At 66.2% G+C, this 41,117-nt stretch carries 30 protein-coding genes; 16 read left to right on the top strand and 14 right to left on the bottom strand.

Going from position 1 to position 41,117, the window contains the following annotated elements; genetic code table 11:
- Nucleotides 1–194: 194 nt before the first annotated feature.
- Nucleotides 195–1,874: a methyl-accepting chemotaxis protein gene (locus BRAO375_RS10665; RefSeq protein WP_009027477.1), complete on the top strand. Its 1,680-nt coding sequence runs from the start codon at nt 195–197 to the stop codon at nt 1,872–1,874.
- A 41-nt stretch (nt 1,875–1,915) separates the two neighbouring features.
- Here the strand turns inward: BRAO375_RS10665 and BRAO375_RS10660 are convergent, their stop codons facing one another.
- Both BRAO375_RS10660 and BRAO375_RS10655 read right to left on the bottom strand, forming a co-directional pair.
- Nucleotides 1,916–2,152, bottom strand: coding sequence for a helix-turn-helix domain-containing protein (locus tag BRAO375_RS10660; RefSeq protein ID WP_009027476.1), 237 nt, complete (start codon nt 2,150–2,152; stop codon nt 1,916–1,918).
- A gap of 55 nt (nt 2,153–2,207) precedes the next feature.
- Complete coding sequence (locus tag BRAO375_RS10655) at nt 2,208–2,801, bottom strand: DUF2975 domain-containing protein (protein WP_009027475.1); 594 nt, start codon at nt 2,799–2,801, stop codon at nt 2,208–2,210.
- Nucleotides 2,802–2,990: 189 nt separating this feature from the next.
- Between BRAO375_RS10655 and BRAO375_RS10650 the strand changes: the two genes are divergently transcribed.
- A complete protein-coding gene (locus tag BRAO375_RS10650; RefSeq protein ID WP_009027474.1) occupies nt 2,991–5,480 on the top strand; it encodes an LPS-assembly protein LptD in 2,490 nt (829 codons plus the stop codon).
- Nucleotides 5,481–5,703: 223 nt separating this feature from the next.
- Here BRAO375_RS10650 and BRAO375_RS10645 read toward each other — a convergent pair whose 3' ends face one another.
- Both BRAO375_RS10645 and BRAO375_RS10640 read right to left on the bottom strand, forming a co-directional pair.
- A complete protein-coding gene (locus BRAO375_RS10645; RefSeq protein ID WP_009027473.1) occupies nt 5,704–6,882 on the bottom strand; it encodes a cytochrome P450 in 1,179 nt (392 codons plus the stop codon).
- 99 nt (nt 6,883–6,981) lie between these two features.
- Nucleotides 6,982–7,773, bottom strand: a complete 792-nt coding sequence (locus BRAO375_RS10640) for a helix-turn-helix transcriptional regulator (protein WP_009027472.1) — start codon at nt 7,771–7,773, stop codon at nt 6,982–6,984.
- Nucleotides 7,774–7,963: 190 nt separating this feature from the next.
- Here BRAO375_RS10640 and BRAO375_RS10635 point away from each other — a divergent pair, with 190 nt between their 5' ends.
- Nucleotides 7,964–9,106, top strand: a complete 1,143-nt coding sequence (locus BRAO375_RS10635) for an ABC transporter substrate-binding protein (RefSeq protein WP_009027471.1) — start codon at nt 7,964–7,966, stop codon at nt 9,104–9,106.
- 416 nt (nt 9,107–9,522) lie between these two features.
- On the top strand, nt 9,523–11,241 hold the full coding sequence (locus tag BRAO375_RS10630; RefSeq protein ID WP_009027470.1) for an N-acyl-D-amino-acid deacylase family protein: 1,719 nt from the start codon (nt 9,523–9,525) through the stop codon (nt 11,239–11,241).
- A 275-nt stretch (nt 11,242–11,516) separates the two neighbouring features.
- Here BRAO375_RS10630 and BRAO375_RS10625 read toward each other — a convergent pair whose 3' ends face one another.
- Complete coding sequence (locus tag BRAO375_RS10625) at nt 11,517–12,827, bottom strand: MFS transporter (RefSeq protein WP_009027469.1); 1,311 nt, start codon at nt 12,825–12,827, stop codon at nt 11,517–11,519.
- A gap of 253 nt (nt 12,828–13,080) precedes the next feature.
- Between BRAO375_RS10625 and BRAO375_RS10620 the strand changes: the two genes are divergently transcribed.
- The 4 genes from BRAO375_RS10620 to BRAO375_RS10605 are packed head-to-tail and all read left to right on the top strand — an operon-like array spanning nt 13,081 to nt 17,690.
- Complete coding sequence (locus BRAO375_RS10620; RefSeq protein ID WP_035639902.1) at nt 13,081–13,740, top strand: ABC transporter ATP-binding protein; 660 nt, start codon at nt 13,081–13,083, stop codon at nt 13,738–13,740.
- A complete protein-coding gene (locus BRAO375_RS10615) occupies nt 13,737–16,199 on the top strand; it encodes an FtsX-like permease family protein (RefSeq protein ID WP_009027467.1) in 2,463 nt (820 codons plus the stop codon). The genes BRAO375_RS10620 and BRAO375_RS10615 overlap by 4 nt, the downstream gene beginning before the upstream one ends.
- Nucleotides 16,189–17,271 carry a lipocalin-like domain-containing protein gene (locus BRAO375_RS10610; protein ID WP_009027466.1) on the top strand — a complete coding sequence of 361 codons (1,083 nt, stop codon included), beginning with the start codon at nt 16,189–16,191 and terminating at the stop codon, nt 17,269–17,271. Before BRAO375_RS10615 ends, BRAO375_RS10610 begins: the two co-directional genes overlap by 11 nt.
- A 26-nt stretch (nt 17,272–17,297) precedes the next feature.
- Nucleotides 17,298–17,690 carry an MAPEG family protein gene (locus tag BRAO375_RS10605; protein ID WP_009027465.1) on the top strand — a complete coding sequence of 131 codons (393 nt, stop codon included), beginning with the start codon at nt 17,298–17,300 and terminating at the stop codon, nt 17,688–17,690.
- Between the two features lie 148 nt (nt 17,691–17,838).
- Here BRAO375_RS10605 and BRAO375_RS10600 read toward each other — a convergent pair whose 3' ends face one another.
- Nucleotides 17,839–19,026 carry an ABC transporter substrate-binding protein gene (locus BRAO375_RS10600; protein WP_009027464.1) on the bottom strand — a complete coding sequence of 396 codons (1,188 nt, stop codon included), beginning with the start codon at nt 19,024–19,026 and terminating at the stop codon, nt 17,839–17,841.
- 307 nt (nt 19,027–19,333) lie between these two features.
- On the opposite strand from BRAO375_RS10600, the gene BRAO375_RS10595 reads away from it, so the two are divergent.
- From BRAO375_RS10595 to BRAO375_RS10575, 5 genes are all read left to right on the top strand, one after another.
- Nucleotides 19,334–20,884 carry an AMP-binding protein gene (locus BRAO375_RS10595; RefSeq protein WP_009027463.1) on the top strand — a complete coding sequence of 517 codons (1,551 nt, stop codon included), beginning with the start codon at nt 19,334–19,336 and terminating at the stop codon, nt 20,882–20,884.
- 97 nt (nt 20,885–20,981) lie between these two features.
- Nucleotides 20,982–21,731, top strand: a complete 750-nt coding sequence (locus BRAO375_RS10590; RefSeq protein ID WP_009027462.1) for a CBS domain-containing protein — start codon at nt 20,982–20,984, stop codon at nt 21,729–21,731.
- A 13-nt stretch (nt 21,732–21,744) separates the two neighbouring features.
- Nucleotides 21,745–22,050: a c-type cytochrome gene (locus BRAO375_RS10585; protein WP_009027461.1), complete on the top strand. Its 306-nt coding sequence runs from the start codon at nt 21,745–21,747 to the stop codon at nt 22,048–22,050.
- Between the two features lie 313 nt (nt 22,051–22,363).
- Nucleotides 22,364–23,743: a sensor histidine kinase gene (locus tag BRAO375_RS10580; RefSeq protein WP_009027460.1), complete on the top strand. Its 1,380-nt coding sequence runs from the start codon at nt 22,364–22,366 to the stop codon at nt 23,741–23,743.
- Nucleotides 23,730–24,092 (top strand): response regulator, encoded by a 363-nt coding sequence (locus BRAO375_RS10575; RefSeq protein ID WP_083842460.1) that lies wholly within the window; start codon nt 23,730–23,732, stop codon nt 24,090–24,092. Before BRAO375_RS10580 ends, BRAO375_RS10575 begins: the two co-directional genes overlap by 14 nt.
- Nucleotides 24,093–24,466: 374 nt before the next feature.
- On the opposite strand, the gene BRAO375_RS10570 is transcribed toward BRAO375_RS10575, so the two are convergent.
- From BRAO375_RS10570 to BRAO375_RS10555, 4 genes are all read right to left on the bottom strand, one after another.
- Nucleotides 24,467–26,425: an acetyl/propionyl/methylcrotonyl-CoA carboxylase subunit alpha gene (locus tag BRAO375_RS10570; RefSeq protein WP_009027458.1), complete on the bottom strand. Its 1,959-nt coding sequence runs from the start codon at nt 26,423–26,425 to the stop codon at nt 24,467–24,469.
- A gap of 14 nt (nt 26,426–26,439) precedes the next feature.
- Nucleotides 26,440–28,056, bottom strand: a complete 1,617-nt coding sequence (locus tag BRAO375_RS10565; protein WP_009027457.1) for an acyl-CoA carboxylase subunit beta — start codon at nt 28,054–28,056, stop codon at nt 26,440–26,442.
- A gap of 140 nt (nt 28,057–28,196) precedes the next feature.
- The gene (locus BRAO375_RS10560; protein ID WP_009027456.1) at nt 28,197–29,795 is read right to left on the bottom strand and encodes an AMP-binding protein; all 1,599 of its coding nucleotides are present in this window, start codon (nt 29,793–29,795) and stop codon (nt 28,197–28,199) included.
- A gap of 118 nt (nt 29,796–29,913) precedes the next feature.
- Complete coding sequence (locus tag BRAO375_RS10555) at nt 29,914–30,780, bottom strand: beta-keto acid cleavage family enzyme (protein ID WP_009027455.1); 867 nt, start codon at nt 30,778–30,780, stop codon at nt 29,914–29,916.
- A gap of 204 nt (nt 30,781–30,984) precedes the next feature.
- On the opposite strand from BRAO375_RS10555, the gene BRAO375_RS10550 reads away from it, so the two are divergent.
- Entirely contained in the window at nt 30,985–33,564 is a 2,580-nt protein-coding gene (locus BRAO375_RS10550; RefSeq protein ID WP_009027454.1) for a cation-translocating P-type ATPase, read from the top strand.
- Here the strand turns inward: BRAO375_RS10550 and BRAO375_RS10545 are convergent.
- The 4 genes from BRAO375_RS10545 to BRAO375_RS10530 form a co-directional block, all read right to left on the bottom strand.
- Nucleotides 33,534–34,325, bottom strand: a complete 792-nt coding sequence (locus tag BRAO375_RS10545; RefSeq protein ID WP_009027453.1) for a helix-turn-helix domain-containing protein — start codon at nt 34,323–34,325, stop codon at nt 33,534–33,536. The two genes, BRAO375_RS10550 and BRAO375_RS10545, sit on opposite strands and share 31 nt — an antisense overlap.
- A gap of 232 nt (nt 34,326–34,557) precedes the next feature.
- Nucleotides 34,558–35,214, bottom strand: a complete 657-nt coding sequence (locus BRAO375_RS10540) for a glutathione S-transferase family protein (protein ID WP_009027452.1) — start codon at nt 35,212–35,214, stop codon at nt 34,558–34,560.
- Nucleotides 35,214–36,383, bottom strand: coding sequence for an acyl-CoA dehydrogenase family protein (locus BRAO375_RS10535; protein WP_009027451.1), 1,170 nt, complete (start codon nt 36,381–36,383; stop codon nt 35,214–35,216). Before BRAO375_RS10535 ends, BRAO375_RS10540 begins: the two co-directional genes overlap by 1 nt.
- 338 nt (nt 36,384–36,721) lie before the next feature.
- Nucleotides 36,722–37,861: an acyl-CoA dehydrogenase family protein gene (locus tag BRAO375_RS10530; RefSeq protein ID WP_009027450.1), complete on the bottom strand. Its 1,140-nt coding sequence runs from the start codon at nt 37,859–37,861 to the stop codon at nt 36,722–36,724.
- A 267-nt stretch (nt 37,862–38,128) separates the two neighbouring features.
- Here BRAO375_RS10530 and BRAO375_RS10525 point away from each other — a divergent pair, with 267 nt between their 5' ends.
- Complete coding sequence (locus BRAO375_RS10525; protein WP_009027449.1) at nt 38,129–39,679, top strand: acyl-CoA synthetase; 1,551 nt, start codon at nt 38,129–38,131, stop codon at nt 39,677–39,679.
- A 74-nt stretch (nt 39,680–39,753) separates the two neighbouring features.
- A complete protein-coding gene (locus BRAO375_RS10520; protein ID WP_009027448.1) occupies nt 39,754–40,986 on the top strand; it encodes an ABC transporter substrate-binding protein in 1,233 nt (410 codons plus the stop codon).
- Nucleotides 40,987–41,117 lie beyond the last annotated feature (131 nt).

The following is a 41,117-nucleotide window of genomic DNA, read 5'->3' as shown; positions in this document are numbered from 1 at the left end:
TGCACAATTCGAGCAGCGCTCGCAGGAAACCGTCTAACTAATTATTACTATGGACGTGGTAAATTGAACAAACCCGGGCTTTTACGGGGGTCGAAGCTCGAACGGACTTTCCCTTGGACCTTGCAATGCTGCAGCGATCACGCGTCGACCGCTGACGGCCAGAGATCATAACCCGCTTCAACGAGGACGTACTGATGTTCGGCCGCAAGAACAAGAGTGAGGCCCTGGCCACCCTGGCCGCGGATGCGATCACGGCAAAGGTCATGGTCGCAGACGACAAGCTCGACATCGTCTACATGAACAAGGCCGTGACGGCGCTGTTGCGCGAGGCGGAAGCGGATCTGAAGAAGCAATTGCCGAGCTTCCGCGTCGACGGCCTGATCGGCACCAACATCGACGTGTTCCACAAGGACCCAGCGCACCAGCGCCACATGCTGAAGGCGCTCGCCGCGGAGCACAGGGCCTGCATCAAGATCGGCAAATGGACGTTCGATCTGGTCGCCCAGCCGCTGCGCCATCCGGACGGAAGCCGCGCCGGCACGGTGGTGGAATGGTCCGACGCCAGCGTCCGGCTGCAGAACCTCGATTACAGCGCGCAAGTCGCGGCCATCAGCCGGTCACAGGCCGTCATCGAGTTCAACATGGACGGCACGATCATCACCGCCAACGACAATTTCCTGAATGCGCTGGGCTACAGCCTGCCGGAGATCCAGGGCAAGCATCACAGCATGTTCGTCTCCCCCGAGGAGCGTGACGGTCAGGGCTATCGCGAGTTCTGGGCGGCGCTGAACAGCGGGCAGTACCGCGCCGCCGAATACAAGCGGATCGGCAAGGGCGGCAAGGAAGTCTGGATCCAGGCGTCCTACAACCCGGTGCTCGACCAGAATGGAAAGCCGTTCAAGGTCGTCAAATTCGCCACCGACGTCACCGCGCAGAAGCTCAGGAGCGTCGATCTCGCCGGGCAGATCGCGGCGATCAGCAAGTCGCAAGCGGTCATCGAGTTTAATCTGGACGGCACGATCATCAATGCCAACGACAATTTCCTCAACGCGCTCGGCTATTCGCTGTCGGAAATCAAGGGTCGTCACCATTCGATGTTCGTGGATCCCTCGGAGCGCGACAGCCCAGCCTATCGCGAGTTCTGGGCCGCGCTGAACCGCGGCGAGTATCAGGCCGCGGAGTACAAGCGGATCGGCAAGGGCGGGCGCCAGGTCTGGATCCAGGCGTCCTACAATCCGATCCTCGACCTCAACGGCAAGCCGTTCAAGGTGGTGAAGTACGCCACCGATGTCACCCAGCAGGTGCTGGTGAGGATGGGCAACGAGCGGGTCCGCGGCATGATGGAGTCGGTCGCCGCGGGCGCCGAGGAGTTGAACGCCTCGGTCCGCGAGATCTCCGAAGCCATGACGAAGTCGCGCGAGACGGCGATGGGCGCGTCAGAGCGCGTCGCCTCGGCGGATTCGCAGGCCAAGCGGCTGAGCGATGCGACGCAGGCCATGAGCGGCATCGTCGAATTGATCGGCGACATCACCGGACAGATCAATCTGCTGGCGCTCAACGCCACCATCGAGTCGGCGCGCGCGGGCGAGGCCGGCCGCGGCTTCGCCGTCGTCGCCGCCGAGGTCAAGAACCTGGCCAATCAGGCCAAGGCCGCGACCGACAAGATCGGCGCCGAGATCGGCGGTCTCAACGAGATCTCCAGCGAGGTCGTGAGTGCGCTCAGCCTGATCAAGTCCGAGATCCAGAACGTCAGCGAATATGTCACCTCGACCGCGGCCGCGGTGGAGGAGCAGAGCACCGTGACCAGCGAGATGTCATCGAGCATGCAGCGCGCCGCCGCGGAGGCGCAGGCCATCGCCGCCGGCAAGGCCTGAGCCGCGGGTTGGGACGGCGGCCGCTGCGGCGCATGCGGCCGTCAGCCCGCCAGGCGCTGCGGCTCCTCGGCGTCGTCGGGCCTGTATTCGAGCAGGTCCCCCGGCTGACAGCGCAGCACCTCGCAGATCTTTTCCAGCGTGTCGAACCGCACGCCGCGGACCTTGCCGGATTTCAGCAGCGAGACGTTCTGCTCGGTGATGCCGATGCGCTCGGCGAGCTCCTTGGAGCGCATCTTGCGCCGGGCCAGCATGACGTCGAGATTGACGATGATGGGCATGGGTCAAACGATCTTTTCAAACGGACTTTTCAAACGGATTTCTTAGACCATCTTCTCACACGATCTTGGCGTGGTCGTCGGCGAGCTCGGCGGCGGCCTTGAAGATCTGGGCGACAGCGACGACGAACAGGCAAAAGATGATCCAAAGCAGATCGCTCGGCAGCACGGCCTGAAAGCTCCACAGCGTGGCGGCCGGAACCTCGGCATGACGGGTGAGGATCAACAGCGCGAGCTTGCGGAAGACGACACCCGAGGCCATCGCGACCAGGCCGGCCAGGCCGACCCGATGCATCCAGACCGCCGCGTCCACGGTGAAGATGCGCCCCAGAAGATAGGTGCCGAACAGGCGCCAGAGGAAATAGGCCACCACGGCGTCGCACGCCAGCACGCCGGCGTTCATCACGAACATCCCATCGATCTGCGCCTGTGACAGCCCGGTGAGATCGGCGCCCAAGGCGCGGCCGAGGCCGTCGGCATATCTGGCCCGGTCGGTGTCCCACCAGCTCCAGGCCATCTCCACCACGAGCCATGCGACCCACAGCACGGCGGCGAGCCTGATCGCCCGGCAGACCCACGCAATCCGCCGGCGCAGCGCCGTCTGCGCGGCTGGCACGTCGCCGAACTCCGCGGATGCTGCCATCACGCTCATCGTGTGCTCCCGGTCACAGGGCCCGGAAAAGATCTCTCATCGCCGCCGGCCGCTTTACATTATTATCGTAGGACGATAATTCAATAACGTCAATTAAGGAGGGGCAGTTTGCACCGCGCGCCAGAAAAGCCATCGCGCCAGTGCAGGATGCGGCTTCCCTGCGTCTGTAGCGAAGTCCAGCGTGCATCTATGTCGAAGCGTCTAACCGCGAAGCCCGCTCGGGTGACCGACCTCTCCTCGCTGCGCTCACGAGCTGCAGCCGCCGGCTCGCCGCGCCTGTTGGCCTCCGCGATGAGCCCGTTCGTCCTCGCTTTGTGTCTCGCGCTGGCCGCCGGCGCCCTGGTGCCGGCGAGCGCCGCCGCCCAGAGCTTCACCTACAACTCACGTCCGCAGAAGCCGCCGGCGCCGCGCGTCGCCAACGACAACCAGATGCTGGTGCAGGCGACCACCGTCGAGTACGACACCAACAATTCGCGCGTCTCGGCGGTCGGCAACGTGCAGCTGTTCTACAACGGCTCCTCGGTCGAGGCCGACCGGGTCATCTACGATCAGAAGACCAAGCGCCTGCATGCGGAAGGCAACATCCGCATGACCGATGCCGACGGCAAGATCACCTACGCCAACAGCCTCGACCTTTCGGACGACTATCGCGACGGCTTTGTCGATTCCTTGCGCGTCGAGACCGAGGACCAGACGCGGATGGCGGCGACCCGGGCCGACCGCTCCAAGGGCAACACCACGGTGTTCGAGAACGGCGTCTACACCGCCTGCGCGCCGTGCAGGGACGATCCGAAGAAGCCGCCGCTGTGGCAGGTCAAGGGTGCGCGCATCATCCACGATCAGACCGAAAAGATGCTGTATTTCGAGAACGCCCAGCTCGAAATGTTCGGCGTCCCGCTCGCCTACGTCCCGTATTTCTCGACGCCCGATCCGACCGTGAAGCGCAAGAGCGGCTTCCTGATGCCGGGCTTCTCGCAGAACAACGCCTACGGCATCGGCGTCGACATTCCCTACTACTGGGCGATCGACGGGAGCTACGACGCGACCTTCACGCCGCGCCTCACCTCCAGGCAGGGCGTGCTGCTGCAGACCGAGTTCCGCCAGCGCCTCGACAATGGCGCCTATCAGGTGCGCCTGTACGGCATCGACCAGCTGAACCGCAACGCCTTCGCCGGCCAGCCGGGCGACCGCCAGCTGCGCGGCGGCATCGACACCAGGGGCCAGCTCGCGCTGTCGGACAAATGGACGTTCGGCTGGGACGGCGTCCTGCTGTCCGACTACACGTTCCTGTCGGACTACCGGCTGGCGCAGTACCGCGATCCGTTCAACGCCTTCATGACGCTGCCGACGGAGGCGATCTCGCAGCTATATCTGACCGGCGTCGGCAGCCGCAGCGTCTTCGACGTCAGGGCGATGCACTATCTGAGCTTCTCGGGCAACCAGCAGACGGTTCCGATCGTCTATCCGGTGCTGGACTACTCGAACGTGCTGAACTCCCCTGTGCTCGGCGGCGAATTCAGCTACAAGACCAACTTCGTCAACCTGAGCCGCGAACAGGCCGTGTTCGACCCGGTCACCACGACCGCGGCCACCAATGGCCTGTGCACCACGACGTCCGCTGACCCGCTCGCGCGGCTGCCGGCGCAGTGCCTGCTGCGCGCCACCCCCGGCACCTTCACGAGACTGTCCGCGCAGGCGGAGTGGCGGCGCTCGTACACCGATCCGCTCGGCCAGATCTGGACGCCGTTCGCGATCCTGCGCGCCGACGCGATCAATGCCAACGTGACCGCCCAGCCCGGCCTCGGCAATTTCCTGCCGACCGGCGACACCCAGGCGCTGCGGGTGATGCCGACGGTCGGTCTCGACTATCGCTACCCGTTCATCAACGTGCAGTCGTGGGGCACGACCACGATCGAGCCGATCGCGCAGTTCATCGCCAGGCCGAACGAGACCTCTGCCGGCCGGCTGCCGAACGAGGACGCGCAGAGCATGGTGTTCGACGCCAGCAACCTGTTCAGCGTCGACAAGTTCTCCGGCTACGACCGGACCGAGGGCGGCGGCCGCGCCAATATCGGCGCGCAGGCGACCACGCAGTTCGATCGCGGCGGCACCGTCAATCTGCTGTTCGGCCAGTCCACTCAGCTGTTCGGGATCAACTCCTATGACGTGCGGGACAGCAACAACACCGGCATCGGCTCCGGTCTCGACAAGACCGTGTCGGACTACGTGACGCGGGTGGACTATTCGCCGAACCGCACCTACACGCTCAGCGTACGCAGCCGGCTCGACCAGCAGAGCCTGAACGTTCAGCGCTTCGAGGCCGAGGGCAAAGTGAATTTCGACCGCTGGTCCGCCGCGCTGACCTACGGCAACTATGCGGCGCAGCCGGTGGTCGGCTACCTCGACCGGCGCGAAGGCCTGCTCGGCAACGGCTCCGTCAAGGTGGCGCAGAACTGGGTGGTCTCCGGCGGCGCGCGATGGGATCTGGTCGCCAACAAGATGAACCAATATCTCGTCGGCGCCGGCTATGTGGACGACTGCTTCACCTTGGCCGCGAGCTACGTCACATCCACCAACACCGCGATCGCCGGCGCCACACCACAGGTCAACCAGACTGTCATGCTGACCCTGGGGCTGCGAACCATCGGCAATGTCTCGCTGCCCGTTCCCGTCAATTGATCGGGCTTTCCCCAGGGACCAGCCGCTGTTTCTGGGTGCGCTCTCGCCGTCTCCACCACTGTCATGCTCCGCGAAGGCGGAGCATCCAGTACTCCGCGGCAGAGGATTGTGAACCGAGATGTCACGGCGTACTGGATCGTCCGCCTTCGCCTTCGCGGACGATGACAGCGGGGAACTGATTTAGGCGATGTGAGCAAGAGTTTGGATACGGTCGTTTCGTCCGTCAGTGCCGCGTCCTATCCCATGCCACCGGCAGGTTGAGCAGGCCGCGGAAGGCCCAGCCGCCGATGCGCACCGGCTCATCGTGACGAAGTCGCAGGTTCTGCAGCCGCGCGAACAACGTCGGCAAGGCGACGTCGGCGATCATCGCGCGCGAGGCCCAGGCGCCGGCGCAGAAATGCGGGCCGGCGCCGAAGGCGATGCTCTTGGACACGTCGCGGCTGATATCGAAGCGGTCGGGGTCGGTGAAATGCGCCTCGTCGCGGTTGGCGGAGCCGAACATCAGGAACACCCGTTCCTCCGGCTCGAACGCGACGTCGCGGATCGTCCATGGCTTGGCGATGCGCCGCGGCGACATGCCGATCGGCGAGATCCAGCGGGCATATTCCTCGAACACCTGCAGCCAGCGCACCTCGCCATTCATGGCCAGCGCGAGCTGCTCGGGATGCGTCAGCAGCGCCCACACCGTGCCGGCGATGGCATCGCGCGGCTCGTTCTGGCCGCCGGAGATCGCGAGCTTGATGTTGGCGCGGATGCTCTCCATCGGCATCTGAGTGGCGAGCATGACGCCGAGCAGGCTCTGGTTGGGCGTCTTCTCCAGCACCGGCAGCATGTCGTCGATGGACGCATCGATGCCTGATGTGGCGGCGTTGCAGCGTGCCTCCACCTGGGGATCGCCGGTGTAGTTGGCGATGCCGTCGATCATCGCCTGCGACCACGCGTTCATGTCCTGAAAGCGCATGTTGGTGAGGCCGGTGATCAGCTTCAGGCATTCGGCCGAGAATGGCAGCGCGAAATCGCGCACGAGATCGACGTTGGCCGCTGGATCGAGCGCGTCGATCAGTCGGTCGGCATGGGCCTGGAACTGCGTCAGCCAATGCACCCTGACGGCGCGCGGCGACACCGCGGGCGCGATCGCCTGGCGCTCGGCCATATGATCAGCGCCGTCCTTGCGCATCATGTTGTGGCCCATCAGCCGGTTCATCAGGCCCTGCGGCTGATGCGAGCTGAACACGTCGATCTGCTTTTCCGACACGAAGATGTCGTCGCGCCGGCACAGCAGCGTGCTGCCGAGCTGCGGCACGAAGGCGATCGGCGCCTCCTTCCGCATCCGCGCCAGCGCCGGATAGGGATCGGCCCAGAAGGTCTTGGGATCCACGTCGAAATGCGGTGCGGTGCTCACGCTCGGCCTCCGGTCAGACGGCGCAGGTTAGCTGCACACGCGGGCGGCGTCTGTCCCGGTGATGGGTGACAGGCTGCGGGTGCGCTCAATTCGGCGGCGTCAGTTCAGGGGCTTTGGCGCCGTCATCAGCCGCAGCGCGATCGCGAACAGCTCGTTCTGCGAGGCGATGCCGAGCTTCTCATAGGCGCGCTTGCGATAGGTGAAGACGGAGTTGAGCGCGATGCCGAGATCGCCGGCGATTGCCTCCGAGGTGAAGCCTTCGAGGATGCGCCGACAGACGTCCTTTTCGCGCGCTGTCAGGACTGACAGCGGGCCGCCGGCAGCGAACAGCAGCGCGAGCTTGTCGGCCGGATCCGTGACAGCCGTCTCGTCCTGGCAATGTCGCGCGACGATGGCGGCCACGATCGGGGCGACCGCAGTGATGCGCTGCCGCTGCTCGGACGTGAAGCCGCCCTGCGCGGCCGTGCGATAGAAGTTCACATAAGTGCAGTGATCGCCGACCCAGATCGCGGTGGCGGCCTTGTCGACGATCTCGGAGTCCTCGAAGAACAGCTTGCGATAGCCCTTCGGATACATCCGGCGCGCGAAGTTCGGCAGCAGGATGTGACGCTGCCCCGCGCGCTCGCGGAAGATCACCTCGCGGTTGGGATCGGCGGTGTGGAAGTGCTCCGAATAGGCGCTGCCGAGATCGGGCCCGATCGCGATATTGCCGGTGCTGAGCAGGCAGCGCGCCGAGCGCTGGTCGGCAAAGGAGAACACCATGCAATGGCCGACATCGGCCACCGCGCGCAAGGTATCGATCAGAACGGTCGGAAACGATGGCTGACCGATGGCGAGCACCATGGCGCTGACGGCGCCCGCTGCATCGACGCCGGACCTGCTGGCCTCCATGACGGTCCTCCCCTGATATTCGTTTGTGTCAGCCTAACAGCAACCCACTCCGGCTGGAAGCATCCCCCTGTCACCAACCACGGGGACAGACGCAAGGCGGCTGTGGGGCTAGCCTTCGCCGCTCGAAGTCGGTCAAATGAAGTCCAGGCCGCGCAACGTGCCGGACACGCTCAAACGGGGAGGAACCGCGATGAGAGCTACGCTCACTGCGCTCGGCATGGCCTTGGTGATGCTCGCCGGGCCGGCGCGGGCCGACATCAAGGTCGGTATCGTGGTGTCCGCGACCGGCCCCGGCTCGGCGCTCGGGCAGCCGCAGATCAAGGCCGTCGCTGCATTGCCGAAAGAGATGGGCGGCGAGAAGATCGTCTATATCGCGCTCGACGACGAATCCGACAGCGTCAAGGGCCTGCAGAATGCACGACGCCTGGTGATCCAGGACGGTGTCGACGTCATCATCGGCTCGTCGCTGACGCCGGTCACGATGCCGATGCTCGACGTCGCGCTGGAGAGCCGGACGCCGCTGCTGTCGCTCGCAGCCTCGACCGCGATCGTGCAGCCGATGGACGACAAGCGGAAGTGGGCGTTCAAGGTCGTGCCCAACGACGACATCATGGCGGCCGCGATGCTCAAATACATCGCCAAGAGCGGCGTCAAGACACTCGGCTTCATCGGCGTCTCTGACGGCTATGGCGAGGGCTACTATCAGGAGGTCAGCAAGCTGGCGCCGAAGCTCGGCGTCACCGTGACCACTCACGAGGTCTATGCGCGCGGTGACACCAGTGTGACGGGGCAGGCGCTGAAGGTGATCGCGACCAACCCCGACGCAGTGTTCATTGCGTCGGCCGGTACCCCGGCGGTGCTTCCGCAACAGGCGTTGCGCGAGCGCGGCTATGCCGGAAAAGTGTTCCAGACCCATGGCGTGGCGACGCAGGAGTTCATCAAGCTCGGCAAGGAGAATGTCGAGGGCGCGATCTTCGCCGGCGAAGCGTTCTCGATCGCCGATGATCTCGCCCCCGAGGATCCGTTCCGCCGCGCCAACGACGCGTTCGTGTCGGCCTATCAGGCCGCCAACGGCGACAAGCCCAACATCTTCGCCGCGCATCTGTGGGACACCGTCACACTGTTGAAGGGTGCGATCCCCGGCGCGCTGAAATTGGCCAAGCCAGGCACGCCGGAATTCCGCGCCGCGCTGCGCGACGAGCTCGAGCGCGGCAAGGACGTCTATCTCAACAACGGCCTCTCCAACATGAGCCCGACGGATCATAACGGCTACGACGAGCGATCGGCGTTCCTGATCAAGGTCGAGGGCGGGAGGTTCAGGCTGGTGAAGTAGTTCGTCGCTTCCGCGTCGTCGGCGCAACTATCTCGGCGCCGGCAGTGCACTCCCCTCCCCCTTGCGGGGAGGGGTCGGGGTGGGGTCCACGGGGCGCTGAATTAGCAGATGCGCACCTCACATCTCCAAGCTGATTCGTTCTGAGTCTCCATTTGATCCCGCCTCTCATCACATCGAGCCTCGCCCGGAGACCCCCACCCCCAACCCCTCCCCGCAAGGGGGAGGGGAGCGCACCGGTGTGCGGGGATTGAGATCGAGTCCCTGACCGAAAAGTTATGAAGCGATGGCTCGTGCTGAGCCGTTGACTCATATCAGCAGCGCATAGGCCTCGAGGCACACCCAGCTTCCTCGCAGGTTGACATCATCCCTCATCCGCCGATGATCTCCCCAACAACAACATCCGGGGAAGACACGCCATGACGCAGCCTGATCTCGTAATTCGCGGCGGGACCGTTGCCGATGGTTCGGGCGGCGAGCTGTATGAGGCGGACGTCGCGATCACGGACTGCCGCATCGTCGAGGTCGGCAAGATCGCCGCCTCCGGCCGCGAGGAGATCGATGCGCGCGGCAAGCTCGTCACGCCCGGCTTCGTCGATGTCCACACCCATTACGACGGCCAGGTCACCTGGAGCCACGACATCTCGCCCTCGTCGCAGAACGGCGTCACGACGGCGATCATGGGCAATTGCGGCGTTGGCTTCGCGCCGTGCCGGCCCGCCGACCATCAGCGGCTGATCCAGCTGATGGAGGGCGTCGAGGACATCCCCGAGCCGGTGCTCGAGGCCGGCATTCCCTGGGAATGGGAGAGCTTTCCCGACTACATGGAATGGCTGGCCAAGCGCGAATTCGATCTCGACATCGGAGCGCAGCTGCCGCATGCGGCGCTGCGCGTCTATGTGATGGGCGAGCGCGGCGCGCGGCGCGATCCCGCAACCGCCGACGACAACCGCGCCATGGCGGCGCTGGCGCGCGATGCGGTCAAGGCCGGCGCGCTCGGCTTCTCCACCTCGCGCACCCTCAACCACCGCACCTCGACGGGCGACTACACGCCCACTCTCAAGGCTGGCGAGGATGAGCTCACGACCATCGCGCGCGCCATGCACAGCGCCGGCCGCAGCGTGCTGCAATTCGTGCTCGACATCTCCACGATTCACGAAGACCTGCCGATGATGCTGCGCATCGCCGAGCAGACGAAATGCCCGATCTCGTTCTCCGTCACGCAGAACGACCGCGCGCCGCAGCGCTGGCGGCAGACGCTGACCGAGATCAACGCGGCCGCCGCGCGCGGGCTGTCGGTGACGGCGCAGATCGCGGCGCGCCCGGTCGGGCTGCTGCTCGGATTGGAATTGTCGCGCAACCCGCTGCAGACCCATCCGAGCTACCAGGCGATTGCGCATCTGCCGCTCGACGAACGCGTCGCGCGGATGCGCGATCCCCAGTTGCGCGCGGCCATCCTGAGCGAGCAGGCCACCGTCACCGACGATCCGCTGTTCTTCAAGCCGAACTACGACAAGATGTATCTGCTCGGCGATCCGCCGGACTACGAGCAGCCACCGGAGCAGTCGCTCGGCGCGCAGGCCCGCGCGAGAGGTTGCCGGCCGGAAGAGCTGGCCTACGACGCGATGTTGACGGACCAGGGACGCGGCATGCTCTACGTGCCGTTCCTCAACTACTCGGACGGCAATCTCGACGCCACCTTCGAGATGCTGCGCGATCCCAGAAGCGTGCCCGGCCTCAGCGACGGCGGCGCGCATTGCGGCATCATCTGCGACGCCAGCTTCCCGACCTACCTGCTGACGCACTGGACGCGCGACCGCAAGCGCGGCGACAGGCTGTCGATCCCCTTCGTCGTCGCCGCGCAGTCACGCAAGACCGCGCTCTCCGTCGGCCTCGACGATCGCGGCCTGATTGCTCCCGGCTACAAGGCTGATCTGAACGTCATCGACTACGACCGGCTGCACCTGCATCCGCCCAAGGTGCACTACGACCTGCCGGTCGGCGGCCGCCGGCTGATGCAGGACGTCGACGGTTACGAGGCGACGATCGTCTCCGGCGTGGTGACGCGCCGGCACGGCGAAGCCACCGGCGCACGGCCGGGGCGACTGGTCAGGGGTGCACGCGCTGGGGTGCAATAACGTCTTCGCTGCCCTACGCGGAGCCGGCGACTTATCCTCAGTGTCGTCCCGGACAAGCGCGCGGCACGCGCGCGCCGATCCGGGACCCATAACCCCGGGGAGTTGTTTGGGGCACCATGACCGCCCTATCTCGCCCAGCCACGACCGACGGTGGCTATGGGTCCCGGCGCAAGGCCGGGACGACACCGAATGTGTGGCGCGGATCCGGGCAGGGCATCGCCGCGCTTTGAGCTGCGAAGATCAGAGTGCTGGCGGCTCGCGTTGCGCACCTCGGCTCACGCAAACTCCGGCGCGGCAGCCGCGTCCACCTGCAGGCGTGCACGTTCGCTGTTCGGCCACAGCAGGGCCAGTCCGAGCAGGCCGGAGATCACCATGATGACCGCATTGATGGTGAAACCGGACATGTAGCCTTCGAGCAGGCTGCCGGAGGCCTGGATCATCTTGCCCATCACGACCGGCGCGACGATGCCGGCGAGCGTGTAGAGCGCGCCATAGATCGCCATCGCCGCGCCGCGCTGCGCCACCGGCGTGAACTCGCCGATCATCGGCGGACACACCACGTAGATCGAGCCGCACAGTCCCGATCCGACCACGAGCAGCGCGATCTTGGCGGAGGCGCCGTCCACATGCGGCATCGCCGCCATCAGGGCGCCGCCGATCACCAGCGGGGTCGCGCCGACTACGCCGCGGGCCATGCGCGTGGAGACGCCACGGGCCATCAGCATCTGTGACACGAAGCCCGTGGTCAGCACCACGCAGGCGCCGAAGATCCATGGCAGGATCGAGATGAAGCCCGCCTGCTGTTGCGAAAAGCCTAGTCCCTTGACCAGGAACGGCGTGAACCAGGTCAACCCGAGCGACAGCGCCCAATAGGCGCCGAAGGTGGCGGCGACGCAGCCGACGAACGTCCTGCTGGTCAGCAGCTGCAGATAGGGCACGCGCTGTTCGCGCAAGGCGGCCGTCTCCACCTCGGCCAGCGGTCCTTCCCGGCCCAGCCACAGCCAGGCGGCACTCCACATCAGGCCGACGACGCCGAGCGCGCCGAAGGCATAGTGCCAGCCGTAGTTCACGATCACCCAGTTCAACGCGGGCACCGCGAGGATCACACCGAACGCAGATCCCTGCGACAGGATCGCCGTCGGCAATGCCCGCTTCTCGTCGGGAAACCATTTGTAGACGGCGTGAATGGCAACGGACGCCGCAGGACCCTCGCCGGCTCCCAGGATCACGCGGCAGATCAGCAGCGTGGTGAAGCCGACCGTGCCGACCATCGGGAATTGCGCCACCGCCCAGACCAGTGCCAGCACCAGCAGCACCCAGCGTGTCGGCACCTTGTTGACGATGAAGCCGACGATGATGGCGGCGATCGAAAACAGGAAGAAGAAGGAGGAGCCGAGCAGGCCGAACTGCTCGGCGCTGAGATTGAGCTCAGTCATGATCGGCACGCCGGCGAGCCCGACCACGATCTTGTCGGCGAAGTTCACCAGCATGAACAGGAACAGCAGGAAGGTGATCTTCCACGCGCCTTTTGGCGTCGGCGTCGCGCCTGCGCGGGATGTGGCTTTGAGCGTCGTCGGCGCGGCCATGGTCCTTCCCCGTGATTGTTTCTGATCCGCCCCTGTGGTTCGGGCGTTTCACCCATGCTAGCCACGAAGCGGCTCCGCAGGCAACGCGCTAAGTCGTTGTTGCAACGCGAGAATTTTTCCCTCACGGGCTGCGTGACGAAGCCCGCGCAACCTGGTCACGAGCAAGTGGTCATCACGTCATGAGCTTTCTGACGAACGAGCAGGTGATGTTCGCGTTGGCGCTTGATATGTTGTGATGCAACAACCTCAAGACATGCTCGTGCTCAGCGTCCGTCATCTCACCAAGTCCTACCGATCCGGCGGCGAGCCGATCAAAGTCCTCCGCGGTGTCGATCTCAACGTGGTCTCCGGCGAGCGCGTGGCGCTGACCGGCGAATCCGGCTCGGGCAAGAGCACGCTGCTGCATCTCATTGCCGGGTTGGACGCGGCCGATGGCGGCGACATCCTGCTCGATGGCGCTTCTGTCGGCGCGCTCGACGATTCCGGGCGAGCGGCGATCCGGCGCGAGCGGCTCGGCCTCGTGTTCCAGCAGTTCAACCTGGTGCCGAGCCTGTCGGTGCAGGACAATCTCAGCTTCCAGGCGCGGCTGGCCGGGCGGCACGATGCGTCGTGGCACACCGAGCTGGTGGAGCGGCTCGGATTGAAGCCGCTGCTCAAGCGCTATCCCGAGCAATTGTCCGGCGGCCAGCAGCAGCGCGTCGCGATCGGTCGCGCGCTGGCGATCAAGCCTGCGCTGCTGTTGGCGGACGAGCCCACCGGCAATCTGGACGAGGACACCGCCGACGAGGTGATGGCGCTGACGCGCGATCTCGTCGCGCGCACAGGCTGCGGCTTCCTGATGGTGACGCACAGCGCGCGGCTCGCCGCGATGCTCGACCGCCACGTCCATCTGCATGCGGGCCGCATCGCATGAGACGTGCGCTGTGGATCCTCGCCGTGCTGCTCAGCCATTGGCGTCGGCATCCGATGCAGCTCGCCACCCTGCTGATCGGATTGATCTCGGCGACGGCGCTGTGGAGTGGCGTCCAGGCGCTCAACCAGCAGGCGCGCAGCTCCTATGATCGCGCGGCGGCGATCTTCGGCGGCGCACGCACGCCGATGCTGGTCGCGCGCGACGGCAAGATGCTGCCCTCGAGCGTGTTCGCCGAGCTGCGCCGCGCCGGCTGGCCGGTGTCGCCGGTCGTCGAAGGCCGCGTCCAGATCGACGGCCGATCGATCCGGCTGCTCGGCATCGAGCCGTTCAGCATCCCCAGGGAGGTCGGCAATGCGCCGATGGTCGGGCGCAGCGAGCTCGAGGCGTTTCTGACGCCGCCGCATCGCACGTTGATCTCGCCGGAGACGCTCGCTGATTTCGATCTCAAGGACGGCGCGGCGCCGCGGCTCAGCAACGACGCCGTGCTGCCGCCACTGATGGTGCAGCAGCAGCTCGCGCCCGGCGTGCTCGTCGTCGACATCAGCGACGCGCAGCGGCTGCTCGACAAGCCCGGCCAGATCTCGCGGCTCCTGGTCGGCAAGATGGCGAGCCCGCGCGCGCCGTTGCAGAGCTTCGCCAACGGCCGCCTCCAGCTGGTTCAGCCGGAGGCCGAGACCGACCTGGAGCGGCTGACCGACAGCTTCCACCTCAATCTCACCGCCTTCGGCCTGCTGTCGTTCGTCGTTGGCCTGTTCATCGTCAACTCCGCGATCGGCCTCGCTTTCGAGCAGCGGCTGCCGGTGCTGCGCACCTTGCGCGCCTGCGGCGTGTCGGCGCGGCAACTGAACGGCGTGCTGATCGGCGAGCTCGTCGCGTTTGCACTGGTCGCGGGGGTGGTCGGTCTCGTCTGCGGCTATGTCATTGCTGCAGCGCTGCTGCCGAACGTCGCCGCATCGCTGCGCGGATTGTATGGCGCGCAGGTTCCGGGCGAGCTGAACCTGCGGCCCGAATGGTGGCTCGCCGGCCTGGTCATCAGCATCGCCGGTGCGCTCGCGGCCGCCACCACCAGCCTCGTCAAGTCGATGCGATTGCCGATCCTGGCCACCGCGCAGCCCTACGCCTGGCAGGAGGCGCAGCGGCGCTGGCTGCGGCTGCAGAGCGCGGTCGCGCTCGCCTTCTTCGTTGCCGCCGGCCTGCTGCTGTGGCTCGGGCAATCGCTGCTGGCCGGATTCGGCGTGCTCGCAGCCATGATGCTCGGCGCGGCGCTGCTGCTGCCCGCGATTCTCGAGCTCGTGCTGCGGCTCGGCGAGCGCGGCGCCAGGGCAGCGCTGGCGCAATGGTTCTGGGCCGACAGCCGCCAGCAGATCTCGGGATTGTCGCTGGCTCTGATGGCGCTGCTGCTGGCGCTCGCCGTCAATGTCGGCGTCGCGACCATGGTGGAGACGTTCAGCCGCACCTTCCTGGTCTGGCTCGACGGCCGGCTCGCCGCCGACGTCTACATCAGCGCCGCCGATGAGGCGCAGGCACGCGAGATACAGAGCTGGCTGCGCACGCGTCCAGAGGTCCAGGCGGTGCTGCCGGGCGGCCGCGCCGAGACGCAGCTTTGGGGCGCGCCGATCGACGTGCTCGGCCTGCCCGACCACGCCACCTATCGCGACCATTGGCCACTGCTGCAGGCGGACAACAACGCCTGGAAGCAGCTGGTGCGCGGCGATGCCGGCTTCGTCAGCGAGCAGCTGGCGCGGCGGCTCAACCTCTCGCTCGGCGACAGCGTCGACATTCCCGCGCCGACCGGCGACTGGCATATCAGCGTCGCCGGCATCTATGCCGATTACGGCAATCCCAAGGGGCAGGTCACGGTCAACGTCGCTGCGCTGACGCGCCGCTTTCCGGCGACGCCGATCACGCGCATGGCCGTGCGCGCGGCGCCGGCTGACGTGCCGGGATTGATCAGCGCGCTCACGGAAAAGTTCGGGCTCGACGGCCGCAACGTCGTCGACCAGTCGACGGTGAAGCAGGAGTCGAAGCAGATCTTCAACCGCACCTTTGCGGTGACCGGCGCGCTCAACACCTTCACGCTCGGCGTCGCCGCCATCGCGCTGCTGACGAGCCTGCTGACCCTGGCCAACTCCCGGCTGCCGCAACTCGCGCCGCTGTGGGCGATCGGGCTGACGCGGCGGCGGCTCGCCGAGGTCGAGCTCCTGAAGACGCTGGCACTCGCCGGCCTCACCGCGCTGCTGGCGTTGCCGCTCGGGCTCGTGGTGGCGTGGTGCCTGATCGCGATCGTCAATGTGAAGGCGTTCGGCTGGCGGCTGCCGTTCGACGTGTTTCCGCTGCAGCTGATCCGGCTGCTGATCGTCACGCTGGTGGCGGCGCTGATCGCCTCGCTGCTGCCGGTGCTCAGGCTGGCGCGGATGCAGCCGGCGCACCTGGTCAGGACCTTCACCATTGAACGCTAGGGCCACCATCACGCGGCGCGGGTTGATCGGCGGGCTCGGTCTGCTCGCGCTGCCGCGGCTCGCGCGCGCGCAGGGCTTCGCCGGCCTGAGCGACAGTGCCGACGGCTTCACGCCGGTGACGCCGGGCAAGACCTTCAGCTTCCCGGCCGACCATGGGCCGCACGACGATTTCCGCATCGAGTGGTGGTACATCACCGCGAACCTCAGCGACGCCGGCGGCAAGGCCTACGGCCTGCAATGGACGCTGTTCCGCTCGGCGGCGCGGCCCGGGCCGCAAGCCGAAGGCTTCGACAATCAGCAGCTGTGGATGGCGCATGCCGCCGTCACCCGCGCCGACAGCCATCGCTCGACCGAGAAGTTCGCGCGCGGCGGCGTCGGCCAGGCCGGCGTCGAGGCCAAGCCGTTCCAGGCCTGGATCGACGACTGGCAGCTGCGCGGCACGGATGGGACCAACGATCAATCGCTGGCCCCGCTCGACATGAGCGCGAGCGCAGCCGACTTCTCCTACGCCCTGCATCTGGAGGCGGATCGTCCGGTGGTGCTGCAGGGCATCGGCGGGTACAGCCGCAAGTCCGAGCGCGGCCAGGCCTCGTACTACTACAGCCAGCCGTTCTACCGCGCCGGCGGCCGCCTCACCTTCGACGACAAGCCGATCGAGGTCACCGGGATGGCCTGGCTCGACCGGGAATGGAGCAGCCAGCCGCTGGCCTCCGACCAGAGCGGCTGGGACTGGTTCGCGCTGCATTTTGCCGGTGGCGAGAAGCTGATGCTGTACCGGATGCGGCAGGGCAATGGCGACTACATCTCGGGCACGTGGATCACGGCGGACGGCGCATCCCGCCCGCTCGGTCCCGACGGCATCGTGATGAAGCCGACCGAGACGGTCGCGATCGGCGCGCGCAGGCTGCCGGTCGGCTGGCGCGTCGAGATATCAGCACTCGGCATCGCGATCGACAGCGCACCGCTCAATCCGAACGCCTGGATGGGCACCCGCGTGCCCTATTGGGAGGGACCGATCAGCTTCAGGGGCAGCCACACGGGGGTGGGCTATCTCGAGCTGACGGGATATTAGACGCGCTCACTCAGGGGGAATCGCGCATGTATCATTTCACCGCCATCGTCACCGTGCTGGCGCTTATGCTCTATTTTTACATGAGCCTCGTCGTGGGCCGGGCGCGGGCTCAGTACGGCGTGAAGGCGCCGGCGATCAGCGGCAATCCGGATTTCGAACGCGTCTTCCGCGTTCAGATGAATACGCTGGAATGGCTGCCGATCTTCCTGCCGGCGCTGTGGCTGTTCGCGATCTATGTCAGCGACGGCATCGCGGCGCTGATCGGCCTAGTGTGGATCGCCGGCCGCGCGATGTACATGGTGTCCTACGCCAAGGCCGCCGAGAAGCGCGGCCCCGGCTTCGGTGTGCAGGCGCTCGCCGCGCTGGTGCTGCTGCTAGGCGCGCTGATCGCCATCCTGTGGCGCGTGCTGCACGGCTGACCCCTTGGCCGTCGTCCCGGGCTTGACCCGGGACCCATAGCCACCGGCGGGTGTGGGTTGCGCGACAACCAATGACCAGCCTGCCTCAAGACAGGTCACGCGGTAGGGGTCCCGGCTCAAGGCCGGGACGACACCGGTGATGTGGCGCTCACTTCGTCAGCGGGCAGCCGCTCTCCTTGGCGGAGAAGAACGCCTTGTCGCCGGGCACCGTGGCGAGCTGCTTGTAGTAGTCCCACGGCTTCTTCGACTCCGACGGCTTCTTGACCTCGAACAGATACATGTCGTGGACCATGCGGCCGTTGGCGAGCACCTTGCCCTGGGCGAAGGCGTCGTCGACCGGCAGCTCCTTCAGCTTCGCCGCGACGGCGTCGGAATCCTTGGTGCCGGCCGCCTTCACCGCCTTGAGGTAGGACAGCGTCGCCGAATAGGTGCCGGCGTGGATCATGCTCGGCATGCGTCCCGTCCGCTTCATGAAGCGCTCGCTGAAGGCGCGGGCCTTGTCGTCGTGATCCCAGTAGAAGCCCTCGGTCAGCACCAGGCCCTGCGCGGCCTCAAGGCCAAGACCGTGCACCTCGGACAGGGTCATCAGCAGGCCGGCGAGCTTCTGGCCGCCCTTGACGATGCCGAACTCGGCCGCCTGCTTGATCGAATTGGTGGTGTCGAGGCCGGCATTGGCAAGCCCGATGATCTTGGCCTTGGAGCTCTGCGCCTGCAGCAGGAAGGACGAGAAATCCGACGAGTTCAGCGGGATGCGCACTGAGCCGAGCACCTTGCCGCCCTTGGACGTCACGATGTCGCTGGTGTCCTTCTCCAGCGCATAGCCGAAGGCGTAGTCGGCGGTCATGAAGAACCAGCTGTCGCCGCCAGATTCGACCAGCGCGCCGCCGGTGCCGACCGCGAGCGCGCGGGTGTCATAGGCCCAGTGGAAGCCGTAGGGCGTGCAGGCATCGCCTGTGATGCGCGAGGTCGCGGCGCCGACCACGATGTCGATCTTCTTCTTCTCCTTCGACAGCTCCTGGATCGCCAGCGCGACCGAGGAGGTGGTGAGCTCGGTGATCATGTCAACACCCTCGGTGTCGTACCAGCGCCGCGCGATCGACGAGGCGAGATCCGGCTTGTTCTGGTGGTCGGCGGTGACCAGCTCGACCTTCTGCCCCAGCACCTCGCCGCCGAAATCCTCGATCGCCATCTTGGCGGCCTCGACGGAATATTTGCCGCCGTAATCGGCATAGACGCCGGACTGGTCGTTGAGGATGCCGATCTTGACCTGTGCCGAGGCCGGCGCCGCCACCATCAGCGCACCAACCGCAGCAAAAGCCAGCAAGCCCGATTTCATAGGTTCTCTCCCAGCGTTTTCTTAGTTGTCACCGTCATTCGCTTTGGAATGCCGCGCTCATGTTATGCCAGAACCCCGGCCGCGCCCATCCCTTCCCGCCCTAGCCAAAGGACGGAGAGCCGTGTTGAGGGGTGCGGGGTCCTCCGCTACAGTCCACCCCAAGCAACAAACAGCCGTCCCGCGAGGATGGCGCGTGCGGACGGGAACAGCCTGACGTCGTGACGCGCGCTGCCGCGTCACGTGGCCTGTCCCTCCCCGCCCGCGCGCCGCGCCGCGGAATATCCGGCAGATGATTTGGGGAGGACAGATGTACACCGGCAAGCACGCAAGGCTGCGCCCACTCCAACCGGCCTTCATCATGGCCTCCACCGGCGAGGCGGTGACCTATCGCGAGCTGGAGGCGCGCTCGAACCGGCTGGCGCATCTGTTCCGCCAGCGCGGCCTGAAGCGGCTCGACCACTATTCGATCTTCATGGAGAACAACAGCCGCTACCTCGAGGCGTGCGGCGCCGGCGAGCGCTCCGGGCTCTACTTCACCTGCGTGAACTCCTATCTCACCCCGGGCGAGCTCGCCTACATCCTCAACAACAGCCAGTCGCGGCTGCTGATCACCTCGCTCGCCAAGCTCGATGTCGCGCGCGAGGCGATGAAGGAGGCGCCCGGCATCGAGCTCTGCATCGTCGCCGATGGTCCAGGTGAGAGCGAGCGCGTCGTCGGCCTCGCGGAAGCTACTGCAGGTCTGCCGGACACGCCGATCGACGACGAAAGCGTCGGCACCGCGATGTTGTATTCATCCGGCACCACGGGGCGTCCGAAAGGCATCCTGCGACCGCTGCCCGAGCAGCCGCCGGTGCAGCAGCTGCCGATCTTCGACTTCCTCGAGAAGCTGTGGCGCTATCGCGAGGGCATGATCTATCTGTCGCCGGCGCCGCTGTATCACTCCGCGCCGCAGGCCGCCGTCAACCTCACCATCCGCAGCGGCGGCACCGCCATCATCATGGAGACGTTCGATCCCGAGCGCTATCTGCAGCTCGTCGAGCAGTGGGGCATCACGCATACGCAACTGGTGCCGACGATGTTCTCGCGCATGCTGAAACTGCCCGAGGAGGTCCGCACCCGCTACGATCTGTCCTCCCTGGAAGTGGCGATCCATGCCGCGGCGCCCTGCCCGGCGCAGGTCAAGGAGGACATGATCAAATGGTGGGGGCCGATCATCCACGAATATTACGGCGCCACCGAAGGGCTCGGCTTCACCGCCTGTGACAGCGAGCAGTGGCTCGCGCATCGCGGCACGGTGGGCAAGGTGCTGTTCGGCGACCTCCACATCCTCGATGAGGATATGAAGCCGTGCCCGACCGGGACCGCCGGCACGGTGTGGTTCAAGACGGGGTCGCCGTTCGAGTACTTCAACGATCCCGAGCGCACCAAGGAGGCGCGCTCGGCCGACGGCACGATGAGCACGGTCGGCGATGTCGGCTATGTCGATGCCGACGGCTATCTCTACCTCACCGACCGCGCCACCTTCATGATCATCTCCGGCGGTGTGAACATCTATCCGCAGGAATGCGAGAACCTCCTCATCACGCACCCGAAGGTCGCCGATGCCGCCGTGTTCGGCGTCCCCAATGCCGATCTCGGCGAGGAGGTGAAGGCGGTGATCCAGCCGATGTCGGGCATCATGCCTGGTCCCGAGTTGGAGGACGAGCTGATCGCGTTCTGCCGGCAGTCGCTGGCGCGGCAGAAGGTGCCGCGCTCGATCGACTTCGAAAAGGAGCTGCCGCGGCTGCCGACCGGCAAGCTCTACAAGCGCCTGCTGCGCGATCGCTACTGGGGCAACAAGACCTCGCGGATCGTGTAGCACGCCGCGACGTCGCGTTGATCCTTATCAAGCAGATGCGGCGCGAGGTCGCTATTCTTCATGAATTGCGACGCCAGCCATTTCGCGAGACCATGCCATGCGCGCCCATCAGATCATGACCAGATCCGTGATCACGGTGACGCCGGGAACTCCGGTGGCCGAGGCGGCGCGGATCATGCTGCGCAATCATATCGGCGGTCTGCCGGTGATCGATGCCGCCGGCCGGCTGGTCGGCATGGTGACCGACGGCGATTTCCTGCGCCGCGCCGAGCTCGGCACCGAGCGCAGACAGGGGCGCTGGCTCGATCTCCTGGTTGGACGCGGCCGCATCGGCGCGGATTTCGTCCACTCCCATGGCCGCACCGTCGGCGACATCATGAGCCGGCCGGCGGTCACCGTCAGCACCGACGCCAGCCTTGCCGAGATTGCCGAGCTCATGGAGAAGCGCAGCATCAAGCGGCTACCGGTGATGAGCGGAGACCAACTGGCCGGCATGGTGACGCACACCGACTTCGTGCAGACCCTGGCCGATCTCGCCACCGCCGTGCCAGCGCCGAGCCGTGACGACGACGAGATCCGCGGTTCCATCCTCGATGCGCTCGACCAGGCCGCCTGCAAGCACTGCCGCTTCAACGTCGTCGTCCGCAACGGCATCGCGCATCTGACCGGTGCCGTCCGCACCGAAAAGGAACGGGCCACGGCGCTGGTGGCCGCCAAGAGCGTGCAAGGTGTCCGGGACGTCCGGGACCACATGTGGATTTACCCGCCTCCCGAGGACGAGTTCGGCGGCGGCGACATCGTCTCGCTGCAGGAGCAGCCGTCGACCGACGACGACCAGCCGCTATGAGGAGCACCAACCCTTGCGTGCAGCCGCCGCGTTAACGATCCTGTTTCTTGTCCTGCCGCTGGCCGGCGCGGCAGCCAAAGATCTTGAACATGGTCGCCAACTCGCCGCGCGCTGGTGCGCCGCCTGCCATGCCATCGGGGACGAGCCGACCCGGTTTCGGCGCGCCCAGCCGTTCGTCGCGATCGCCGCCAAGGAGAGCGTCACCCGGGAGATGCTGGTCAAGTTCCTGCTGCTCCCGCACGCCACCATGGCCAACAACCCCCTGAGCACCGCAGACGCTGACGATCTTGCCGGCTATATTCTCAGCCTGAAGAAATAGGCCTGCGCCGCCCATCGCGGCCTTCCAAACTGGCGTCGGCAAGCCGTACCGTTGCAACGCCCACCACAGCGGCGCGGTTTTTCGTCGGATCCACGGGAACAAATCTGTGAGGTCGACGTTCCATGTGCTCGCCGCCGTGACCTGGAGCACGTCGCAGCGCGGGTTCGCTCGCCGTCGACCAGCATCCTGTCCTCGTTGCCGAAGAACCAACAAGAAGCAGCGAACGAGATAGCCCTTGCATTCGTACACGAACGAGTCGGTAATCCTGTGTGCGACGTCTTCTCTTTTGTCGTGCTAGCAAGGAGTATGCGACGTGCACGGAATGCCCGGCGCCTCCCCCGCCCCCCCTGCAATTGACGACACGGCCTATCTTGCCGCGATCGTGCAGTCGTCGGCCGACGCGATCTTCGGCACGACCACGGACGGATTCATTCGCAGCTGGAACGCGGGATGTGAGCGGATGTTGGGCTACAGCGCCGCCGAGATGATGGGCCAGTCTGTGGCGCAGATCATTCCCTCGGAGCTGAGAGAGGAGGCTCGCGCGATTCGCCAGCGTGTCGGGATGGGAGAAGCCATCGAAAGCTTCGAGACTGTCCGGCTGACGAAGGATGGACGGCCGATCGAGGTCGCCGCAACCTTCTCGCCGATCCGCGACGATCACGATCGGATCGTCGGCATCTCCGGCGTCCTTCGCGACGTGACCCAGTCGAAGCAGGCCGAACGCAGCGCGGCGATGCTGGCGGCGATCGTCGCCTCGTCGTCGGACGGCGTCGTCAGCAAGACGCTCGACGGCACCGTCACCAGCTGGAACAAGAGCGCCGAGCGCATCTTCGGTTTTACGGAAGGCGAGATCATCAACCGGTCGATTCGCACCATCATCCCGGCAGAGCGCCAGGCCGAGGAGGATCGCATCCTCGCCACCGTCGTGTCCGGCGCCATCATCGACAATTTCGAGACCGTCCGGCTGCGCAAGGACGGTGCGCTGATCGACGTCTCGGTGACGGTCTCGCCGGTGCGCGATTCCGCCGGCCGCATCATCGGCGCATCGAAAATCGTGCGCGACATCACCGACAAGCGCAGGACGCGCGAGCAACTGCGGACGCTTCTCGCCGAGGTCAATCATCGCAGCAAGAACATGCTCTCGCTGGTGCAGGCGATCGCGCGGCAGATGACCCGGCATGGCCGCCAGCTCGACCTCAACCGCTTTCTCGAGCGGCTGCAGGCGATCGCGAGCAACCAGGATCTGTTGATCCAGAACGACTGGCGATTCATTCCGATCGGCGACCTCGTGCGCTCTCAGCTCGGCGCCTTCCGCGACCTGATTGGCAACCGCATCGCGATCGATGGACCGCAGATCGAGTTGACGCCGGAGGCCGCGCAGGCGATCGGCATGGCCGTGCATGAGCTCGCCACCAATGCGGCGAAGTATGGTGCGCTCTCGAGCGACGACGGACGGGTCGCGCTCAACTGGACGCAGGACGGCGACGATTTCGACATGAGCTGGCGCGAGAGCGACGGCCCGCCCGTCTCCCACCCGGAGCACAAAGGCTTCGGCAGCCGCGTGATCTCCGACATGGTCCGGGCGGGGCTCGAGGGCACCGTGGAGGTCGAGTTCGCGCCGCCGGGACTTCGCTGGCACCTGAGATGCCCCCTGCAACGCATCAGCCGCGGCAGCAGCCATGCCCGGCGCTGACAAGATCAACCTCCTGATCGTCGAGGACGATCCCATGATCGGCTTCGACCTGTCCGTCGAGCTGGAGGAAGCAGGCTTTGCCATTGTCGGCGTCGCGCCCACCGTCACCAAGGCTTTGCATCTGCTGCAGCGGAACCACTGCGATCTCGCCGTTCTCGACGTCAATCTCGGCCACGAAACCTCGGCCCCGATCGCACGCGCATTGATGGCCGCCGGCGTGCCGTTCGTCGCCGTCACCGGCTATGCCGTCGACCAATGTCCCGAAGAATTCGCCAGCGCGCCACTGCTGTCAAAGCCGTTCCAGACGTCGCGCCTGGTGGCAACGCTGAAGCGCCAATTGCCGCGGTGAGGCGTTGAGGCGGCGAGGTTTGGGATCGTCGCAGGGACGCATGTGCACAGCGACGATCTCGGAGTCCGATAAGCCTCCGACGTGGCTACGTCAGTGCCATGCCCCGGATTGCCGTGCGATCCGACCTCTCCCCGCAAAGGGCGGGGAGAGGTTTCACCGCCAATGCCGACAGAGATTGCCTTAATTAAAAGCTGTTGCAGAACTCATTAGCTTTGGCTTCGTCAATGTAAGAGGAGCCATTGCCCACAAGCACCTGTGGGCTCCCTCTCCCCGTTCTTCACGGGGAGAGGGGTGGGGTGAGGGGCAGCCGCACGGGAGGTCGACTTCCAAAGGCCTGATGACCTCGCGCGACGACCACGCACGAACTCCGCCCATCAATCACCCGCGATCTCCACCACGATCCGTCCGGTCGTCACCTGATCACCCTCGGTGACCTCGATCGCGCTGACCATTCCGGCAAGTCCGGCCGTGTGGACGTGCTCCATCTTCATCGCTTCCAGCGTCACGACCGGCTGGCCCAGTGTGACGCGATCGCCGGCCTTCACCAGCACCGCCACGACGCGGCCGTTCAAGGCGGCGCGAACCTTGCCGTCACCGCCGGCTGCGGCGGTGGACTGCGGCGCCGCCAATGTGAGATCACGCAACGTCAGCGTCCGGCCGCGATGGTGCACGAACAGCCGGTCGCCGTCGCGAACGAAGCGGGCGCTGTCGACGATGTCAGCGTGGCGGAAGCGGACCGCGTCATCGGAGAGCGCATCAATCTCCAGCCGATGTTCGGCGTCGCCGGCATTCATCCGATAGCTGCCGTCCCGCTCGCGCAGCAACTCGCAGTCCACGACCTCACCGTCGATCTCGAAACGCAGCGGCGTGGCAAAGCTCACGCCCAAGGAGCGACCGCCCCGGACGGGATACGCCAGCGGGTGGCTGACCGACAGCAACAGTGCGGCAAGCGCCGCCTCCGCCGCGCCGGCAATCGGCGCGCGCAGTTCGTCACGATGGACAGGAATGAAGCCGGTGGTCGCCCTGCCCGCCGCGAACGCGGGATGCCGCAGGCAGGACAGCAGGAAGGATTGGTTCGTCGTCACGCCGAGCGCGACGGCCTGCTCCAGCCCCGTGATGAGCCGTGCGCGCGCCTCCTCCCGGGTCGCGCCATGGCTGATCAGCTTGGCGATCATTGAATCGTAATAAGGTGGAATCGCTGCGCCCGACGCCAGCGCATGCTCGACGCGGATCGCGTCCGGCATCTGCCACAGCGCCATGCGTCCGGATTGCGGCATGAAGTCCTGCGCGGCATCCTCCGAGCACAGCCGCACCTCGATGGCATGGCCTTCGAGCCTGATCTGCTCCTGACGGAGCGGCAGCGGCTCGCCGGCCGCGACGCGCAACTGCCAATCGACGAGGTCGAGGCCCGTCAGCGCCTCGGTCACGGGATGCTCGACCTGCAGCCGGGTGTTCATCTCCATGAAGTAGAACTGGCCGTCACCGTCGAGCAGGAATTCCAAGGTGCCGGCGCCCTCGTAGCCGAGTGCCTTCACGGCCTGCACTGCGACCGCACCCATGCGCGCGCGCAGCTCCAGACTGACGGCCGGCGACGGCGCCTCCTCGATCAGCTTCTGGTGCCGCCGTTGCACCGAGCAGTCGCGCTCGCCGAGATGGACGGCGTTGCCATGGCTGTCGCCGAACACCTGGATCTCGATGTGACGCGGATTCGGGATCGCCTTCTCCAGGATGACGGTGCCGTCGCCGAAGGCCGCGGCGGCCTCCGAGCGGGCGCTGCGCAACATGTCCGGAAACGCATCGGCATCGCTGACCAGCCGCATGCCGCGTCCGCCGCCGCCGGCGACGGCCTTGATCATCACCGGGAAGCCGATGCGGCGCGCCTCGCGCAGCATCGCGTCGTCGCCCTGGTCCTCGCCCTGATAGCCGGGCACGCAGGGCACGCCGGCGCACTGCATGATCGTCTTGGCACCGGCCTTGTTGCCCATCGCCTTGATGGCCTCGGGCGATGGACCGATGAAGGCAACACCCGCGTCTCTGCAAGCCTGCGCGAAATCCTCGTTCTCGGCGAGGAAGCCGTAGCCGGGATGCACAGCGTCGGCGCCGGTGGCCTTGGCGGCGGCGATGATCGCCGGGATGTTCAGATAGGACTGTGCCGGGGGCGGCGCGCCAATCCGGACGGCCTGATCGGCGAGCCGGACATGCGGAGCGTCCGCATCTGCGTCGGAATGGACCGCGACCACGCCATGGCCGAGCCGGCGCGCGGTGCGCATGATGCGCAGCGCGATCTCGCCGCGGTTGGCGATCAGCACCTTGTGGAACGGCTTGCGCGACATCGCCTGCTCTCCGCTCATGGCCTGGACACCGAGAACTGCATGCGCTGCGGCTCGCGCGCCTCGGCCTCGCGGCAGATCGAAAGCACCTCCGCAAGCACCGCGCGGGTGTCGCGCGGGTCGATCACGCCGTCGTCGAGCACGCGCGCCGAGGTCGCGAACACGTCCATCTGGCTGTCGAACACCCCGATGATCTGCGCCTTCATGGCGTCGAGCTTCTCGCGCTCCACCGGCTTGCCGCGGCGCGCGGCCGCGGCTTCGGTGACGATCGCCATCGTCTCGGCGGCCTGCTCGCCGCCCATGACGGCGGTCTTCGCGTTGGGCCAGGAGAAGCAGAAGCGCGGATGGAAGCCGCGGCCGCACATGCCGTAATTGCCGGCGCCGAACGAGGCGCCGCAATAGATCGTGATCTGCGGCACGGTCGCCGAGGTCACCGCCTGGATCATCTTGGAGCCGTGCTTGATCATGCCGGCCTCCTCATAGGCGCGGCCGACCATGTAGCCGGTGGTATTGTTCAGATAGAGGATCGGCGTGCGGCTCTGGCAGCAGGCCTGGATGAAATGCGTCGCCTTGTTGGCGCCGGCCGGATCGAGCGGACCATTGTTGGTGACGATGCCGATCGCCTGGCCATCGATGCGGGCATGACCGCACACCGTCGCGGGGCCGTAGTTCGGCGACATCTCGACGAAGTCGCTGTCGTCGACGATCCGCGCGATGACCTGGCGCATGTCGACGGGACGCTTGTGGTCGAGCGGCATGATGCCGAGCAGCTCTTCCTGGTCGTAGCGCGGCGGCTTCGCCGCTGACGCCTCGTGCGACGGCCGGTCCCAGTTCAGCTTGCCCATGATCTCGCGCGCGATGCGCAAGGCATCGCGGTCGTCCTCGGCGAGATAATCACCGAGCCCTGAAATCGACGTATGCATCTCGGCGCCGCCGAGTTCCTCCTCGGTCGCGATCTCGCCGGTCGCGGCCTTCAGCAGCGGCGGTCCGGCGAGGAAGGCGCGGGTCCGGCCGCGCACCATGACGATGTAGTCGGACAGGCCGGTCTGATAGGCGCCGCCCGCGGTCGACGAGCCGTGCGTCACGGTGACGACCGGAAGCCCGGCGGCCGACAACCGCGCCAAATTGCGAAAGATGTTGCCGCCGCGGACGAAATCCTCGACGCGGTAGCGCAACAGATTGGCGCCGGCGCTCTCGACCAGCTGCACGTAAGGCAGCTTGTTTTCCAGCGCCAGCTCCTGCACGCGCAGGGTCTTGTCGAGGCCATAGGGCTGCAGCGCGCCGGCATCGATGGCCGCATCGTTCGCCGAGACCATGCAGCGCACGCCGGCGACGAAGCCGATGCCTGCGATGACGCCGCCGCCCGGCACGCTCTTGGCCGCATCCGGCGTATCGAACATGTAGCCGGCCAAGGTGGACAGCTCCAAGAACGGCGCGCCGGGATCGAGCACCAGCGCCACGCGCTCGCGCGGCAGCAACTGACCACGCTGGTGAAAGCGGTCCTTGGCCGCCGCCGACGCATTGCGCGTCCGCGCCTCGAGATCGCGCATCCGCGCGATCAGCCCGAGCATGCCGTCGCGGTTGGTTTGGAAGGCAGCGCCGGTCGGAGAGATAGTGTTGTCGATGATGGCCATAAGCAACGGTCTCGCTATTGACCGTCATTCCGGGGCGCGCGGAAGCGCGAGCCCGGAATCCATAACCACGATCGGGAGTATGGATTCCAGGCCTGGCCCTACGGGCCATCCCGGAATGACGATGGAGTTTGTGGCACGCCTCACGCGCTCTTCGCCCCGAAGTGATCGCCATAGGCCTGGCGCAGCTCGACCTTGCGCAGCTTGCCGGTGGCGGTCATCGGCATCTCCTCAAGCACGCGCACCAGCTTCGGCACCTGGAAGCCGCCGAGCGACTTCCGGCAATGCTCCAGCAGCTCGGTCTCGCTCGCCTGTGCGCCGGGCTTCAGCTTGACGAAGGCCGACACCGCCTCGCCCCATTGCGGATGCGGCAGGCCGACGACGGCGGCGTTCTGCACCGCCGGATGCGCCAGCAAAGTCTCCTCGATCTTGACCGAGGCGACGTTCTCCCCGCCGGACTTGATCATGTCCTTCTTGCGATCGAGGAACAGCACCTCGCCCTTGTCGATGACAGCGAGATCGCCGGTGTGGTGCCAGCCGAACTTGCGGGCGTCCTCGGTGGATTTCGGGTCCTTGTAGTAGCCCATCATCACGTTGGGCCCGCGATGCACCAGCTCGCCGATCTCGCCCGGCGGCAGCAGATTGCCGGCATCGTCCATGATCGCTGTCTCGTTGACGAACAGCGACTCGCCCCAGTAGTTGCCGAATCGTTGGAGCTGCACCTCCGGCCGCGACATCGTCGTCGCCGGATACATCTCGGTCTGGCCGCTGGTCAGCACGAAGTTCGGGCACAGCTCCTTGATCGCCCGCTCCAGCAGCGGACGGCTCATCGGTGCCATCGTGTAGAGGCAGGTGCGCAGGTGGGAGAGATCGAACTCCTTCCGGCGGGGGTGATCGAGGATCGCCTGGTACATCAGCGGCAGGCCGACGAAGACGGTGAGACGATCGCGCACGATTGCCTCCATGCAGGCCACCGGGTCGAAGCCGCGCATCAGCGCCATGCGGCCGCCGACCGAGAGATAGCTCAACAGCAGCACATGGCCGGCGCAGTGGAACAGCGGGAACTGCCCGGTGATGCCGTCGTCGCGCGACAGCTGCATCTCGATGCAATTGCTCATCACGGCCATCACGACGGCGAGATGGCAATGCATCGCGCCCTTCGGCCGCGAGGTCGTGCCGGAGGTGTAGATGATCATCGCGAGATCGCGGTCTGTGATCTCGATCTCCGGCTCGACGTCGGACTGGCCCTGGATCAGGTCATTGAAGCTGGCGAGCCCGGCGGCCTTCGCCGTTCCGGTGAGATCCACGGCTACCAGCTCGACGCCACGCTTCTCCAGCACCGCGCGGCGCTCAGGCTGCGCATGGAGATTGTCATCGATCACGGCGAAGCGCACCTCGGCGTGGCCGAGGATGTAGTCCATGTCAGCCGGACCCAGCATGGTGTTGACCGGCACCCAGACCAGTCCCGCGCGATGGATGCCGAACAGCGCTTTGACGAACTCGATCGAGTTGTTGCAGACCGTGGAGATCTTCTCGCCCGGCTTCAACCCCTTCGCGACGAGATAGTTCGCGAAGCGGTTGGCATCGCGCTCCAGCTCGGTGAAGGTGACCTGGCGGCCGCCATCGGTGATCGCCACGCGCTCCGGAAAGCGGCGCGCCGCGCGCTTCAGGAGATCGCCGATCGCGACACGGCCGATACGGCCCGGACCGGGCACACCACCGGTGGCGTCGAGGTTGGTCATATTTTCAGTCCCTCTCCATCCGCGTCATTGCGAGGAGCCGAAGGCGACGAAGCAATCCAGGGGCGTCACGCGTAGCCCCTGGATTGCTTCGCTGCGCTCGCAATGACGGAGCATGTCGTTAGTTCACCGTCCCGAACATCTGCCGCGCTTCTGCGGGACTGGCGATCTCGCGGCCCGCGCGTCTTGCGCACGCAGCGATGGCCTCGATCAGCTGGCCGTTCGAGGTCACCTTGGTGCCGTCGCCGAGATAGAACGTATCCTCCAGTCCGGTGCGCAGATGACCGCCGAGCTCGGCGCAGCGCTGATGCAGCGGCCAGATCTCGGCGCGGCCGATCGCGGTCACCTGCCAATGCGCCTCCGGCAGCTTCAGCTTGAGCAGGATCGGCAGCAGCTCGGGATCCGCCGGCATGCCCGAGGCCACGCCCATGACGAAGTTGTACTCCAGCGGACCTGAATACATGCCGGTCTGGCGGTACATGCCGACACAGCGCACGATGCCGACGTCGAAACATTCGAACTCCGGGATCGTCTTCGCGTCCTTCATGACGGCGAGATAGTCCCCGATCTTCTCGACCGAGTTGTCGAACATCATCGGCGGCCAGGCCCAGCTGTTGTCGGCCTTGACCTTGAGGTAGTTCAGCGAGCCGGCGTTGCAGGCCGCGATCTCCGGCCGGGTCTCCCGGATGCAATCGAGTGCGCCTTGATAGTTGGGACCTGACACACCGGAGGTGTGATTGATGATGACGCCCGGGCAGGCCTCGCGGATCGCCTGCTGGATCTCGCGCGAGACATTCACCTCCCACGAGGGAAGATGGCCCTTGCCCGGCGCCTGCTGGCGCAGATGGATGTGCATGATCGCAGCGCCGGCGTCATAGGCCCGCCGCGCCTCGCGCGCCATCTCCTCCGGCGTGACCGGCACGTGATGCTGCCTGGGATCGGTGAGCACGCCGTTCAGCGCGCAGGTGATGACGGCTTTGTTGCTCATGGCAGTCGTTCTGGCACTCGTTCGATGAATCTTGCGCGCAAGGAGCGCGGTGCAGATGTCGTCCCATATGAGGATGCCGTGGCGCGATCTGCTTGCGTTGACTCGCTGGTTGAAAGGGCGCTTTCCGGTTATTGCTTTGCGTCAAGCCGGCTGAGCGCCACCGACGCTAAGCGGTTCCTGTCCGTCCTCCTGACCGAGCGTGCAATGCCGAGCGACACACAACCGGCGCCGACTTTCCCCAATGGGCTGAGCGCCGCAGAGGCGGCGCGCAGGCTGCAGGCGGAGGGGTTCAACGAGCTGCCGCAGGCCGGCGCGCGCTCGGTCTTCCGGCTGATCGCGGACGTGCTGAAGGAGCCGATGCTGCTCCTGCTGCTCGCGGGGGCCGGCATCTATCTCGCGCTGGGCGACATGGCCGAAGCCGTGCTGCTCGGCGTGTTCGCCTCGGCGTCGGTGTTCATCACTATCGTACAGGAGGCGCGCACCGAACGGGTGCTGGAATCGCTGCGCGATCTCTCCAGCCCGCGCGCGCTGGTGATCCGCGATGGCGAGCGCAGCCGCATCGCCGGCCGCGAGGTCGTGCGCGGCGATCTGATCGTGCTGGCGGAAGGCGATCGTGTCGCGGCCGACGCCGTGCTGCGGCAATGCGACGATCTGCTGACGGACGAGTCCTTGCTCTCCGGCGAATCCGTGCCGGTGCGCAAACGGCCGGCCGACGATGAGACGAGCGACGCGCTCGTTGCCGCAGGCGGCGATGATCAACCCTTCGTATTCTCGGGCAGCCTGGTCGTGCGCGGCGGCGGCATCGCCGAGGTGATGGCGACGGGGCCACGCACCGCGATCGGCAGGATCGGCCAATCGGTGAGCGCGCTGGAGACCGAGACGCCCCGCCTCCGTCAGCAGACGCGACGTCTCGTCATGGCGTTCGCAATCGGCGGCGCCATCGTGGTGGCGATCACGGTCGTGCTCTACGCGCTGTATCGCGGCGGCTGGCTGGAGGGATTGCTGGCCGGCATCGCGCTGGGCATGTCGATGCTCCCCGAGGAATTCCCGGTCGTCCTGACGGTGTTTCTCGCGATGGGCGCCTGGCGCATCTCGCAGGCCCGCGTGCTGACGCGGCGCGCTGCCGCGATCGAATCGCTCGGCGCGGCGACCGTGCTGTGCACCGACAAGACCGGGACCCTGACCCAGAACCGCATGATGGTGGCGCGGCTGATGCGCGCCGACGGCGCTGTGCTGCAACTCGCGACGGCGTCACCGGATGCCGTGACGGGCGACTTCCGCGATCTCGTCACAACCGCCGTGCTGGCCTGCGACCCGCAGTCGCATGACCCGATGGAAAGGGCGCTGCAGGCGATCGACGCGCACGCGACAGCCGTAGCGACGTTGCAACGCCGCTACGGCCTGCGGCCCGATCTGCTCGCCATGTCCAATGTCTGGTCCCGTGACGGCGGCAGCATCGTCGCCGCAAAGGGCGCACCGGAGGCGATCGGAAAGTTGTGCAGCCTCGGCGGCACCGAGCTGGCCGAGTTGCAGGCTCGTGTCGAGATGCTTGCTGCGGAGGGCCTGCGCGTGCTCGGCGTCGCCCAGGCAGGCTGGAGCGGCGCTACGCTCCCCGAGACTCAGCAAGGTTTCGCATTCAACTTCTGCGGCCTCGTCGGTTTCGCCGATCCGCTGCGCGCCGAGGTACCCGCTGCCGTCGCCGAATGCCGCTCCGCCGGCATCCGAGTCATCATGATCACCGGCGATTATCCGGCGACCGCTGCGGCGATCGCGCGGCAGGCCGGGCTCGATCCCAGTCGCGTCATCACCGGCCCCGAGCTTGCGGAGCTCGACGACGACGCCCTGGCGCAGGCGGCGCGCACGCCGACGGCGTTCGCGCGCATCATGCCGGAGCAGAAGCTGCGCATCGTCTCAGCGCTCAAGGCCGATGGCGAGATCGTCGCAATGACCGGCGACGGCGTCAACGACGCGCCGTCGCTCAAGGCAGCGCATATCGGCATCGCGATGGGCGGCCGCGGCACCGACGTCGCGCGCGAGGCCGCCGCGATCGTGCTGCTCGACGATGATTTCGGCTCGATCGTCAAGGCGATCCGGCTGGGCCGGCGCATCTATGACAATCTGCGCAAGGCAATGAGCTTCATCCTGGCGGTGCATTTCCCGATCGCGGGACTCGCTTTGCTGCCGCTCGTCACCGGGCTGCCGCTGCTGCTCGGGCCCGTGCACATCGCCTTCCTGGAGATGATCATCGATCCCGTCTGCTCGCTGGTGTTCGAGGCGGAGACCGAGGAGGACGACGTGATGCGGCGGCGGCCGCGCGATCCCTTGGAACCGCTGCTGCCGCGCCCGCTGGTGCTGTGGGGCGCGCTGCAGGGCGTCCTCGCGATCATCACGACCGGCGGCGTGCTGCTGCTGGCCCACCGCAACGGCATGCCGGACGACCAGCTGCGCGCGCTAGTGTTCTTCACGCTGGTGTCGGTCATCGTCAGCCTGATCTTCGTCAACCGCTCGTTCTCGAGCTCGCTGCGCGACGCGCTGCTGCGGCCGAACCGGATGCTGCTGCTGGTGATCGCGATCGTGATCGCGGTGCTCGCCACCAGCCTGACGGTGCCGCCGGTCGCGGCGCTGTTCAGGTTCGGACCGCTGCATGCCGACGATCTCGCGCTGACCGCGGCGGCCGCGATCAGCACGCTGATCGTGCTGGAGCTGTCGAAATTCCCGCTGCGCGCCGCGCTGTCGCGGCGCGCGAAAGTCGATCAGGTCAACGCCGCCTCGCCGGCACGATAGATCGCGAGATCGCGCGAGCCGGAGAAGATCGCGCGCGGCTTCAGCCCGTAGAAGCGGCGGATCGAGTGGCTGAAATGCGTCGAGTCGGGATAGCCGATGTCCTGCGCGAGATGCGCGAGATTAAGATCCTGGTTGGCGTAGTTGAGCAGATGCCGCGCGCGCTTCCAGGCGCGGAACGAGCGGAAGGAGATGTCGGTCTCCTCCTTGAACAGATGCAGGAAGCGCGAGGTCGACAGGCCCACCGCGGCGGCGCAGCTCTCGGCGGTGGCCGGCTCGCCGGAGAAGCGGCTGATCAGGCCGATCGCCTTGACCACGCGCGGATCGAGCGTCCGCTGCGGCAGCACCTCGCCGAAGCAGAGCCGGTCGAACACCGCGCTGGTGACGTCGCCGGACAGCGGCCGCTGCACCAGCTCCTCATAGGCGGCGCGAATGCGGCAGGCATAGGCCTCGGCCTCGCGCGCGACCTTGGCCGCGAAGCGATCGAGCGTGCCGATCGGCACGCTCTCCGGCTCCATCGTCACGACGATGACGGTGCGGTAGTCGCTCTCGATCGTGTGCTGCTTGTTCGGCGGCACCACCAGCAGCTCGCCACAACGCGCCTCGCCGCCCTCGGGCAGCAGCCGCAGGCTGCCGGTCAGCGCGACATAGATATGGAACGCGCCCGAGCAGCGCTGGCGCGGGCGGCCGAGCAGCCCGGCGTAGAAGACGCGCTCGGGCGTGATCAGCATGAGATGGCCGGAGTCCCGGCGGGTGACATCCATGGTCTTCCTCCTGAGGCGCGGCTCTGGCGGCCGCTTCTTTGGACGAGAACCATAGCGCAATTCGCGCCGCTGTCATCGGCGACGACTGCCGATTTTTGTCGCGGTTAATCATCACGGCATACATGCGTTGTCATTCCGGGGCGCGCGTCAGCGCGAACCCGGAATCTCGAGATTCCGGGTTCGATGCTGCGCATCGCCCCGGAATGACGTGGCCCGAAATGACGTGCGCAACTCACGGCCTGACGCGCGGCTTGACGCCCTGCTCTTGGCCGGCGCGCTCCTCGGCGGCGAGCGCCCGCTGGTAGCCATCGCGCTGCTGCAGGCGCGCCCAATAGGCCGCCACATTCGGCCCGAATTCCTTGGAGAGCCCGAGCGTGTCGGCAAGGCGGAGCGCATAGCCGATCACGATGTCCGCCGCGGTGAAGCGGCCGCCGCTCAGGAATTCGACATGGCCAGTCGCTGCCTCCACCGCGCGCAACCGGCCCAGAAACCATTTGGCATAGTCGGTCGCGACCTGCGGCGAGCGGCGCTCCTCAGGCTCGAGCTGCGTGTACCGCAATACCAGCGTCTGCGGGAACGTCAGCGTCGCGTCCGAGAAGTACATCCAGTTCAGGAACGCGCCGAAATCTTTCTCCTCCGGTCCGACCATCAGCGGTGTCGGACCATGCTTGATGCCGAGATAGTGGCAGATGCCCGAAGATTCCGTCATCTTCGTCTCGCCGTCGATCATGAACGGGATGGTCCCGAGCGGATTGATCGCCAGATACTCCTTGGCCAGCACCCGCGGCGGGAACGGCAGCATTTTCAATTCGTAGCTGGCCCCGAGCTCCTCCAGCATCCACAGCGGGCGGAACGAGCGGGCGCCGTCGCAATGATAAAGCGTGATCATCAGGCGTTCCCCGCTTTCGCCATGCCCGGCAACGTGCCCATCATCTTGCACAGGATCGTCAGCATCACCTCGTCGGCGCCGCCGCCGATCGAGCTCAGCCGCGAATCGCGATAGGCGCGGCTCACCGGCGTCTCGTTCATGAAGCCCATGCCGCCCCAATATTGCAGGCAGGCGTCGGTGAGCTCGCGCCCGAGCCGGCCGGTCTTCAGCTTCACCATCGTCGCGAGCCGCGTCACGTCCTCGCCGGCCACCAGCGCCTCGGCGGCCTGATAGGTCAGCGCGCGCAGCAGCTCGACCTCGGTCTGCAGCTCGGCGAGGCGGAAGTGGACGACCTGATTGTCGAGGATCGAGCGGCCGAACGCCTTGCGGTTGCGGGTGTACTCGATGGTCGCATTGATGATCGCCTCATGCGCCTTCAGGCAGGCGGCGCCGGCCCACAGCCGCTCCTCCTGGAACTGCATCATCTGGTAGGTGAAGCCCATGCCCTCCTCGCCGACGCGGTTGCGCTTGGGCACGCGCACATTGTCGAAGAAGATCTGCGCGGTGTCGGAGGAGCGCATGCCCATCTTGTCGAGCTTGCGCGCGACCTGCACGCCCTTGCTCTTCATCGGCACGCAGATCAGCGACTTGTTGCGGTGGACCGGGCCGTCGCTGGTGTTGGCGAGCAGGCAGATGAAATCCGCCTGGGTGCCGTTGGTGATCCACATCTTGCCGCCGTTGATGACGTAGTCGTCGCCGTCGGCGCGCGCCTGGGTCTTGATCGAGGCGACGTCGGAGCCGGCGCCGGGCTCGGACACGCCGATGCAGGCGACGTAGTCGCCGGCAATCGCCGGCGCCAGAAATTCCTTGCGCACCTCGTCGGAGCCGAACCGCGCCAGCGCCGGCGTCGCCATGTCGGTCTGCACCCCGATCGCCATCGGGATGGCGCCGCAATTGATGGCGCCGAGCTCCTCCGCCATCATCAGCGCGTAGGAATAGTCCAGCCCCTGTCCGCCGAACTCGACCGGCTTGTTGAGGCCGAGAAATCCGAGGTCGCCGAGCTTCTTGAACAGCTCATGCGCGGGAAAGATGCCGGCCTCCTCCCATTCGTCGACATGGGGATTGATCTCGGCGGCAATGAACTTCTGCAGGATGCGGCGCGGTTCGTCGTGGTCGGCGGTGAAGAGCATGTTTCATTCCCTGTCGTTCAGGGGCGGCCGCTCGAGCATCCGCCCCGGAAGTTCGTTGGTGCTTCTTGATTGCGACACGCCCGTCATTCCGGGGCAAGGCCGCAGGCCTTGAACCCGGAATCCCGAGCTTGTCTGGCGTTCCTTGCTACCAATCTCGAGATTCCGGGTTCAATCGTCAACGCGCAGCCGCTTCGCGCCTTCGCATTGCCGATTGCCCCGGAATGACGGTGAAGGATCATCTTCGCTTTGCTATCTGACGCGCTGGGACTCATCACCTCGAGATTCCGGGTCAGCCCTGCGGGCTGCCCCGGAATGACGCGCGTGGAGAGGGGCGCGGCTCACAATCCCATCTGCCGGCTGGCCAGGTCCTTCATGATCTCCTCGGTGCCGCCGCCGATCGCATTGACCTTCACCTCGCGATAGATCCTCTCGACACGAATGCCGCGCATGAACCCCGCGCCGCCAAAGATCTGCACCGCCTCGGAGGCGCAATAGGCCATGGTCTGCGTCGCCTGGTTCTTCATCATGCAGATCTCGGCGACGGGATTATCACCCTGTTCGAGCCGCCACGCCAGCATCTCCAGCATCGCCTGCGAGGCCGCCACGCGCTGTGCCATGTCGACCAGCTTGTGCCGGATCACCTGGTGCTGCGCCAGCGGCTTGCCGAAGGTCTGGCGCTCCTTGGCGTACGCGATCGCATCGTCGAGACAGACGCGCGCGAACGCCGTGCAGCTCGCCGCCATGCCCATGCGCTCGGAATTGAAATTGTGCATGATCAGCTTGAAGCCCTGCCCCTCCTCGCCGATCAGATTCTCGACCGGCACGCGGCAATTGTCGAAATGCAAGGTCGCGGTATCCGACGCCCACCAGCCCATCTTGTTGAGCCTGGTGCGGGTCAGCCCCGGCGCGTCGCCCGGAACAAGCAGCAGGCTGACACCTGCCGGCCCGGGTCCACCCGTGCGCACCGCGACGGTGATGTAGTCAGCGCGCATGCCCGAGGTGATGAAGGTCTTCTCGCCGCTGACGACATAGTGATCGCCGTCGCGCACCGCCTTGGTGCGGAGATTGGCAACATCGGAGCCGCCGCTCGGCTCGGTGATGGCGAGCGCCGAGATCTTTCGCCCGGAGAGAATCTCCGGTAGCACTTTCGCGCGCACCTCCGGCCGGGCCGCGCGCGCGATCGGCGGCGCGCCGATGCTGTGGCTCATCAGGCTGGCGCTGACGCCGCCGACGCCGGCGCGTGCCAACTCCTGCGACGACACGATCCGCATGAACTGATCGGCCGCGACGCCGCCGAACTCCTCGGGGAAGCCCAGGCCCAGCAGGCCAATCTCGGCAGCCTTGGCATACAGCGCACGCGGAAACTCGCCGGCCTCGTCCCAGGCGCTCGCGAACGGCGCGATCTCCTTGTCGACGAAGCGCCTGACGACGTCGCGGAAGGCCTCGTGCTCGGCCGTGTAGAACGGGCTTTTCCTCATCGGCACCGGGCTCTGGTTGCTGTGTCGCCAGGATGACCAGAAGCGGCGGTATCGCCTTGCGTCGAGTGGCTGACAGCCGAAATCGCCTCCAGCTTCGCGCACATTCGTGACGCCCCATCAGCGCCTTGACGCAAGACAGTGCAATGCACACACCGGCCCACTCGCGACAAAAAGACGCCGCGCGCCTTGAGCCGATCAGGCCGGACGCGAGGCCACGGGAATCGCGATCAAGGCGGCATCAGATCGCCTGACACGAGGAGGAAACGCGTGCCAGTACGGTATTACGACTGGATTGCGCATCATGCGCGGAGGACGCCGGATAAGACCGCGATGGTCGATCTCGGCAGCGGCCGGCGGTTCAGCTATGCGGAGTTCGATGCCCGCGTCGCGCGTCTGGCCGGTCATCTCCGCGATGCCTGCAGCGTGGGCAAGGGCGATCGCGTCGCTGTGCTGGCGCTGAACGCCACCGATACGTTGGAAGTGCAGTTCGCCTGCTTCCGCGTCGGCGCGATCTTCGTGCCGCTCAATGTCCGACTCACGGTGCCCGAGCTGCAGTTCATCGTCGGCGACGCCGCGCCTGACGTGATGATCCACGATGACGACCTTGCCGACAGCGCGCTCGCCGTAAGCCGGCTGTGCGGCGTCGCCACGGTGCTGCGCTATGGACCCGGCGGCAGCTACGAGCAGGCGATCGCGGCGGCCAGGCCGCTGACCGCGGTCGAGCCGGTCACGCTCGATGACGTCTCGACCATCATGTACACGTCCGGCACGACGGGACAGCCGAAAGGGGCGATGATCACCCACGGCATGACGTTCTACAACTGCGTCAATCTCGGCGGCCCCGCCTATATCACGCCGTCCTCGGTGCTGCTGACGGTGCTGCCGCTGTTCCACACCGGCGGCCTCAACTGCTATACCAATCCCGTGATGCATGTCGGCGGCACCGTGCTGATCATGCGCGCGTTCGATCCCGGCCAGGCGCTGCAGCTGATCAGCGATCCCGCCCAGGGCATCAACGTGTTCTTCGGCGTGCCCGCGATCTATCAGTTCATGGCCCAGCATCCGGCGTTCGCAACCGCCGATTTCAGCCGGCTGGTGATCGGCGGCGTCGGCGGCGCGCCGATGCCGGTTCCGCTGCTCGAGACCTGGGAGAGGCGCGGCGTCGCGCTGCAGCAGGGCTATGGCATGACCGAGACCTCACCGGCCGTGCTCGCGCTCGACCGCGAGGATGCCGCGCGCAAGGCGGGCTCGGCGGGCAAGCCGGTGCTGCACACGGAAGTGCGCATCGTGCGGCCGGACGGCAGCGACGCCGATGTCGGCGAGCTCGGTGAGCTCTGGGTGCGCGGACCCAACGTGACGCCGGGCTATTGGAACCGGCCCGATGCCAATCGCTCCTCCTTCACCGACGGCTGGCTGCATACCGGAGATGCCACGCGGGTCGACGAGGACGGCTTCTACTACATCGTCGACCGCTGGAAGGACATGTACATCTCCGGCGGTGAGAACGTCTATCCGGCCGAGGTCGAAAGCGTGCTGCACCAGCTGAGCGCCGTCGCCGAGGCCGCGGTGATCGGCATCGCCGATCCGCAATGGGGCGAGACCGGCATGGCCATCGTCGCGGTCAAGCCGGGACAGAGCTTGAGCGAGGCCGAGATTGTCGCGCATTGCCAGGCCAACCTCGCCCGCTTCAAATGCCCGCGCACCGTCCGCTTCGTCGACGCGCTGCCGCGCAACGCCACCGGCAAGATCCACAAGCCGACCCTGCGCAAGAGCTTTGCGACCGCGTCGGCGGTCGATCTCGTCCAGCAGGCGTCGTGACGTTTCCTGCGCAGCGGCTGTTGCGCATCGCGGACCACCAAGACTCACAAGACCAACCAGAGGAAGCCCAGGGAATGTTGCCTATGACGACCAGGACTCTGCTGTCTTTCGCGGCCGCGGCCGCTCTCTCCGTTTTGGCGAGCCACAGCGCGCTCGCCCAGAAGAAATACGACACCGGCGCCAGCGACACCGAAATCAAGATCGGCAATGTCGAGGCCTATAGCGGCCCGGCTTCGGCCTACGGCATCATCGGCAAGACCGAGGAAGCCTATTTCAAGATGATCAACGATCAGGGCGGCGTGAACGGCCGCAAGATCAACTTCATCTCCTACGACGACGGCTACAGCCCGCCGAAAACGGTCGAGCAGGTGCGCAAGCTGATCGAGAGCGACGAGGTGTTCCTGGTGTTCAACGCACTGGGCACACCGACCCAGACCGCCGTGCAGAAGTATCACAATTCCAAAAAGGTGCCGCAGCTGTTCCTGGCCACCGGCGCCAGCAAGTGGAACGATCCGAAGGACTTCCCGTGGACCATGGGCTTCCAGCCCAGCTACCGCGTCGAGGCGCGGATCTTCGCCAAGTACATTCTCAAGGAGAAGCCGAACGCGAAGATCGCAATCTTCTATGCCAATGACGATTTCGGCAAGGACTACGTCCTCGGCATCAAGGAGGTGCTCGGCGACAAGGCCAAGACGATGATCGTCGCCGAGGAGAGCTACGAGACCTCGGAGCCTTCGATCGACGCCCATATCGTCAAGCTGAAGGGCACCGGCGCCGACGTGTTCGTCAACATCGCCACGCCGAAATTCGCGGCCCAGGCGATCAAGAAAATCGCCGAGCTGGAATGGAAGCCGATGCACCTGATGACGGACGTCTCGATCTCGATCGGCGCCGTGATGAAGCCGGCCGGCCTTGAGGCCTCCGAAGGCGTGCTGTCGGCCGGCTATCTCAAGGACCCCTCTGATCCGCAGTGGAAGGACGACGAGGGCATGAAGAAGTTCATGGCCTTCATCGACAAGTACATGCCCGGCGCCAACATCTCCGACGCCAACCTCGCCTATGGCTACGCCGCGGCGCAGACCATGGTGCAGACCCTGAAGCAGTGCGGCGACAATCTCACCCGCGAGAACGTCATGAAGCAGGCCGCCAGCCTCAAGGACTTCGCGCCGGACACCCTGATCCCCGGCATCAAGGTCAACACCGGCCCGAACGACTTCGCCCCGATCGAGCAGCTCAAGATGATGCAGTTCAAGGGCGGCAAGTGGGACCTGTTCGGGGACATCATCAGCGCGGATGTCGGAGGGTAGGTAGGAGACGGCGGCGCGGCGCGCCAGGCAGCGAACCGATGCAGGCGCGCCGCATCGCTACACCAAACACGTCGATGACGGGCCCTTGGCTGCCACTTTTCGCTTGAGCCCCGCTCTCCCGCCAGTGGCGG

This window comes from Bradyrhizobium sp. ORS 375 (genome assembly GCF_000239775.1).
In the GTDB taxonomy this organism is placed as follows: Bacteria; Pseudomonadota; Alphaproteobacteria; order Rhizobiales; family Xanthobacteraceae; genus Bradyrhizobium.
The sequence above is the reverse complement of the archived record's forward strand: the minus strand, read 5'-3'. Positions and strand labels throughout refer to the sequence as shown.

Bases quoted from the DNA above. Each gene is read 5' to 3' on its own strand.
- BRAO375_RS10665 (WP_009027477.1), top strand. From the start codon at position 195: ATGTTCGGCCGCAAGAACAAGAGTGAGGCCCTGGCCACCCTGGCCGCG.
- BRAO375_RS10660 (WP_009027476.1), bottom strand. From the start codon at position 2,152: ATGCCCATCATCGTCAATCTCGACGTCATGCTGGCCCGGCGCAAGATG.
- BRAO375_RS10655 (WP_009027475.1), bottom strand. From the start codon at position 2,801: ATGAGCGTGATGGCAGCATCCGCGGAGTTCGGCGACGTGCCAGCCGCG.
- BRAO375_RS10650 (WP_009027474.1), top strand. From the start codon at position 2,991: ATGTCGAAGCGTCTAACCGCGAAGCCCGCTCGGGTGACCGACCTCTCC.
- BRAO375_RS10640 (WP_009027472.1), bottom strand. From the start codon at position 7,773: ATGGAGGCCAGCAGGTCCGGCGTCGATGCAGCGGGCGCCGTCAGCGCC.
- BRAO375_RS10635 (WP_009027471.1), top strand. From the start codon at position 7,964: ATGAGAGCTACGCTCACTGCGCTCGGCATGGCCTTGGTGATGCTCGCC.
- BRAO375_RS10630 (WP_009027470.1), top strand. From the start codon at position 9,523: ATGACGCAGCCTGATCTCGTAATTCGCGGCGGGACCGTTGCCGATGGT.
- BRAO375_RS10625 (WP_009027469.1), bottom strand. From the start codon at position 12,827: ATGGCCGCGCCGACGACGCTCAAAGCCACATCCCGCGCAGGCGCGACG.
- BRAO375_RS10620 (WP_035639902.1), top strand. From the start codon at position 13,081: ATGCTCGTGCTCAGCGTCCGTCATCTCACCAAGTCCTACCGATCCGGC.
- BRAO375_RS10615 (WP_009027467.1), top strand. From the start codon at position 13,737: ATGAGACGTGCGCTGTGGATCCTCGCCGTGCTGCTCAGCCATTGGCGT.
- BRAO375_RS10605 (WP_009027465.1), top strand. From the start codon at position 17,298: ATGTATCATTTCACCGCCATCGTCACCGTGCTGGCGCTTATGCTCTAT.
- BRAO375_RS10600 (WP_009027464.1), bottom strand. From the start codon at position 19,026: ATGAAATCGGGCTTGCTGGCTTTTGCTGCGGTTGGTGCGCTGATGGTG.
- BRAO375_RS10595 (WP_009027463.1), top strand. From the start codon at position 19,334: ATGTACACCGGCAAGCACGCAAGGCTGCGCCCACTCCAACCGGCCTTC.
- BRAO375_RS10590 (WP_009027462.1), top strand. From the start codon at position 20,982: ATGCGCGCCCATCAGATCATGACCAGATCCGTGATCACGGTGACGCCG.
- BRAO375_RS10575 (WP_083842460.1), top strand. From the start codon at position 23,730: ATGCCCGGCGCTGACAAGATCAACCTCCTGATCGTCGAGGACGATCCC.
- BRAO375_RS10570 (WP_009027458.1), bottom strand. From the start codon at position 26,425: ATGTCGCGCAAGCCGTTCCACAAGGTGCTGATCGCCAACCGCGGCGAG.
- BRAO375_RS10565 (WP_009027457.1), bottom strand. From the start codon at position 28,056: ATGGCCATCATCGACAACACTATCTCTCCGACCGGCGCTGCCTTCCAA.
- BRAO375_RS10560 (WP_009027456.1), bottom strand. From the start codon at position 29,795: ATGACCAACCTCGACGCCACCGGTGGTGTGCCCGGTCCGGGCCGTATC.
- BRAO375_RS10555 (WP_009027455.1), bottom strand. From the start codon at position 30,780: ATGAGCAACAAAGCCGTCATCACCTGCGCGCTGAACGGCGTGCTCACC.
- BRAO375_RS10550 (WP_009027454.1), top strand. From the start codon at position 30,985: ATGCCGAGCGACACACAACCGGCGCCGACTTTCCCCAATGGGCTGAGC.
- BRAO375_RS10545 (WP_009027453.1), bottom strand. From the start codon at position 34,325: ATGGATGTCACCCGCCGGGACTCCGGCCATCTCATGCTGATCACGCCC.
- BRAO375_RS10540 (WP_009027452.1), bottom strand. From the start codon at position 35,214: ATGATCACGCTTTATCATTGCGACGGCGCCCGCTCGTTCCGCCCGCTG.
- BRAO375_RS10535 (WP_009027451.1), bottom strand. From the start codon at position 36,383: ATGCTCTTCACCGCCGACCACGACGAACCGCGCCGCATCCTGCAGAAG.
- BRAO375_RS10530 (WP_009027450.1), bottom strand. From the start codon at position 37,861: ATGAGGAAAAGCCCGTTCTACACGGCCGAGCACGAGGCCTTCCGCGAC.
- BRAO375_RS10520 (WP_009027448.1), top strand. From the start codon at position 39,754: ATGTTGCCTATGACGACCAGGACTCTGCTGTCTTTCGCGGCCGCGGCC.